The organism is Crenothrix polyspora (genome assembly GCF_900163755.1).
GTDB classification, from domain to species: domain Bacteria; phylum Pseudomonadota; class Gammaproteobacteria; order Methylococcales; family Methylomonadaceae; genus Crenothrix; species Crenothrix polyspora.
The window spans coordinates 1-47,375 of record NZ_FUKI01000046.1 but is presented as its reverse complement, the minus strand read 5'-3'; the positions used below and the strand labels follow the sequence as shown (position 1 = coordinate 47,375).

Here is a 47,375-nt window from a genome sequence, read left to right as displayed (position 1 = left end):
CTTTGGCCCCACGGTAGCAAATATATATCAACTTTCCTATGGGTGATAGCCGCTCAATGTGAGGATATAAGCATGAAGACCTTGTTTATAGGTGGCGTAAAAAGCGGTAAATCTCGATTGGCGGAGGCGTATATTTTAAAAGCACATATTCATAGGACAGCGCCGGATAAGCCTTATTATTTGGCGACGACTGAGTTTATTGATGAGGAAATGTCTGCGCGTATTGCTATTCATCAACAACGTCGGCAAGATCACTTTGTGACGCTTGAAGAACCAATGCAGTTGTTGGCGACGCTGGAGCTATGTAAAAGACCTGTGCTGGTTGAGTGTGTATCCATGTGGCTAAATAATATGCTTTATCATCAAGTACCAGAAACTGATATTTTGTTGGAGCTTGAGACAGTAATGAAGGTGTCGTGTGATTTGGTGTTGGTGCATAATGAGGTAGGTTTGGGGATTATTCCTGATAATGCGTTGGCACGCCAGTTTGTCGATGTGTCAGGTAAGGCGGCGCAAATGATGGCGCAGCACTGCGATGAAGTGTTTTTGTGCAGTGCAGGTCTAAAAATCGCTATGAAATAATTATTTTCACAATGAACTTTTAAGAAAAAATAGGCACTAACGGCAATTATTGCCAGTTTGTTTAAGAAAAATATGATCTTAAAAAAATTCAAGTTGTTGGTAATATTTAACTTTTTTTTTAAAATTATTTTTTTAGATGTAATTAATTATCATTTGATAGACACTTTGTTTTTTTAAGGTAAAATCACCCCAGCTTTTAGGAGCTAAACCAGTTGAGAAGCTGGTTTAAAGAGGGGGAGAAGATAGCTGAAAAGCTACTGATAATAATAATTAGATAAAAACTTTTTGAGTAGGCATTAATAATTTGATGTTAATAGCTAAATAATAAAAATAACAAAACTCAGAGTGCCCGCTTTATGCGGGCTTTTTATTGCCTGAAGGTTTTGTATTTGAGGTCGTTAAATCAGCCATACTTGAGGGGGGCAGCGAATGCCTCAATGACTTACACAATTTTTTGAGCAATCAATCGTGTTTACAAGGGGTAGGTGAGCGGTTACAAAAAATTAAAACAAGCCATATACCCAAATTGAGGTTTTATGGGGATAGAGCTACGCTAAAAAAGAAATGTTGCTGCCGATTGGCAAAACATCTATGCAAAATAGCCTCATGATGTTGATATGTACATGATCAAAATGAAAATTTCCTGGTGATTTTAGGAAAGCCGCCCAATGGTTTTAGGTCGGCTCCTGTAATAATTGCGTATTTATTATTACAGGGTTGAGTTATGCAGAAATTGTTTTCGGTACTTTTGGTTAGCATGGTATTGCTGCCATTAAGCGTATTCGCGCATGGCCCAACACCACAAAAAGCGAAAGAGAGTATCGTTATCAACGCATCGGTTGATAAGGTGTGGGATGTTGTTAAGGACTTTGGCGCTATCGTCAATTGGCATCCTGATGTCAAAAGCAGCCATGGCGACGGCAAGCACGAATCCGGTGGCATCCGCACCCTGGTGTTGCAAAATGGCGGTGAATTGCAGGATGAACTGGATTTTTATAGCGACAAAGACCATGAATACAGTTTTCGCCTGAAAAAAGAAAATCCCCAGGCGTTTCCGGTGAGTTCTTATACCGTCAGTTTACAGGTACTGCCTGCGGAAGCTGACATCAATAAAAGCGAAGTTACAATTAAAGGGCGTTTTTATCGTGGTGATACCAGCAATTCACCGCCAGAAAACCAAAATGACGCTGCTGCGGTGGAAGCGATGAATACATTTATTAAGCATGGGCTTACCGGTTTGCAACAAAAGCTGGAAAAATAACAGCCCATCCTCCTTCCTTATGCTATTGCTGCATATCAATAATGCCTTGGCGACTGGCAATCAACGTGAGTTCCGCCAAGGTTTCTACCCCCATTTTTTCTTTAATAGACGTGGTGTGATTGCACACGGTTTTATAGCTTAAGCACAGTTTTTCTGCGGCTTTTCGAGTGCTGTAGCCGTTGGCCAACAAACAGAACACGTCAAACTCCCGAGGCGACAATTGCTGCACCTTGTCAGACTCATCTTGTGAGTTGGTCAGGATTATAGCTAGCCCTTGAACCAGGTCAGGATCGACAAAAGTACCGCCCTGGGCAATGGTATAAACCGCATTGACCAAAATTTCCGGATTATTGTTTTTATTCACATAGCCTTTTGCACCCGCTTTAATGGCGCGTGTCACATAAGCCATCTCATTGTGGATGCTGAACACCAGTATTTTACATTTTGGATGTCGATGTATCAGTCGCCTGATGCTCTCAAAGCCACCAATGCCTGGCATGGATAAATCCATCACCACAATATCAGGATAATGTTCCTGATACAGTTGAATAGCCGTCTCACCGCGATCGGCTTCAAAAATTTGTCCAATTTTGTTCGATAAACCCAAGTAGGTTTTGTATCCCGCCCTAACGACAGCATGGTCATCGACTAATAACACGTTGATTTTGTCAGTCATGAAATGTCTTAAGCAAAAAAAATTACTTCAATGATGCCAAAGCAGATTCAATTTAGCTATAGGGGTTTTTCCTGAAATAAGGCTGGCAAATCTTGGGGAAAAATTCACTCGCCATTTTCTGTGTTTTTCCTGTCAAATTTGGCGTTTATTCCGTAACGGCTCTGTGTCTTGCTCGCGTAGCATGTGCCCTGCAAAACCCTTGTGCGTTGGTGTATGAGTTTCGATCAAGAAAGCCGCTTATCCGCAATTAACAGCATCAAGGCACTGGGGTTTTTGTTTATAACAAATAATACCAATAGGGAGTCATTATGAGGTTTTTTAGATTGTCCACGCTAACCCAAGTGGTTTGTGGCGTTGCGCTAATTGCAGTCACGGTGCCGACATTTGCTAATAAAGATTTGGCAAAATTGTCTGAAAACGATGAAAACTGGGCCATGCAAACCAAAGATTATGGCGCTACACACTACAGTAAATTAGATCAGATTAATAATCAGAACGTCCGCCATTTAAAACCGGCCTGGTCTTTTTCTACCGGTGTGTTGAATGGCCACGAAGGTGGGCCGCTAGTCATTGATGGCATCATGTATGTACACACGCCGTTCCCGAATAATATTTTTGCTATCAGCCTGGATGATACCGACAAAATATTGTGGGAATACAAACCCAAACAAAATCCAGCTGCGCGGGCGGTAGCATGTTGCGACGTAGTCAATCGTGGTTTAGCGTATGCACCAGCCGGTAAAGATTATCCGGCCACCATTTTCCAAAATCAGCTCGATGGTCATATTGTCGCCTTAAATGCCAAGACCGGTGAGCTGTTATGGAAAATGGAAAATTCCGATATAGCGATGGGTTCAACGTTGACTGTAGCGCCTTTTGTCGCCAAAGATTTGGTGATTGTTGGCAGTTCCGGCGCTGAGCTGGGGGTAAGAGGCTATGCGACCGCTTATAGCATTAAAGACGGCAAGCAGGTGTGGCGTGTTTATGCCACCGGCCCTGATGAAGACATCAAGCTGGCCAAGGATTTTAACAGCGCCAACCCTCATTATGGCCAGTTTGGGCTAGGTTTAAAAACCTGGGAAGGCGATGCCTGGAAAATAGGCGGCGGCACCAACTGGGGGTGGTACGCTTTCGACCCTGATTTGGACATGCTGTATTACGGCTCAGGTAATCCTGCACCTTGGAATGAAACCATGCGCCCTGGCGACAATAAATGGACGATGACCATTTGGGGACGCGACATCAATACCGGTGAAGCCAAATTCGGTTACCAGAAAACCCCGCATGATGAATGGGATTACGCCGGTGTTAATTACATGGGGCTGTCTGAGCAAATGGTTGACGGCAAAATGACCAAACTGTTGACTCATCCCGACCGTAACGGCTTGGTGTATACCTTGAACCGCGAAAACGGCACGCTGGTCAATGCCTTTAAAATTGACGATACCGTTAACTGGGTGAAAAAAGTTGATTTAAAAACCGGCTTGCCGATTCGTGACCCCGAGTTTTCAACACACATGGATCACGAAGCCAAAGGTATTTGCCCCTCCGCTATGGGTTATCACAACCAAGGGCTAGAGTCTTACGATCCAGAGAAAAAACTGTTCTTCATGGGCATTAACCACATCTGTATGGATTGGGAACCGTTTATGCTGCCCTATCGCGCTGGCCAGTTCTTCGTCGGTGCCACCTTAAACATGTATCCAGGCCCAAAAGGCACACTGGGACAGGTTAAGGCGATGGATTCTGTCACTGGTGAATTTAAATGGGAAGTGCAGGAAAAATTTGCGGTTTGGGGCGGAACCACGGCGACAGCAGGTAACCTGGTGTTCTACGGTACTTTAGATGGCCAAATTAAAGCCCGTGACAGCCGTAACGGTAAAGAATTGTGGAAGTTTAAACTGCCCTCCGGCGTTATTGGTCATCCCATTACTTACGAACATAATGGTCGCCAATACCTTGCGATTTATTATGGTGTGGGCGGCTGGCCGGGTGTCGGCTTAGTGTTCGATTTGCAAGATCCAACCGCCGGTTTGGGAGCGGTGGGTGCGTTTAAGGAATTGGCGCACTATACCCAGCAAGGCGGTGGTGTCATGGTGTTTTCATTGGGATATTAACGTTTAGGACGGGGGTAGTATTTGCTAATTCCTGTCACTTAGATCCCTTTAAACAATCGTCATGAGAGTAACTATGTACAAAACTAGGTTTTGGTTATTAACGCTGTCGCTATTGAGTTATGGGTATGCAGCTACTGTATCTGCCGAAGGTAAACCCCTTAAGGTGTGTTCCGCAGAAGACGAAATGCCTTATTCCAATAAAGCAGGGGAAGGTTTTGAAAATAAATTGGCTTTGTTATTAGGTAAAGCCTTGGAACGCAAAGTTGAATTTGTGAGCTGGACTGACCCGCGTTATTTTGTGCGTGATTCTTTGGACAAAGGGTTATGCGATGTTGTCTTAGGTACGGATACGGGCGATCCCAGATTACTCACTACCAAGCCGTATTACCGCTCCGGTTATGTGTTTATTTCCCGCGAGAGCGACGCGCTGGATTTGAAAAATTGGGACAGTGAAGCGTTACGCAAAAAAGTGCAACGCATCGCCTTTGTGCCAGGTACGCCTGCCGAAGTCATGATGCGAGCCATTGGCCGTTACAACGACATGTTCAATTATTCACAGGAGTTGGTGGGCTTTAAATCGCGCCGCAATCAGTACATAAAGTATGAGTCGTCCAAACTGGTGTCGGAGGTGTCCTCAGGACATGCCGAAGTCGCCGTACTGTGGGCACCGTCTGCTGCTCGTTACGTGAAGTCATCAACCACACCGCTGGTGATGACGATGATTCCTGATGATAACGTTCGTGCCGATGGCCAAAAAGTCGGTTTTCATTACAGCACGTCTATGGGGGTACGCAAAAACGACCAAGCGTTGTTGCAGTCGCTTAATAAAGTGATTGACGATCAACAAGATGAAATAACTGAGTTGCTAGAAGAAGAGGGAATTCCCTTACTTGACGAACCCGAAAAATAATCAACTGTAGGATGGCAATGAAAAAGAAACAATTAGGGCTAATAATCGCACTGACGCTTAGCTTGGCCAGTATGACAGCCACGGCTGAGCTGACGTTTCGTAACGTGATTACCGGGCAACCGCTGGATTTTAGTGTCGCTAAAAAAGGCGGCGACACCGAGGCGTTTAAGCAGTTTAAGGAGACCGGTAAAAACCCTTATAACGGTAATGCCGAAGTCGTGCAAAAAGGCCACGATCTTTATATGACCGCCTGTTCAGGCTGTCATGGCCATGAAGCCGAGGGGAAGCTTGGGCCTGGTTTAGCGGATGATTACTGGACTTATCCTGCTAATGCCACCGATCAAGGCTTGTTTGAGGTCTTGTTTGGCGGTGCAAATGGCATGATGGGGCCGCAGTATAACAATTTAACGACGGATGAAATGTTGCAGATTATGGCGCATCTTCGCGACATCTATAAAGGTAATCCGAAAAAAGCCAAATGGCTAAAATAATTAACGAGGAGATAAACGATGAAAAAAACCGTACTACTGGTAATTAGTGCCGCTTTGGCGTGGGTGTCACACTCTGCTATGGCCTACGATGGTACCAACTGTAAAGAGCCAGGCGTATGCTGGGAACCTAAGCCCGGTTATCCTGAGAAAGTGGAAGGCAGTAAATACGACCCTAAACATGACCCGAATGAATTGAACAAGCAATCACAATCGATAACGGAAATGGAAGCTCGTAACCAAAAGCGTCATGAAAACTTAGTTAAAACTGGCAAGTTTATCTACGATGTAGATGATATAAATTAAAGCCTCGCAGTCTGTAAGTTTAGCAGTACAGTTTTGCTGGTCGGGCATAAACACCATTCCCTATGCAGGTGTTTATGCCCATCCTGAAATCCAGTATTTCAGGTGTTGTAAAAAACTGAATTAAGACTAACCACTCAAACACTCCGGTACGGTTTCGCCGGAGTTTTTTTATAAAGCCCATGAGCTCAACGATGCAATTAACAGATTGGCTGCACAAAGCCTTGCAGTTTGAAAAGCATATTAATCAGGTGGTGATTGGCCAGCAAGATGTGGTGCGGCTGATGCTCATTACCGTGTTTGCCAGAGGTCATGTGTTGCTGGAAGGTAATGTCGGCGTAGGCAAAACAACGCTGTTGCGTGCGGTGGCTCATGGCTTAGGCGGTGGTTATCAACGCATAGAGGGCACGATAGATTTGATGCCCAGCGACCTGATTTACTATACCTATCTGGATAAAGACGGCAAACCGCGTGTCGACCCAGGCCCGTTGCTGCATCACGGTGAACACCTGGCGACGTTCTTTTTTAATGAGATTAACCGTGCCCGCCCACAAGTGCATTCCTTGTTGCTAAGGGCGATGGCCGAACGCAGCATTGCCGCCTTTAACCAGGATTACCTGTTTCCTCACCTGCAAGTGTTTGCTGACCGCAATCGTGTGGAAAAAGAAGAGACGTTTGAACTGCCCGCCGCTGCCAAAGACCGCTTTATGATGGAAATTAATATTGACGTACCCAGTAGTGATAGCGTGCTCGATGAGCTGATGTTTAACCCCCGCTTTCATGATACCGACCAACTCATTAGCCAACTGCCGGATTCTGGCATGGAGTACACGCAATTAAATGGCTTTGCCGAAAAGCTGCAACAAAACATACAGATCAGCGCAAAATTAAAGCAGTACGCCTTATCGTTATGGCGAGCCACGCAAAAACCGCAGGATTTTGGGGTGACGCTCAGCGATGTGGTGATGCCACAACTGATGCTGTCCGGCGCTAGCCCGCGTGGCATGAGTTACCTGATTCGGGCGGCGAAAGTGCGTGCCTGGCTGCATAGCCGCGATTATGTGCTGCCGGAAGATGTGCAGGCGGTGTTTGCCCCGTGTATGGGGCATCGTTTATTTTTAAGCCCGCTGTATGCCTATCGGCACGAGCAACTGCTGCCAGCATTGTTGACAGGTTTGTTGAGTGCCGTTGCCGCCCCTTAACCGCTGGTGGTACGTATGTCTGAAACTATTTTTTATCGGTTACTGTGGCAAACCCGTGCCGTGCATCCGGGCGCTCATGCCGGTAAATTGGCTGGTGCAGGCCAGTTATTCCAGCGCTATGATACCCTGCTGGCACGTCCCGATCCACGGCGTATTGACCTGCGTGTCAGTGTGCTTGACCCCTTGCAACAATTTCAAGTGCGCTCATACCAGCAACACAGCCATGTCAACGTGTATATGATGGCCGACATGTCTGCTTCCATGCGTTATGCGGGGAGAGCCAACAAGCAACAGGTGGTGTGCCAATTATTGTCAGGCTTGTCCCAATCGGTATTGGGTTATGGTGATAAGTTCGGCTTTATCGGTTGTAGCAACCAGGTGCAGCCCCATTGTTTATTGCCGTTAAGCCAGCAATGGCAAAGAATTGCGGCCTTTCTGACCGAGTTTAAAAATACACCTTTTATCGGGTCGGCACAAGGTTTGTTATCGGCTTGGCAGTACTTGTCCGCGAACCGCTCACTGGTGTTTTTGGTCTCCGATTTTAATTTTCCCATGCCACAAATCAATCAACTGATGGCCAATTTACACCCGCATCAGGTTATTCCTATTGTGTTATGGGATGACGACGAATACCAAAATTTACCATCTTGGGGATTAATGACCCTAAAGGACATGGAAAGCGGAGCGACACGCCTCGTGTGCTTGCGTCCTGCGTTACGCGAAAAAATTATTGCGGCTTACACGCAGCGGCAAATACAGTTAAAAAATTGTTTCCGGGGTCACGGTTGTGAACCTTTGTTTTTAACGGACGGCTATAACGCTGGCAGTATCAACCGTTATTTTCAGCAGAGAACCGTATGAAAATTTTGCTGCTATTTTTTTTAGTATTGGCGGGCTGTTCCAATACCGAACACGGTGCGGTTCGTGCTTTTACAGTACACACGCCGCGGCCTTTTGGCTATGTGCTAGGCGATGAAATCCCACAGCAGATTATTCTTGAGACCGCTTCAGATGTTGCGCTACAAACCGGTGCTTTGCCCATTAAAGGCACTATCAACCGTTGGTTGGAGTTAAAACAGGCCACTTGGGAAAAAACTGAAATCCCGGATGGTTGGCGCTATGTCATTGATCTGAATTACCAGGTTTTTTACGTACCACTGGAAGTCAAGATGCTGAAAATTCCAGGCTTTGCCTTGCAACTCTCCCAGCAGGGCAAAATCAGCAGCCAACCTGTGCCGGACTGGGCATTCACTGTTGCACCGCTAAGGGAGCTGGCTGTGCGTAAAGATGACAACGGTGAATACATGCGGCCCGATGCTGAGCCTCATCAGATTGCCAGCACAAACGCGCAGATAGCCTTCGGATTAAGTGCCAGTTTAGCGTTGGCTATTGCAGGGTATTTGGCTTATTTGTACGGTTATTTTCCGATATTGAACCGTAGTAACGTATTTAAACAGGCCTTGCGTAAAATTTCCCGTTTAAGTAAAGGCGATATAGGGCAAATTCTGGCCGCCGTGCATTACGCCTTCAATCAACTGAACGGCAAACCCTTATTTCAAGTGCAAGTAGCCGATTTTTTAAGCCGCCATCCTGAATATGCCGCCCTTAAAGTGCAGTTGGAATGGTTTTTTGCCTATTCCAACCGTTACCATTTTGGCCACAGTTTGGTGGTGATTGACGATGATGTTGTGCGGCTTAAAAACTTGTGTCAGCATTGCCGCGCTATAGAGCGGGGCAGTCGATGAATCTGGCCGTTGATAGCCCGTGGTTGTTGTGGGGCCTGTTGCTTAATGGCTTGCCTTTGCTTAACCAGGGCATGAGATTGCACGACCAGCCTTGGTTGACACTGTTGCCGGTGGATAGGCTATCACAGGCTTTATCTTTACTGCTCAAGCTTGTGGCGATGCTGGTAATTACTAGCTTGATATTGGGTTTGGCAGGCTTGCATCGCCGTGAACAAAGCCGTGAACGTATCGGCAAAGGCGCACACATTGTGTTGTTGCTGGATCGCAGTAACAGTATGGATGACAGCTTTGCCGGACGCACACCGGAAGGCCGTGAAGAATCCAAGTCATCGGCGGCGCGGCGCTTGTTGACCGAATTTATACAGCACCGCCAAACCGATAGGATTGGCGTGGCGGCTTACAGTACCGCGCCACTGTTTGTCATGCCATTGACTGAAAACAAAATCGCCGTAGAAGCCGCGATTGCTGCCACCGCCACACCGGCGTTGGCGTACACCCATGTCGCCAAAGGTTTGGGTATGGCGCTGTCGTTCTTTCAAGATCAGCCACTCACCGGATCGCGCAGTATTGTATTGGTCTCTGATGGCGCTGCCGCTATTGATAAAGATGATGAATTGAAACTGCGAGCTTGGTTTCAACAGCACCAGGTACGCTTGTACTGGCTGTTTTTACGCACTGCCAACAGCCCAGGTATTTATGATGTGGCGCAAGATAGCCGTGATGACAATGCCCAGGCCATGCCGGAACGCTACTTGCACCAGTTTTTTTCCAGCCTGAAAACCCCGTACCAAGCCTACGAAGCGGAAAGTCCCGATGCTTTAAAAAAGGCCATTGCCGATATTAACGAATTGGAAAACCAACCGTTGCATTATGTGGAACGCTTACCAAGACAAGACCTGTCAAATGCTTGTTATGTGCTGGCCACTGTTTGTTTAGGTCTTTTATTGGCGGCCAAATTTTTGGAGGTAAAAAAATGCTAAGGGCTATTCGTCACGGGTTAGTCTGGGCAAGCTTGTCCGTAGTCGGCGCAATCAGCCTGTACTGTTTGTACACATGGCATGGTTTAAATGTAGAAAACGCTACTATCCAGCAATTACTATCTGGCCAGGATGTGGCGGTGGAACAGGTGGTTGCCAAGCCCCAGATCAGATTGGCACGCGCTTGTTACTTGAAACAAAAAAAGCGTTACGATGAAGCACTGGCCACGCTCAGTGCCATTATGGCGGTAGGCGATAGCGCTTTACAGGCCAAAGTCCGTTATAACCTCGGTAATATCTACCTGGAGCAGGCGGTAGTGAGTGTTGAGAACAACGATACGTCCCGCGCTATGCCCTTGGTGATGCTGGCCAAACAAGCCTATCGGCAAGCTTTGGCATTGGATAGCCAATTTTGGGATGCTAAGTACAATCTGGAAGTGGCTATGCGCTTGTTGCCGGAAATGGAACGCTTGGATCTTGAAAATGAAGACCCTAAACAACAAAAAGCTGAGCTGTGGACAACCGTGCCGGGATTTCCGCGTGGGCTACCTTAACTGTCAGGTGTACTATGATTATTTATCCGGTATTACGTGATTATCGCAGCATTTTTTTGCTGGTCACCTTGCTGGCTATGCTTGGGTTGTTCATCAAACCGGTTAGCCAGCAATATGCGCCGCAGTATAATTTTACCTTTGTTGTTGATATTACCCGCAGTATGAATGCGGCGGATTATAAAATAGCCGACCAAGCGGTCAGTCGTCTGGAATTTGTCAAACACCAGTTACGCGCCTTATTGCACCACTTGCCGTGTTCCACCAAAATCGGCTTGGCCGTGTTTACCGAACGGCGCTCCAGTCTGTTGTTTGAACCGGTGGAAATTTGCACCAGCTATACGGAACTGGATACCGCCATCAGTAAACTGGATTGGCGTATGGCCTGGGCGGCGGACAGTAATATCGCCAAAGGCTTGTTCAATACCTTGGCCATGCTGCAAAAAAGCCATAGCACGGTTGTTTTTATCACCGATGGTCAGGAAGCGCCGCCGGTTAATCCCAGCTATTTGCCTGATTTTGCGGCAATGAAAGGTAAAGCCAAGGGCTTGATAGTCGGCACTGGCGGCTTGCAGGCTGTGCCTATCCCTAAATTTGATGCCCAAGGCAATGTCAGCGGTTTTTACCAACAAGATGATGTACCGCACCGCTCGTCTTTCGGGCAATCGAACTTAGACCCGTCGCAAATCGAAGGTTATGATGCGCGTAATGCACCGTTTGGCAGTAAAGCCGTTGTCGGCAACGAGCATTTAAGCGCCTTGCAGGAATCTTATCTGACCCAGCTCGCCCACCAAGCTGGTCTAAACTATACCCGCTTAACCGACCTTGAACCTTTGCAACAAGCCTTGCAGAGTCCTGAATTTTCCACCCAGCAATTAGCACCTGTCGATGTACGTGGTTACTTCGCGGCTGTGGCGTTGCTGATGTTTTGTTGTATTTATTTACCGCCGCTATCTTCTGTGTGGCACTGGTTTCGTCTGAAAAAAACCAAGGACAACGTTTATGTTGATTAATATTTTGTTATCCAAACACTACCATTTTACTTTGCAAATGCTCTTGAGCCTGTTGGGTGCTGTCGTATCCTACCGTTATGCCGGTATGAGCCACGATTATTGGCTGGCTATGCTGGTGGTTTTTGCATTGCTGGCGGTTGCACCGGATTATTTGCATCCCACTGCGAAAATACGACAGGCGTTAAGGGACGGCCTATTGCGCTGGATAGGCGGTTTGGCGTGCGCCCTGTTTGTATTTTCCTTGCATCAATCTGGCCGCCTGTTGCATGAAGAGGCGGGCATGGTGATTTTGTTCATATTGGTGTTAATGTTTTACCTGGAGACGCTACGCCAACCGACATGGCGAGGCTGTTTTGTCTGTGCGTATTTATTGTTGTTAGGGGTGTTGCTGGCTTATGGTGATGCGTATTTAGGTTTTTTTGTTGTGCTGGCAATGGTTGGGGTAGCGGCCAGTTATTTTGTTGATACTAGGGTTACAGAACTGGAAACTAATAATGCCTCGTAAGCAGTATGGGCTAGTGCGATTAGTTTTTCATAACCCCAGAAACCAAGGCGATATGCGCTAATTCCGCAACCGATGATACTTTTAATTTACTACGTATTTGCGTGCCATAATTGGCCACTGTTTTATAACTCAAACACAATTCATCGGAAATTTTATGGCTGGTAAAACCTCGGGCAAGAAGTAAAAAGATGTCAAATTCTCGGGTCGAAAACGCTTCGATGATAGTTTTGTAATGCGTTTCGTTGGATTGGCCACTGCTGTTTTCTAAAAATTCCGTCTCAATATAGATGCCGCCCATAGCGATTTTTTGTATTGCCTGTACCAAAATAGAGGGGGCACTTTTTTTGCAAATGTACCCTTTGGCACCGGCTGCTATGGCGCGATTCACGTATACTATTTCATCATGTACGCTAAATGCCAGAATTTTGGCGCTATTATCCTTGATACATATTCGCCGTATAGTTTCGATCCCTCCCATACCCGGCATAGATAAATCCATCACCACAACATCGGGATGATACTCTAAATATAGCTGCCAAACTTCCTCGCCACGTTCGGCTTCGGCTATCACTTCAATGCTGTCTTCAGTGGATAGCAACATACGAAACCCAGCCCGAACAATCGCATGGTCATCTACCAGGAGAATTTTGATGGGTGCTTTCATGACAGTGGAATACTCGCAATGATAGAAAGACCTTGTAGTGGTACAGAATGATAGGTTAATTGTCCCCCTAAACTTTTGATTCTCTCCTTCATGCTCAATAAACCAAAGCCGTGGTTTATTGACTCGCTATCGCAGCCTTGGCCATTATCACTGATTTTTAAATGCAGCAGGTTTGTTTCTGGATTAGTGGCCATAGTAATGTGAGCTTGTGTAGCTTGTGCATGCCGAATAATATTGGTCAGGCATTCTTGCACAACCCTAAACAACTGGATAGCAATGTTTTGCTCTAGCTCATCAACATCATTCGAGCAGTCCAAAACCACTTTTAACTCTGGGTTTCTTATCGACCAATGGTATACCAAATCTTCCATTGTGGCCTTTAAGCCTAGTTCCGTCAGTATCAATGGATGTAATTGGTGCATCATGGAGCGTACAATCGTGATCAAATGATCGCATACTTCGATAATGGTATGTGCCGTCTTTGTAATATCTGCTTTTGGCCGCGCACAGGTTGCAGCCATGACTTTAATAGCTGTCAACGACTGACTGAGTTCATCATGTAGTTCCTGTGAAAGTTTTTGCCGTTCGTCTTCCTGTATGGCCAGTGAATGTTGTGTTAAAGTTCTGTTTTCCTGCTGGCTGGCGCTGAGCTGGTCAGTCAAATGATTGATGGCCTTGGCAATGCGATCATATTCATGGATGGCAAAATCGGGGAGTTTGTGTTGATAATCCTCTGACTCAATGATTCTTAAAGCATTAACGATAGTGGCAATGGATTTTAATGCTTTATTAAAAACCAGATTGACCGCCAAAAAGGTAAACAGTGTCAGTAACAAAACAGAAGTGAAAAAGGCTTGGCTTTCTTGCCAGGCTTCGGTGATTTCATCCAGTGGGTTAGCCTGGATAATCAAAGTCAATTGTTGGCCATCAGCGGCAATAATGGGGCGTTCGGCTTTTGGATGTTCGCTTTCAACCAAGTGGATAAACCACTGTGGCGGCGCTTCATTGGCAGAGATAGACTGTTTTTTAGAGTTGAAATGGATAGTTTGCCCACTGGGGGCCTGGAGCTGAATATTCAAATGTCGTGTTTCTTTTAGAGCGTTCAGATGGGCTATCCAATCGATAGGCGTTTGAGGTGTCTGTGAGGTTTGCAGAAAAGTAAAGGAAATGAGTTGTGCCGCCAGGTTAATGGATGATTCGACTTCTTTATTGACCGAGTTACGTGCTTGCCATGCTGCGATTGAGCCACCCAACAACAATATGCACAAGGATGAAAGTAATATTCTGATGTTTATCTGGTAGCGTAAGCTCATGATTATGTTGTTTGAAGCATTGGGTTAGGGTAAGTAGCCGGTGCTAAACTAGAGATTCAGCCTTACCCCTATCCAACCGGCTCTAGGCGCACCAGGCGATACAAAGCGGCCATCATCAAATCCTGGCAATACTTCGTTCGCTTGGCCATAAACGCCAAAACTGTTGTAATGGGTATCAAATATATTATCCAGTTTGCCAAACAGGGTGAGATGTTTGTTGAACCTATATTCTGCTGTCGCATTAAATAACCAGTAACCGCCGAGTTTTGCAGTCAGGTTGGCTTCGTCACCCCGAAATGCACGATTGCCGCTGTAAGTACCATTAATGCCCAGCGAAAACTTTTGCCATAGGTCGACACCGATGGAAGCTTTAAAAATATGCTCGGGGATGCCAGGAATTCTGTCGCCCTTACTCACTGTGGCGCGAATGGGGTCGTCATTAGCATCCACCGCAGTAGGATGCTGTATATCGAAACTATCTTGAAATCGCGCATTAAGATAGGTGTAGTTGGTAGAAAAATGCCAGTCATCAATGGTGCTAAACAATTGCGGAAAATTGGCTGTTGCGCCCGATTCTATCCCGTAACGGCGTGTTTGGCCGACATTGCTAAAATAACCTTCGGAAACACTGTCACCACCGCGATTGAAAATGATGTCATCGTGGTTGATGGTATGAAAGAAGCCCAGATTCCATTTCAAATTACCTTGGTTGGGAATCAGGCGGTTTAAATCGCCCCTAACGCCGGCTTCCCAGGTTTTAGCGACTACTTGGTTTAAAGGCGGGTCAGCAACAAAAGAATTGGGCAGTTTGCACGGTGCTTCAGGATCGGCGCAGCTGAGTTCCATGGGGGTCGGGGCGCGGGCAGATTCGCTGTAACTGCCGTATACGCCTAGATTTTTGAAAACTTGGTAGGTTAATCCTGCTGAAGGATTAAGCCTTTCAAAGGTGTGCGAGCCGTTGAGGGTGTTTTCAGGGTCGTTAATGTATTTATCAGTCATGTTGATATGACTGTAATTATAACGGCCTCCGATGGTAGCCGTAAGCTTATCGGTGATTGAAAAGCTGTCTGTCAGATAGACACCGACGGTTGACGTGTCGGTGTGTAGACGCACTTTGGATTCATCCACAAACACATTGCCACCGATTGTGCCCCTGTCAGCAGTTAATTTGGCCAATTCTGTATCCGAGGCAAAATGGACTTTGGCGTAGTCATAACTGCTGCCAACGGTCAGGTTGTTTTGATGGCCGAATAAGTCTTGGTCGAATACGGCTTGCAGTGTACCGCCTTGGCTACGCATTTGGGTAGCACTGGTATTGTTGGTTGCACCAATCAGATCATCACTGGCGGCGATTTGTTTACCGTTGATATCTTCAACAATCTCCCCGTCTTCATCGCAGAGGAAAGCAGCGTTTGATTCACATTCGTCATAATCACTGTCATCACCGTTAAAGGTTCTGATACGGTTTTGCCGGAAATAGGCGTTACCACTCAATTGAATGGCATCAGTCAGGCTGTAACTGCCGCTTAACTGCGAAAAGAACATGCGGGTGACGGTTTGGTCGGGATGGGTAAATACGGCTTTTCGGTTTTGCTCCAATAGTTGTATCGGTACTGCACCATTACCGCGTAAATCGTTATCATTGGCGGCGAGGGTTAGATCTAGATTTCCTCGGTCATTTTGCCAGCTTAATGTGCCTAACACTTGTTTGGCTTTAGTAGGTGAAAAGTTACGCCAGCCATTTTCGGCAAAATTATGCACATCTAAAAAATAACCCCAAGTGCCGTTATTCCAGCCACTGGTTAATTCTTCCGAATGCCTGTCCCAAGAGCCGCCATAAACTTCCAGTTGATGGCCAGGTGCTGAAAAACCGGTTTTGGTTTTAATAGAAATTGAGCCACCCAAACTGTTCAGGCCATAAACAGGGTTGGAGCCTGGAAATAGCGCCATAGTGTCAATAGCACCTTGTGGGATTAAATCCCAATTAACGGTATCACCAAAGGGTTCGTTAAATCTAACGCCGTTTACGTAAGTGGATAGGCCTTGCGGCAATCCCAAAAGCGGCGATGCCACAAAGCCCCGATAAGAAATATCAGGTTGCAGGGGATTATTTTGGGCTTCGTTAACATGCACACTGCCCAGGTTGCGATTCATATAATCGGCCAGGGAGATGGTTTGCGCTTTTTTTAATTGTTCAGAAGAAATCGTTTGAATATTGGCGGGGATTTTTTCGGCGGAAATAAAGCTACCGGGTATGGGCGTTACGCCCACTACCTCAACTTCGCCCAGGTCAACAGGTATTTGCTCTTCTGCAAACAGTGTTTGAGATACCACGCCAAGTAGCCCAAGTGTTGCAAGTGCTAGTTTCTTCATGACTCACTCTGAAAAATTAAAATGAGGCATTATAGCGAATGGGGTCTTTAATAAACGCGTGCGCGAGCTAAAAAGGAAATATTCCCAACTAGACATCACGCAAACGTGGGTTATTTATGCCGATATTTTACAGCGCTAACAAGTGGGAGTTTTTAATTAAACTGTATATTACGCAGGCTGAAAAGGCTTGAAGGCGTCATTGTTGTGCTGGTTACAGGCAGCAAATAAATAGGTTTTGCCGTTAACAACAAGCTGTAGTTGATTAAGGCGTAAGGTATTACGGCATTGCGTGCCTTTGGTCGTGCCCGCTTGGCATTGGGTTGCGCCTGCTGATAAATCAGTCATATCAGCAGGTTTGTTTTCAGCAACGATGGGTGTTGTTTGGGGGGCTTTGGCAGGAGCCGATTTTTTTTCAGCCACTGCTTTAGGGCTTACAGCCGTGGCCTTGGTGGCTACTTCATTTTTTTTTTTTGCCACTGGAGCGCTTTTTTCTGTCGCTTCAGCTTTTTTTGCCGGTGTTGGTGTCGCTTCGGTTTTGGTTTTTGCTGGCGCAGAAGATTGTCCTGCCAAATATTTATCAACCTTGCTTAACGGGGCTGCGGGAGCGGCAGGTTTGGCAGCCTCGATTTTGGTGCCGCCTGCTTGTTTGGCCAGATATTTTTCAACGCTGGTCAGCGGTGTCGTAGAGGCAGTCGCTGCTGATGTTTCTGGGGCATGTTTTGCTAAATATTTTGCGACACCGGTTAAGGCTTTTTCTTCCGTACCACCTTGTGCTGTCGCTTGCTTGGCTAAGTATTTTGCTACGCCAGACAAGCTGCCGCTTGCAGATGCTGGGGGTGTTGGGGTTTCTTGTGTGTTATGCGTTGGCTGCACATCTGCTTCAGCCCAAGCTGAGCTAACTAAGCCACGAATTTTTCCGAAAAAATTATTTGCCATGTTCAAGTACCTTAAAGTTCATTAAAAAGATTCAACTCCGTTAATAATAATCTAAACCCTAGCTTGGGTAAAGTGCGGTATGTTATAGCGAGGTTAACGGTGTGTCGTGGGGTTATTTACTGTGTTGTAAATAACGGATATTGTCTTGCTAAATAAGCGACTGCGAGCGCCGGTGCGCAATCAGCGGCATTGCGTTGCGTTTGGTTTGCTGTATTGGGTAATAAGCTGGCGAAATCCACGTAGGGATGGCCTAAATTCAGGGCAATAGTCTGCACTAAAAAGCGCCCTACACCTGCACCGATGAGGGGAACTCTAGTACTGCTTAGGCTGCGCTGTAGCTGTATTTGACAGCCGGTTTGTAGAAATTGCAGTTGTTGATGGCGAATATTTTCGGCAAAGCGTTGCCAGCGCGGTAGGGCGGCGGGATGAAAATCGCAACCTATCATGCGGGCTAATCGTCTGGCACTGGCGGTAATGGTTTTTTCAGCACCGTCAGCGGTATCGGTCTGATCGTCATTTTCGTTCAGCTCATAGGTCAGACGATACACATCGGCCATCGTCGCAAAGTATTCTGCCATTAAACCTACGGTCTGGCCTTCATCTTGGGCGTGGCGGGTGACAGCCATGACGGCGGTTCTGATAATGCCAGTGTAGATGAGTTCTTGTGAGCATAAGCGTTGGTAATCGGTAGAGCCTTGTGTTAGAACCTGTTGGTCTTGTAGCAGCAAAATGTCCGTGGTAGTGCTGCCTATATCGACAAATAAGCCATTATCAATACACTGTGCGGCAAAGGTGGCACTGGCTAGCCAGTTGCTGGAAGCAATGTCTTGATAATGTTGTGCGGTGCAATGTTGTGCGGGTATAAAACCGGCTGAGCCTGCAAATACTAGCAACTCGGTATTGGATATCAAGGCGTTAAAGGTGTTAATAATGTGCTTAACGCCGTCATCACGGTTGGTGAATAAATCCACCAGTTCGCCGGTCATGGTGATGGCATGTTGGGTTGGTGTTGTCGCATCCAACTGCTGCATAATAGTGCTGGCGGCGTTTCGTAATTGATCCAGCCCTTTCCATAATGGGCAGGGCTGTTGGAAAACACCGCTGACTTCCCCCGCAGTGTTGATAGTGACGGCTTTTAGGTGCGCGCCACCAATGTCCCAACCAACGCTGTTATGCGTGCGTGTGATCATCAAGAATAAGGCTGATAGCTTTGTTATGTTGGGGTTTTAAGGTGGGTGGCCCTGCCAAAAGTTGCAGTACGGCATCGGCAATATTAATGCCTAAGGCGGCTTCTATACCTACGAAAGCAGTGGTCAAGCGGGGGTTAATTTCCAATACCCAGGTTTGTAATGGCGTTTCAATTAAATCGATACCCACGTAACCCCATAGCTCAGGAAAAGCATAAGCAATGTCATCGGCTAAATCTTGATAACGGTCGATGTCAGGATTGTGATTAACCATGAGAGCGGTTAGGTGATAACGCTTATCTATCACGCTGAATTGTTGGGCATTGATGCTGATAATCCAGGCCATGCCATTTTTAAATAAACACGACAGGCTGGATTTTTGCCCGTGCATATGCGGCTGGATAATGTAATTTTCTTTTGCGTTAATGGCGTTAATGTCGAGTAAGTCGGTAATGATCCAACTGTCACTACAACCGACACCATCAATGGATTTGATGATCCATTCGTTGCTGTCAGTGGGGTAATGGCTGGCGATGATAGCAGGAATTTCATCGGACAGGGTTTTGTCATCCGCCAATAAGCAGGTGGGTACAGTAGCTATTGCGTATTTTTGTAAATGTAGATAGGTTTGGTATTTATTGCCAGTGGCTTTTACCACGTTGCTGGGGGACGTGAGCAACAGCTTTCCTGATTGCTCAACGGTTTGGCACAGGCTTTGTAAAATGCCATCGAATTCAGGGGCTATCGGCCAGACGGCATCACACCCTGTAATCAGTTGTGCAAATTCGCTATGGCTATGGTGTTCTGCATTGATAACAGCGGTTGCATAATGCAGTGTATTTACCGTGTCGACCAGGCGTTGATCTAGCATGATCAATAAATCGATGTCAGTGAGTAAGGTGAAATTATCAAGCAAAGCCTCTAGCATCAGTTTGCCTTCGCGCTTTAATGTTTCAGGTAATGCTTGCTTATTAAAGCCGCCACCGGTGATATACTCAAAGATTAGAATTTTCATGCGTGTCTCTACAAAATTATTTATTATTGTGAAAATAATTCCCGTTATCGATTTAAAAAACGGCGTGGTGGTGCATGCGCGGCAAGGCCAACGTACGCATTATCAGCCGATTCAGTCGGCACTGTGTTCATCTGCCAATATCGATCAGGTTATTCAGGCGTTTTTATCGTTATACGCCTTTGATAGCTTTTATATTGCTGACCTGGATGCACTTACCGGCCAGGGTGAACATGATAATATCATTAATGCGTTGTTGTGTTGCTATCCACAGATTGAATTTTGGGTAGATCAAGGTTATCGACCCCAGGCCAAGCCGATAAGTCCGTTAAAAAATCACATGCCGGTATTGGGGAGTGAGTCTTATTGTGACGACACGGTGGCTGAACTTAAGGCATTTAAGCGTCGATTTGTGTTGTCGCTGGATTATAAAAACGATGCTATTTTGGGCGCAAAAAGTTTATTAGATAACACTAATCTATGGCCCATGGATATTATTATTATGACCTTGGATCAGGTGGGTAGTGCAAAAGGCCCTGATTTTGATAAGTTAAGTCGATTTTGCCAGCAATATCCTGAAAAAAACTTTATTGCGGCCGGTGGGGTAAGAAACAGCGAAGATTTACGGGCGCTGCAAGCTATGGGTATAAAGCGGGTTTTATTAGCCAGTGCCTTGCATTCAGGTGCTGTAGCGGCAACTGATATTGCGTATTTTTCAGGCAAAAAAATACCCCGCAAGCGAGGTATTTTTTAACATCTTTTTAACTAACTAAAACTCAGTTAGGTGCGAACGGATGTTTTGCAGTAGATTTTTGTGCGACAACTTCAGCAGCAGTTGGTGAACCGGCTACAGCGCGTTCCAAAGCTTCTTTAGTGGCTTGGTAGTTATACAATTGAATCTTGGCATCGTCTTCAGCAGCCCAGTGTATGAATACACCGACTGAGATGAACAAATCATCTGCTTCATCAGCTGGGATAGTGCCGTTTTCTACGCAATCAGCAACAGCCATAGCAACGCCACGTTGTGCAGGGCCAAACATTTGAACAGCTTGTTTTGCGCCTTTGATGGTTACTTTGTTGAACATAACAGTTGCAGGTTTAACCATCAGGTTAGGTGCAACAACAGCCAACAGGCTAGAAAAACCGTCTTTGTTGTTTGTTAAGCAATTTGCAAATGCAGTTTCAGCTGCTGAACCTCTAGGTCCAATCAAAAGGTCGATATGAGCAACTTCATTGCCGTCGCCAACTAAAGATTCGCCGACGCTTAATTTATTGATTTTAGCCACGCTTGTTTTCCCCTATGCAGAAAATAAAAAATTGAATTACGTTTTAAGCTTAACTATTTCAATAAACGCTGTTAATACAGCAGCGACTGTTAAGTCGGCTGTAGTACCAGGGTTTATTTTTTTTGACTTAAACTGTTGATCTATGTTGCGAAGTAAAGGCTCTGTATATTCAGGATGTGTGGCCTGCTCTAACTCTGTTTTAAGGAGAGTCATCTGTTCGGCTACCATCCCAGAATAGCGGTCACCGTACTTTCTTTCGATGTGGCTATCGGCATATTGATTCAGCAAATTGGCATATAATGCAACCACCGCCCAATTATTTCGATCCTCCCACCTATCTAAATAATTGTAATAGATTGGAAGTGAAAAATCAAAGATAATTTTATAATCGTTGCTATATTGCTGCGCAATACGGTCTTTGTCACTGGCCAGGCGCATGGCTTCGGTGAGCGTTACCGAAGCGTGCTGATTGACATCTTGCTCATTGGAACTACCCAATCCACCAGGCGCTGCCAGTGCTATGGCTTTAAATACCCAGTCGGCATCGCTGAGGGTGGTGGTTGCCAATACCCGACTTAAACTTTGTCTTAATGTTTCGGTGTGACGTAGTTGGCTTGCAGCCGTTATTAAGGGCGCGCACAGCAGCAATATACCCAGATTGGTATTGCAATGTACGGCCTCGCGTGTAGCCTTGACGGCGTAGTATATTTTTTCGCCCAGCGTATAAGCAGGATTACACAACGGTTCTGCACTGACTTTAGCGCTGATGCGAAAATCCGCTACCGTCATGTCATGGCCTTCTGAGTATACGCTGACATTGCCGGGCTTAAAGGCTTGCAGTTCCAGTTCGCAGGCTTGTTGGTAAAGCTCACGCAGTTGTTGAGCAGATAGCATCAGGCGGCAACACCGGTATTTATTGCGATATCATTGAGGTAACGACTGAGCATATCATCCACCAGCAACTTCGCAACATTGATGTCACACACGCTTTGCAAGCCTTTCCAGGCCGGAATGCTGTTGACTTCAATCACTAGGTACTGGCCATTTTTATCTTGGATAATATCGACACCGGCATAATCCATCTTCAGTGCCACGGTCGCCTTAATGGCCAAACTGGCCATTTCCGGTGTCATGTCAATGGCTTCACAACGTGCGCCACGCGCGACATTATTCAGCCAGGATTTACCGCGTCGCTGCATGGCGGCAACGGCGCGGCCATTGATGACAAACACGCGGCTGTCGGAAAAGCCACTACCGGCACAATGGATAAAACGCTGTAGATAATACACGCCGTGGCTGCTGGTTAACCAAAACAAATCGGTCATTTTTTCAATGCGGCGGATGCCTTCGCCTTGCGAGCCAAATAACGGCTTGCTGATTAATAGTTGGCCATTTTTTAATTCGGTTTCGGCAATCGCTAAGGCTTCTGAGCGCTGCCGCAAGACCCAGGTTAACGGGGTCGGGATACCAGCGTGGTGTAGCAGAAAACTGGTCATGCCCTTATCAACGCTGCGCTCTACAGCGTGGCCATCGTTATAAACCGGTACGCCCATGATTTTTAACGCATGCAGAATATCCAGATATAACACCACTTCTTCCAGTGAGCCGCCCGGTACGCCACGGACAAACACGGCATCGGGCAGTTGTTGTTCAAACCCTGGTATGACGATCGGGTTGTGTCCAGGTTCAATGGAGAAATGGCAATCGGTTAACGAGATATACTCACTGTCGTAGCCTCTATCGGCAAAAGCAAGACGCAACTGACGACCATGCCAGCCAGGGTCGTCAGTAAAAATAACGATACGCGGCACGGAGATTCTAGGCTCCGAAAGACAGGTCTAATAAGGTATTGTCCAGTTTGCCGGCACGGAAACTTTTGCCCGATTCCACCGCTGTCACAATCACGCTGGCAGGGCTGAACAACATGGCATCGATTTTGAAAAAGTCGTATTCGTATTGTTTGAAAATCTCGGCAAACGGTTTGCCGTAATCTTTGGAGGTGGAACTGGGTAACGCGTTAGCCAGTTTTTCGGCGGCTTCGTCGCTGCCTTTAACGAATAAATGCACCTGGCCTGCGAATAATATCGCATCGTTGGTGCGTCCCATGGCTTTAACAAATTTAGGATGCGGTGGACAAATTGGCGCACTGCCACTGCCGTCGATAATATTTTCCAGCGGAAAATGCAAGGCATGGGCTTTGTGCATGGACACTTCCAGCACACGCGATACCACTTGCACGCCACCCGCCAAACTGCTGGTGGGCGTGACGATAATAGTTAGCTTGGCAGCATCCAGCTGACAGGCGGCAGCGATTTTATCCACGATTTCAACCGGCGGCAGGGCATCATTTTCTATGATTAACACGGTGGCATCATGGCTGTCGCGGTAAGCCAGTTCTTTATACAGTTCTTCAACCGGCTCTTGTTTGTCGTCTTTTATTTTTGTAGCCATAGCCCTGGCAGGACCTGAGCCGAGTGCGTAATATTTGTCATGCGACAGGCTCCAGCCGGCATATTGGCTGCCCAAACAGGCTAATACCGGATTGCTGCTATAGACATTAACCGACAGCGGCCAGTGGGTGGTGTAAGAGCTGTGGTTAATACTGACTGTGCCCATGCCGCCCATGCAAATTTCGGCAATAATCCGGCCGGCTTCAAGACCACCGGGTACGCTGATGCCAGCATCAATCATGGTGCAACCATTGGCCAGTTTTTCTACGCCGACCCGTAATTTGTCAGCATTATTAATTAATTCTTGTACCAACGGCTGAGCCAATTTATTAACGCTTGCTTTAAATTCCATGCCTAATACCCTTTATCAAGTTGACTAATAATTATCTGTTGCTTAATCACCAGCTGCTGCATAATTTGCTGTGATTGCTTGTGGCTGGCAATAATACTGCAAACCGGCTGTCCTGTGTGAATTAATGCCCCATCGTCCGGTAAATCCATACACCACGACGGCCATGCAAAATCCATTGGAATCTGCGTGTCATGCTTGGCATAAATGATTTGATAGGCCTTGTGGTCATCAGATGGGATGGCTGGAGACTCATGCAATTGTTCTTGACAGGCTTCGATATGCCGTACAAATAAAGCATCATCGTAGAGTTGCATACTGGCTGGTGGTCTCGCATTAATTTCCAACACATAACAGCCCTGCGCTGCACAGATAAAATCCAGTGAATTTAAGCCTTTTAGGGCAAAGATAGGAATGATTGCTGTTAGCCATTGCATTACGCTGGCTTTGTGTTGATTTGGGATGCTCTCAGCATTGCTAATCCCTGAAAATAGGAAGTGATCTTGGTTAGATTGCACAGACCATTGGTTGTTGAAGCCAATGATTTGTGCGTTGTTACCGTCGGCTAAAAACAGCACCGAATGTGCTGTGCCTTGTATATAGCGCTGCCAATATACTAAGGTAGATTGTTTGTCATCTGGGTGAAAATGTTGGATGCCTATGCCGCCGTGGCCTTGCAGTGGCTTAGTGAGCCATGCGTCGCTAGCGTTTTTCGGTTTGGTAAAGGCTACGTGAGGGTAGGGGATAGACAGCTGATCCAACACTGAAAAAAAATATTTTTTATTGAGTATATTAGCGAATACATCGGGTGGATTACCCAATATTGTCAGACGGTTGGCGAGATAGATCAGGCTTTCGGGGTGGTTTTCAAAGCCGCTGCCATAAATAATGTGCGTGAGTGGAATGTGAGTAAAAAAAGCCTCTAAGGCAGGAGCAATATGATGCAAAGCCAAAGAGGTAACGAGGAGAGTTTCTTGCGCATACAAGCAGGTGTCGCGATCTGCATACAGATCAATAACAAAAGGTTTGTAACCAGCACGGTAAGCCGCTTGAGCAAGCATGCGTCCAGAACTGGCTACAATAAGCACGTATTCAGGAATGTGCATCGTTGCGATGTTATCCCGAAGCCGCCAAAAGCACGTCTGATAGAAATGGAGTGAGTTTCAGGCGTGAGAGGAGATTGTTGTGTATAACTGTTTAACGTGCCATACCATTGCCGAGGAAGGCACCGGCGGCGGCACCCAAACCTGCGCCGAGTGGATGGCCATTGCCCATTTCATAACCCAATACACTGCCGACTACGCTACCTGCTAAACCTTGGTGTGAGCGTGGATCAGGCTGATATTGCGGCTGTTGATAATAGGCTTGTTGTGGGTAACGATTGCCGTTATCGAAGTTTTGTCCGCCACCACCATAACCACCGTGATGTCCGTGATGGCCATGATGTCTGCGATGGTGACCGTGGTCAGCAAAAGACAAATCGGAGTACAGTGCAATAGCTAATGTCAATTGAATCAAAAAAAGTAGCTTTTTCATAATTGTTCCTAAACAACACAGTGTGTTAAAAATAATGTTTTTCTTCACTTGCTGCACACTATACAGTTTGAAAATGAATCCAAGCTTAATGAAATTAATTTTTTGAAAATTTATTGAACACATGAGCATTTTTTAAATTTTGGATTTACACACGCTGCGCTGCCGTTAATGTAAGGCATTGTTCTATACTAAAGGCAATCTCTAAGTTATCTCATTCACTATGCAAAACGACATTCAGCGCCTGCTAACGGTAGCCAATAAAGTTATTTTGGGCAAAGACCGGCAAATCCGTTTAGCCGTTTGTTGTCTGTTGGCGCGCGGGCATTTATTAATAGAAGACATTCCCGGCGTAGGCAAAACTACCTTGGCATATACGCTGGCCAAGTTGCTGGGTATGAATTACCAGCGCATTCAATTTACCAGTGATATTTTACCGGCGGATATTATTGGTGCCTCGGTGTTTGATGCTAAAAACCATGAATTTAAATTTCATCCAGGGCCAATATTTAACCAAATGATACTGGCTGATGAAATTAACCGTTCCACACCGAAAGCTCAAAGTGCCTTACTGGAAGCGATGGAAGAGCGCCAAGTGACGGTTGAAGGCGTGACGTATCCTTTACCCGAACCGTTTTTTGTTATTGCCACGCAAAATCCGTCGCACCAGATTGGCACGTTTCCACTGCCGGAATCACAACTCGACCGCTTTCTCATGCGACTTGAACTGGGTTATCCTGATCCTAACTCGGAACGGCAATTGTTGATGGGGCAAAATCGCCATCAGATTATTCAAACTTTGCCCGCGCAGATCACTCCGTTGCAATTGCAAGCGCTGCAACAAGCTATTGGTAAAGTGCATGTATCCAGTGCCTTGCTGGATTATTGTCAGGCGATTATTTACTTTACCCGTCACTCATCAGATTATGTCTGTGGCTTATCGCCCAGAGCCGGATTAGCCTTATTGACTGCCGCCAAATCCTGGGCGTTTATGGATCAACGCAATGCGGTTATCCCCGAAGACCTACAGGCGGTGTTGGCCGCAGTTGCAGGGCACCGCTTAAAGGCCGGTGCGGTTGATTCGGCGGCCATAGTTGCCCCCATATTGGCCAAAGTAGCCGTCAATTAGTCTGTGACCTTAAAAGAACGCTTCGGCTTAGACCGATTTTTATTGGGGGAACGTACGGTGGATGGCCAGCCGTTAGTGTTAAATCAGCGCCGGATTTTTATTTTACCCACGCAACGCGGCTTAGGCTTTGTCTTTTTAATTGTCATATTGATGCTGATTGCCTTTGTTTATAATAACAATCTGGCCTATATGTTAGCGTTTTTGCTGGGCAGCGTATTTTTTATTACCATCTTGCATACCTATAAATCATTGGCTGGATTGACCGTGCAACCAGGCCAGTCCACGGCGGTTTTTGCCGGTGACAGCGCCGCTTTTAAACTGATTATTGCTAACCCCACCGCAGTAGAGCGCCAGCACTTGCAACTGAGCCTGAAGACAACCAGTAGTTTTCATCTTAACGCACACAACAAAGCCCACATCAGTTTACCGGAGCACACGCACACAAGAGGCTGGCATACTATTGGCACAGTCACTCTGTCTAGTCGCTATCCCTTAGGCTTGTTTCGCGCCTGGTCACCGATACGTTTTAATACCAAAGTGTTGGTCTACCCAAAACCTGTCAGCCAACACATTCCGTTTCCAGAAACCGGTGTCAGCCAAGGCCTGCAAGGCTCGTTTAAAAAAGGCGGTGATGAATTCTACGGTTTACAGGACTATCAGGCCGGTGATCCTATCAGACAGGTGTACTGGAAAGCCTATGCCAAAGGCTTGGGGCTGTTCAGCAAACAATACGGCAACGAAAACACAGCAGAAATTTGGCTGGATTTTAACCATGCCCCAGGGCACTCGTTAGAAGAGCGCTTGAGTTATGTATGCCGCTGGGTGATTGATGCTGAACAAGCCGGATTACGTTACGGCTTTATTTTGCCTGGTCTGCGGCTAGAGCCTAGCAATGGCCAAGCACACTACCGGCAATGCCTAGAAGCGCTAGCGGTATTTTAAGGTTATGATAAATCCCGCATACAATAAAAATATCCTGATTTTTTTGCTGTCCTCCATTGGTTTGATAGCACTGCCGCATGCGTATCATTTACCGTTGCCGGTGTTTGGCTTTTTTGCTGTGCTGCTGGTGTGGCGTTTTCTGGGTGTTTGGCAACCACAACGTTTACCTAAAGGTTTACTGTTGCTACTGGTCAGTGTCGGTGGATTAGCCCTGTTGTACTCGCAACACAGCGGCATTTTAGGGCGAGATGCCGGTACCAGTTTATTTTTGATTGCGCTGGGCTTAAAGCTCATGGAGATAAAATCTGAACGCGATTTGTATCTGGTGAATTATCTGGCCTTTATTGTGGCCGCCTCGCAGTTTTTGTACGAACAAAGCATTTTGATGGCCGCCTATATTTTATTTGTATGCTGTGTGTTATTCGCCACGCTGGTGTTTATTAATAGTTATGTTGCCAATACCCGTGTGGCACTCAAAAAAGCCAGTGTCATTATCGCACAGGCGATACCGATGGCCATCGCGATTTTTATCCTGTTTCCACGGGTAGAAGCACCACGCTGGTTGTTATTTAACCAGCAACAGCAAGCCAAAACCGGCTTAAGTGATTCGATGGAGCCAGGTTCTATCAGCGATCTTGGCTTGTCCGATGAGCTGGTGTTCAGGGTGAAATTTACCGGCGCTATTCCGCCGCCACAGTTACGCTATTGGCGTGGCCCAGTACTTAGCCAAACTGATGGCAAACGTTGGACACAAGCAAAAGACTTATCCTATCAACAACGCGCTAAAGCAACATTTTCAGGTACAGTCTATCAGTACACATTGTTAATGGAACCGCAAGATAAAAACTGGGTGTTTGCATTAGAGTTACCCGCAGCGCTCCCAAAAACGCTGCGCCAAAATGCCGTGCTGCAATTATTAAGTGTTGACGCACTTAACCAACGCACAGAATACTCGCTGAGCTCTTATGCACAGTACAATACTGGCGCGAGTACGCCGCAAGAAATTCAGCAAGCTAAACAATTACCCGCTACGCCAAGTTATAAAATGAAACAATTAGTACGGCAGTTAGGCGGCTTTGACAGCACGCCAGAGGTGTTTATTGGCCAGTTGCTGACACACTTTCGGCAACAGGATTTCCATTACACGCTCACCCCGCCGTTAATGGAAAACAATCCGGTTGAAACGTTTCTGTTTGAGACCCGCTATGGATTTTGCAGCCATTATGCCTCTGCATTCGTAACTTTAATGCGGGTGGCCAATATTCCGGCGCGGGTGGTTACCGGTTATCAGGGCGGCGAACTTAATGCAGTGGGCGATTTTCTAGAGATTAAACAAGCGCAAGCGCATGCTTGGGCAGAGGTTTGGCTGGATAAGCAAGGCTGGATTAGAGTTGACCCTACCGCTGCGATTGCACCGGAAAGAATTGAGAAAAACATCGACATCAATCAGCTCTTGCCAGGCGGTGCTATCCATTATGTCGCGCCAAGTAGTGAGGCGCAGGCAGCGTTTAATTGGTTACAGAAAACGCGGCAGTTGTGGGGTAATGTCGATTACAGCTGGCAGCGTTGGGTGATTAACTACAATAACGCCAATCAATCTCATTTCTTGTCATCGTTTGGTATTGAAGACTTTAAAGACATGGTGTATTGGATGGGAGCAATTATTGCTGTTATCGTGGCTACACTCAGTGGGTTTTTGCTTTATCAAAAGCCGACAACAGTAGATCACACGCTGATTGTGTATAAGCGATTTTTAAAGAAACTGGCTAAAGCGGGCTTTAATCAAGGTGTCGGTGAAGGCGCGAGAGATTTTGCTGAGCGTATTAAGCCTAAATTACCCACGCATGCGCCCAGTATTGAAGAGATTACCGAAGCTTATTTGCAGCAGCGTTATGGCGTTAAAGCCTCTGCTGTGGGTTTACAGCACTTGAAGACATTGGTTAATCATTTTAAGATTTAGCGCTGTGATCGTGTCTAGGCTTTGTATGATTTAATCAACATCTGCTGCATTGGTTTTCAATAGCGGCGTTAGCAGTAAAAGCCAGTCTAATTTCCTATTTCCAGTAGGTATATGTACCTATTTGCTAGGTTTGTAAGTTCAAGTAGACTCTAACTACTTGAAAGATTTTGGTTTCGGTATGGAAATTAATCTTTCAAGGCCATCCCTGTGCTGTGCTCGATATTATGCTGTAAATGATAATAAAATTGATGATTGTATAAAACTTGCTATAAAGATAGCTCAGTATATTGGAATATTGCTTATCTTTTTCATGGTTTTTATTTGCAGAATAATATCGATTGGCATTTATTTAAGTTAGAAACTAGGAGTTATTCTAATGACGCTGTTAAAACAAATTTTACGTTTTACTAACCGCCACAAAAAATTAACGACGCTTGTCAGTTCCGGTGATGTTATTACTGCAATTCCAACTCACCGTGCTATTTTAATAACTAAGTTTAGTTTACTTGGGTTATTTAGTTTACTTGGGTTGAGTAGCCAAGCATTGGCACTTAATAAAATTCAAACCGAAAATCTCCTTCCTGGTAGCGCGGCTTGGTACAATTTTAATGTACTTGGCTGGGATGCGGCAGACAATGTGCATGACATGGAAGGTTTTGCCAGTAAAGATTCAGTTAACATAGGTCAGCAGATAAAACTATATGTTAATGCTAACAAAACTAAAGATCCTCAATACAGTATAAATATTTACCGTTTGGGATGGTATCAAGGATACGGGGCAAGGCTGATGACAACTACCCCAATAGTGCGAAGCAGTACGACACAAACAATACCTGCTCCCGATTCACTGGGTACGGTGAAAGCAACAAACTGGGTTAATCCATACACACTTACTATTCCTACTAGCTGGACTGCTGGCATTTATGTTGCCACCATTATTGGTAATACAACAGGGAAAGGACGATACATTCCATTTGTGGTTACTGATACCGCGCGATCTTCAGATTATTTGTTTCAAGTCAGCACCACTACTTGGCAAGCTTATAACCCTTGGGGAGGTAAGTCGCTTTATGGTTTTAATTCTATCGGCGGCGCGGCACGTAAAGTTTCCTTTGATCGACCGTATGAATACGATGGTGGCCTTGGAGGATTAAGGACTGGAGATTTAAATTTACTTAATTTTCTGGAGCGTGAAGGTTTTGATGTCACTTACCAAAGCGATATTGATACGCATGTAAAAGCAAATGGTAATCTTTTAAAGTATAAATCTGTCTTGTCTGTTGGGCATGATGAATATTGGACTAAAGCCATGCGTGATAATTTCGAAAATGCCAGAGATCACGGTGTTAGCTTGGGTTTCTTTGGTGCCAATATTGCTTATTGGCAAATTAGAATGGAAAATGCTAATCGCACTATCGTCAGTTATAAAGATTTTTCAGCGACAGAAGATCCTTTGAGAATGACTAATCCAGCATTGGTCACTTCGCGCTGGAGAAATCCTAGCTATGCCAATCGGCCGGAAAATGCGCTCATCGGTGTTATGTACGCATTCGGCCCCTTAGGAACAAGCGTACTTGATACGGATCTTAAAGCCTCAAAAAATGATCCCTGGCAAACAGACATCAATTCACATTGGATGTATACCGCCACAGGTATCTTAGAAAACGATTTGGTTACCGGCGTTTTTAAAGGTTTATTAGGTTATGAGGCGGACAGAATATTTGACAATGGTTATACGCCGATTGGTTTGGAGGCTATAACGGCATCGCCTGTGCCAATGGGTGTGGTTGATCATGATAGTCCTTTATCTGTCAATTATGACCCTTTAATGCCAAAATCACATGCGACGGTTTATACCAAACCTTGTACATTATTACCTTGTAATAATGCAGTTTCAACGGTTTTTGCCGCAGGTAGTTTGCAATGGAATTGGGGGTTAGATACCGCCTTTTTGCCTTCAGATAGAAAAGAAAACTGGTATATTATCCCTACGACATGCAACGTGCTTTCTAGAATGATAAGTGTCGAATTACCGCCTTATGCACCCGTGGGCGTAGACGGAAAATTCAAATGTGCATCAACATCTCCCGTGATATCTGGAATTCAAGCTGTAGCAGCTAGAATTAATCTTCCTAATAGTTTGAAAAACGATAACCCGTCCTTACGATTGCTTACTGCCGAACGTGAGCGAGAAAATCAAAAAGGCGGTCGTGACAGGGAAGCTAAAATGCAAGATAAGGAAGAAGCCAAAAGAGAGCGCGAAGTGAAAGGCGATGGTGAAATTATTCAGATTAAGGGAGCAAAAAAAAAGGGAGATTAAAAATAACGGGCTGATGATGGGCTTTTGAGCCAGTTTTAAAACGCATTAAATTGTTTAACGTTGTATGGTGTCAAAAACCATACAGCGTTTTAAAATTTGCAACGCGATAAGGCGCATTAAATACGTATGCCTCCTTATGTTGGCAGTATTTTATGGACAGCGCAATTGTCGTGTTGACAGACAGTTGATACAAGACAATGTGGGCTATTTGCCAAGAGTGCCATACGTCGATTTGGGTTGGGTTTGAATATGTTCAGCACGGAAACCAATACCGATAATATGCGATAAAATTCTGCGCAAAATAGGTGTACATGTTTTAATTAACAGACGAATAGATCAAGATACCGCCAAAGGTTGATTATTTTCAGTGTCGCTGAAAAAACGTTTATGTGCCATCACTTGCAGTCTTTGTGTCATTTTAGCAGGCCATTCGCGTCGTGCTTGCACCTTGGCTAGATCGTCGCTGTGGCAGTGTCCGCCTCGCAACTTTTCCGTAAGTATATTGGCAGCGGCGACAGCATCTTGTATGGCTAAATTAATGCCCACACCACCGATAGGCGACATGGCGTGAGCCGCATCGCCAATGCACAACAAGCCATCCCGATACCATCGTTGTAAACGGTTGATCTGTACACTGAGTAGTTTGACTTGTTCCCATGAATCAATAGCCTGAATTACATCGGTAAATGTGGGTTCAATATGACAGAGAGTGTCTTTAAATGCTGTTAGCCCTTTGGTTTTAATGGCATCGAACTGGCCTTTGCTAATTAACAGTGCCGTTTGGTAATAAGCCCCGCGATTAATCGTCACCATAAAGTGGCCATTGCGGATACGTGCCAAGGTTTCCGGTAGCTCAGTGTTGGGTTTGTTTAAACGAAACCACAATACATCAATCGGTGATTGGTAATCAAGAATCGCCATCTTTGAAAGGCTTCGAACGATAGAACTACGTCCATCCGCCCCCACCACCAAATCTGCAAAAATACGTACTTTGCCTTGCTGGGTTTGTACGATAACGCCTTTAACAGTATTGTTCTCTTCAATGAGTTCGGTGGCTTCTGCTCCCATATGCAAATAAAATTCAGGGTATTGTTGCGCTTGTTGTGCAATAAAATTTAAAAAATCCCATTGCGGGATCATGGCAATAAATTTAGCATGAGTAGCCAGTTTGGAAAAATCCGGCCCTTGAAACAGTTGGCCATTAATCAGCACGTACGCTTTAGCAATGCGCTGGTGCGGCTGTTGCAAAAATGCCTTGAGTATGCCCAATTCGTGCATGAGTTCCAGTGTTGACGGATGAATGGTGTCACCTCGAAAATCACGCAGGAAGTCATTATGTTTTTCTACAACAATGGTTTTAACACCGCTACGGGCTAACAGGAAACCGAGCATCATGCCAGCAGGGCCACCGCCTACTATGCAACATTGGGTTGTTAAAGATTTAGCGCTGGATGACATGGTAACTTTTCCATTTAATCAAAAGATCAAAGTGTAAGTGTTGGCAATGGATGTTTAATCAGCCCCATTAAGCTAACGCGATAAGGTGTGTTAAGCATAGGATGCTGCCGCATCAGGAGGCGCACTTATGCCTCTTTCGGATACCGTTTCGAGTGATTACTCAGTGGTGCGACTGTTAAATTCTCTTAAATATCCCCCATTAGCAAAATAAATACCTTGCGCCCCAAACTGATGAAAGCTAGGCCAGTCTATAACTTACTCAACTCTGTATTAACGGGATTCCAATGGATATAAAGCTTTTTCAACTTAGGACAGTTACAGCCACCGTTCGCACTGAGCTTGTCGAAGCATGAGCGGTACACTTCGACAAGTTCAGTGCGAACGGTTACGTTGTAATTTACAGGTTGGTTAAAATCATGCCGGTCATTAATCAAATGCGTTTTTTATATTGGCAATATCTTATATTTAAGCATCTTATCGAGTTGTTTAGATAGGCACGCGTTTTGCTCATTAATGTTTGAAAAAATTAAGTAGCTTGCTGATCTGGCTAGTACACCAAATTGTAAATCAACAGGATTTAAATATTAACTTGATGTAGTACACAACAGCGTTTTATTCATGATTTGAAGATTTTTATTATCCTGTTTTTATATGATTTGATGTACTAGGCTGTATCACTGCAATGACGCATCTGTGTTTAATCGGCCTTGATTTAATGGTGCTTGCTCGTTATAATTCACAAGTTATTGGGTTTGGAGTAGTGTGTGACAGATAGGAAATTCTCTACTGTCGTTAAAATCTTAAGCTATCAAGTTCTGATAACGATAATCATCACTCTTGGGTTTGCCGTGGCTGAAGGCTGGCAAAAGGCGTTATCTCCCTTATGTGGAGGCCTTGCAGCAATAATCCCAAACTTATATTTTGCGCTGCGTATTTACAAATCGGCAGGGCAAGAGGCAAGAAAGATCGTCCGGTCTTTTTATGCGGGAGAGTCAGGTAAGTTATTACTGACCGGCGCACTCTTTGCAATGATTTTTCAGATTCCAAACTTACAACTTTTACCGCTGTTTGTAGCATACGCAGCAGCTTTGTCGGTTTTTTGGTTTGCGCTGTTAATGCGCTAACACAGTAATTATTTTTTTGAGAGGAACGATGGCTACCGAAGCTCATGCCGCAGAAGGGGCAACCGGTTATATAATTCACCATTTAACGCCGCTCAGCGTAGGTAGTGGTTTTTGGACCTTGCATCTGGATACCCTGTTTTTTTCAGCGTTATTAGGTGGATTGTTCATCTGGTTTTTTAAGTCAGCCGCTGATAAGGCCACCGCTGGCGTACCAGGCTTGGTACAAAACTTTGTCGAAATGATGATTGAATTCGTCGACACCCAAGTGAAAGACAGCTTTCATGGCACCAGCAAGCTGATTGCGCCGCTGGCCTTGACCATATTTTGCTGGGTATTCCTGTGGAATTTTATGGATTTATTCCCTGTCGATATTCTGCCGAGCATTGGTTCAATGATGGGTTTGCCGTATTTACGCTCTGTGCCCAGTACCGATTTGAACGCCACGTTTGCGATGTCTATCTCGGTATTTGCGTTAATTATTTTCTACAGTATCAAAATAAAAGGTCCTATCGGCTTTGCTAAAGAGTTGTTGTTTCAACCTTTTGGCCCGTGGTTAATGCCTTTCAACTTATTGCTAAAGCTGGTTGAAGAAATTGCCAAGCCCATTTCACTGGCATTACGGTTATTTGGTAACCTGTATGCGGGCGAATTGATTTTTATTTTGATCGCGTTATTGCCAAGTTATCTTCAGCCGTTGCTGAGTTTCCCTTGGGCAATTTTTCATATTTTAATTATTACACTGCAAGCGTTCATCTTTATGGTATTGACAGTTGTTTACTTGAGCATGGCGCACGAACATCATTAACAAAACCCTTTTTTTAATTTAGAGTACCTTTGGAGGTATCATGGAAATTGCAGCTTTAATCGCTGATGTGCAAGGTATGACCGCTATCGCAGTCGGTTTGGTGTTGGGTATGGGCGCTTTAGGAACCGCTATTGGTTTCGGCTTGTTGGGTGGCAAATTTTTGGAAGGTGCGGCGCGTCAACCTGAAATGGTACCGATGTTGCAAGTAAAAATGTTCGTTGTTGCAGGTTTGTTAGACGCGGTCACCATGATCGGTGTGGGTTTGGCGTTGTTCTTCACCTTTGCAAACCCGTTCCTGTCAGCTGTCACCGCTGCGGCAGCAGGCTAAGAGCTGTTCATCTTTAATAGCAACAAAAGGAACGCGTCGTGAGTATCAATGCTACCCTGATTGGGCAAATGATTACCTTTGCACTTCTGGTATGGTTTACCATGAAGTACATTTGGCCGCCTTTATTCGACTCTCTTGAAGAGCGGAAAAAGAAAATTGCTGATGGATTGGCTGCTGCTGAAAGAGGTCAGGAAGACATACTTGCCGCTGAAGAAAGAGCTAAAATCGTTTTGAAAGAAGCCAAAGAACATTCTTCTGAGCTATTGAGTTTGGCGCAAAAACGTGCCAATGAAATTGTTGAAGAATCGAAAGACACGGCCAAAAAAGACGGTGAGCGTCTGATTATTGCGGCGAGAGCTCAGATTGATCAAGAAATACAGCAAGTGAAAGATAATTTGCGTGCGGAAGTGGCGACACTGGCTCTGGATGCCGCCGAACAGATTCTGGGTGCAGAAATTGATAAAGCCAAGCATCAAGACATCATTAATAAAGTTTCCAGCAAGTTATAAGGTCTAGCAGATGAGCGAATTGGCAACAATGGCGAGACCTTACGCGGCTGCGGCGTTTAAACGCGCCAAGGAAACCCAGTCTACCGATAAATGGTCGCAGGGTTTGGCATTTATGTCCGCATTGCTCAGCGATAAGAACATGCTGACACTGGTGGGTAACCCTAAAATTAGTAAAGACAAAGTCTGTGGCTTTTTGCTTGAGTTGTGCGAAGGTAAGCTTGATGCCGAAAGCATAAATTTTTTGAAGCTATTGGTGCAAAACAATCGTTTAATCTTGCTGCCGTCTATTGCTAATCTCTTCGAGGCGTATAAGTCCGAAGATGAGGGCAGTGTTAACGTAGAAGTGTTTACTGCGTTTGCGTTTACCAAAGAAGCCGAGAAGACCTTTGCGACCCAGCTTGAAAAAACCCTCAGCAAGAAAGTTCGAATGAATGTCACGGTCGACAAATCATTAATTGGTGGCGTTCTGGTCAGAGCCGGTGACAGAGTCATCGATCAATCGGTCAGAGGCCAGCTACAACACATGCAAAAAGCGCTACACTGAAACTGAGAAACAGCACATGCAATTAAACCCATCTGAAATAAGCGATCTGATTAAAAAGAAGATCGAAAACTTCGACCTGAGCGAAACGTCTCACACAGAAGGTACCGTGGTCAGTGTGACTGACGGTATTGTACGAGTCCACGGACTGTCTGAAGCGATGCAAGGTGAAATGCTGGAATTTCCTGGCAATACCTTTGGCATGGCGCTTAACTTGGAACGTGATTCAGTCGGCGCGGTAATATTAGGTGCTTACCAGCACATTTCCGAAGGCGATACCGTTAAATGTACCGGCAAGATTTTGGAAGTGCCGGTTGGTGAAGCCCTTTTAGGCCGTGTCGTTGATGCGCTGGGCAACCCTATTGATGGCAAAGGTGCCATTGAAACTACTGAAACCTCGCCGATTGAAAAAATCGCGCCGGGCGTTATTGCCCGTCAATCGGTAGACCAGCCCGTACAATTGGGTTTAAAGTCGATTGATGCGATGATTCCGGTTGGCCGTGGCCAGCGTGAATTAATTATTGGCGACCGTCAAACCGGCAAAACTGCGATTGCGATTGATGCCATCATCAATCAAAAAGGCACCGGTATTAAGTGTATTTATGTCGCTATCGGCCAAAAACGTTCGTCAGTGGCCAACGTTGTCCGTAAGCTTGAAGAACACGATGCTTTAGCGCACACGATTATCGTGGTGGCTTCTGCGTCTGAATCGGCGGCGCTGCAATTTATTGCCCCGTACACCGGTTGTTCGATGGGCGAATTTTTCCGCGATCGCGGTGAAGATGCGCTGATTATTTATGACGATTTGACCAAACAAGCCTGGGCGTATCGCCAAGTGTCGTTGTTGTTGCGTCGTCCGCCTGGCCGTGAAGCCTATCCTGGTGACGTGTTTTATTTGCATTCGCGTTTGCTGGAACGTGCCGCGCGTATCAATGCTGACGAAGTTGAAAGACTGACTAACGGCAGAGTGAAAGGTAAAACCGGTTCGTTGACGGCGCTGCCAATCATCGAAACCCAAGGCGGTGACGTATCCGCTTTCGTACCGACCAACGTAATTTCGATCACTGACGGCCAGATATTTTTGGAAAGCAGCTTGTTCAACTCAGGCATCCGTCCTGCGGTTAACGCGGGGCTTTCGGTATCGCGGGTCGGCGGTGCGGCGCAAACCAAGATCATTAAAAAGTTGGGTGGCGGCACACGTTTGGATTTGGCGCAATACCGTGAATTGGCTGCTTTTGCACAGTTTGCCTCTGATTTGGATGAAGCGACCCGTAAACAGATTGAACGTGGTCAACGGGTTACCGAGTTGATGAAGCAAAACCAATACTCGCCGATGTCGGTTGCACAAATGGCGGTGTCGTTGTTTGCTGCCAATGAAGGCTTTCTGGATAAGCTGGAAGTTAACAAAGTTTTGGCTTTCGAAGCCGATTTATTGTCGTACATGAAATCGCAGCATGGCGCGTTGATGGACACCATCAACAGCACCGGTGATTTTTCCGATGACATTAAAAATGGCATGAAAGCGGCAATTGAATCTTTTGTTAAAACGTATAGCTAATAAAAAGGTCTTCTGATGGCTGTTGGTAAAGAAATACGCACTAAGATCGCCAGTATTAAAAATACGCAAAAAATTACCCGCGCGATGGAAATGGTCGCTGCGAGTAAAATGCGTAAAACCAAAGACAGAATGCTGGCAACACGGCCTTATTCTAAAAAAATGGGTCGGATTATCAAACATCTTGCCCATGCCAATCCGGAATATAAGCACACTTTCCTCGTTAAACGCGAGGTTAAGCGTATTGGCTTGATTGTGATCAGTTCTGATCGAGGTTTGTGCGGCGGTTTGAATTCGAACCTGTTTAGAAAAACCCTGACCAGCCTGACTCAATGGGACAACGCCAACATTGAAGTTGATGTGTGTACGGTCGGTAATAAGGCAGCGGGATTTTTTGGCTCGCTGAAAACCAATCTGGTCGGTCAAGTGGGCAAACTCGGCGATGCGCCGCATTTGCAGGATATTATCGGTGTGATTAAAATCATGCTTGATGCCTATCAGCAGGGCACTATTGACGAGTTGTACATTGCCAGTAACGAATTCGTTAACACGATGACACAACAGCCAACCGTTGAAAGATTGTTGCCTGTAGTGGCCGATGAAATCGACGCAAGCTTGAGTGGTTATTGGGATTATATTTATGAACCCGATGCCAAAGACGTGCTGGATCATTTACTGGGGCGTTATATCGAATCGATTGTTTATCAGGGTTTGGTAGAAAATAATGCCTGCGAACAGGCGGCTAGAATGATCGCCATGAAAAGTGCGTCGGATAATGCCGGTAATCTTATCAAAGAGTTACAGCTGATCTATAACAAAGCCCGACAAGCTGCTATTACACAAGAAATTTCAGAAATTGTTGCCGGTGCCGCAGCTGTTTAAGTTCAAACAAACAATACAATACAAGAGGACACTCAATGAGTTCGGGTAAAATCGTTCAGATTATTGGCGCGGTCGTCGACGTGGAGTTTTCCCGCGAAGACCTACCAAAAGTATATGATGCCTTGGTCGTAGAAGGCAAAGACTTAATATTGGAAGTGCAACAACAATTAGGCGACGGTGTCGCTAGAACGATTGCGATGGGTAGCACCGATGGTTTAAGCCGTGGCTTAACCGTCACTAACACGCTAGCGCCGATTTCAGTGCCGGTGGGTCAAGCGACCTTGGGTCGTATCATGAACGTGTTGGGTCATCCCATTGACGAACGTGGTCCTATCGGTGAACAAGAGCAATGGGCTATCCACCGTGAAGCGCCCAGCTACGCTGAACAAGCATCGGCCACTGAATTGCTGGAAACTGGCATCAAGGTTATTGACTTGGTGTGTCCGTTTACCAAAGGCGGTAAAGTGGGTCTGTTTGGCGGTGCCGGTGTCGGCAAGACCGTTAACATGATGGAATTGATCAATAATATTGCGACCCAGCATTCTGGTTTGTCGGTATTTGCAGGGGTTGGTGAACGTACCCGTGAAGGTAACGATTTCTATCACGAAATGCAGGAAGCTGGCGTTATCGACGGCGAAAATCTGGGCAATTCCAAAGTAGCGATGGTATACGGCCAAATGAACGAGCCACCTGGAAACAGACTGCGTGTGGCGTTAACGGGTTTGACCATGGCGGAATATTTTCGTGACGAAGGCCGTGACGTATTGTTCTTTGTGGACAATATTTACCGTTACACCTTGGCTGGAACAGAAGTGTCGGCGCTATTAGGCCGTATGCCGTCTGCGGTAGGTTATCAGCCTACACTGGCTGAAGAAATGGGCGTGTTGCAAGAGCGTATTACGTCCACCAAAAAAGGTTCTATCACGTCGATCCAAGCGGTATACGTACCAGCGGATGATTTGACCGATCCATCGCCTGCGACAACCTTCGCGCATTTGGATGCGACCGTGGTATTGTCCCGCCAGATTGCAGAACTGGGTATTTACCCTGCGGTTGATCCTTTGGATTCTACCAGCCGTCAGCTTGACCCGTTGGTTATTGGCCAAGAGCATTATGACGTGGCGCGTAGTGTGCAAGGTATCTTGCAACGTTATAAAGAATTGCGTGATATTATCGCCATTTTGGGTATGGACGAGTTGTCGGAAGCCGATAAATTGGTGGTGACCAGAGCGCGTAAAATTCAGCGTTTCTTGTCGCAGCCGTTTACCGTTGCTGAAGTGTTTACTGGTGCCAAAGGTAAATACGTATCATTGAAAGATACCATTGCCGGCTTTAAAAGCATACTCAGCGGCGAACACGATGCCATTCCAGAACAGGCTTTTTATATGGTGGGTACCATAGAAGAAGCATTGGAAAAAGCCGCCAAGATGAAAGGCTAACTTTCGGGACATGTTATGACCACGACTGTACACGTAGACATCGTCAGCGCCGAGAAAGAAATTTTTTCTGGCACAGCTGAAATGGTATTTGCCCCCGCTGAAATGGGCGAGGTGGGTATTTCGCCGCGTCATGCGCCGTTTATTACCCGCCTTAAACCAGGTGAAGTAAGGGTTAAAACCGGTGAGAAAGAAAACTATCCGTTTTATATCTCCGGTGGAATTTTGGAAGTGCAGCCGCATTTAGTGACTATTCTTGCTGATACCGCTATCAGAGCGAAAGACATTGACGAAGCGGCTGCTATAGAAGCCAAAGCCAAAGCGGAAGAAGCGCTGGCTGATAAAACAGGCAAGATAGATTACGCTACCGCACAAGCGCAATTGCTTGAGGCGATGATGCAGTTGCAAACCTTGGACAGGCTGAGAAAGCGTGGCGGGTAAGTAGACCACTGATTTTCTGGATACCATAGAGAACCCGATAGCGTTTGTTATCGGGTTTTTTGTTTTAAACTGAGATATAAATTTTCATATGTAAATTAACGCTCTGGCTTGGGTAATGCCTTTTTTTGGTAGCTGACCTGCTTACCCACTAAACTGGATACAAATACACTGGCCTCCAAAATGGTTTGCTCCATAGCCTGTATTAATTGTGAAATATCGATACTGATGGTGGTGAATTCATGATGCAGTGCGCTAATAGCATGCGCATTGAGATTGTGTTTAAGGTATAGCACTTGGTCTTTAAAAGCGGTTAATACCGGCTGAATTTTGTTTTCTGCTTGGCGCATGGCCTTCATCAGGCGTGCGTAGTTTTGTCGCGCAGATTTTAAATGTTGCTTGCTACTAAAACGCAGACTACGACTGCTGTATTGGTTTAATTCATTTTCCCATTCTAAAAATAAAGCTTCGCTTACCGCTTCAATAGCTTTAATGCGCTGACTGACGTGTTCTGATTTAGATCGGCAAAACTGGTATTGTCGATTCAGTAAATTGTAACGTTGCTCTAAGGGTGTTTCATCAACAATAACTACGTTTTTAAAGCGTGCTAAAGCAGCTTCAAATTCATCGCGCGTGTGTTGTAAATCAACACACACTTGCTCTACTTCATGCACCATAATATCGCGTTTATGTTCCCCGATTGATTCTTTGGCAGAGTAATAAAAATGTTTAAATTTGCTGGAAAAAAATTGGCTAAATAAGTTGATCAATTGTTCGAGTGAATCGGTTGGAGATTTATTGTCAGCCATCAGAATTGGTGTGCATGAATTAGGGTTATTTTAAACGCCGCATTTTCGGTAAACAGGCCAAATGCTTTATCGACAATATGACTGCTTGCAAGTTCAGACAGGCTGAGAGCGGGGTCAATGTCTGCTGATTTTATCAGGATTAATTCGCTGGCGGAAAGTTGTTGTGCTAACCAGGCAGACAAGCTATCTGAGGTAATATCCCAGCTGGCAAAGATGCTTGCATGATTGAGCTCAACTATATCTGGCGACCAAATCATAATATTTTGGCCATGTTTTTGAATATCTATCAGTGATGAAACAATGCTAAATTCGTTTTTAAGGCCTTTAAATAATAAAGCCATTTGCTGCATAGCTAAAATAGCCATGTGATGCGCGATTTTGTCGCTAAACTGCCAGCGTTGTTGTGCTAATCTTACTTGATCTGCAAAGCTACCGCCACCTGGTACAATAACCGTGGACGTATTGCGATAGCGCTGTTCAATGTTGTCCAGACATTGTAACAAAGTGCCCGCTTGCGCTAGGCTTCCGCCTAATTTGATCACAACCATGATGGTGTTGCACGCTTATGCTTAGCGTAGTGTGTACAGTAATAGAATTTGTGTCGCATGCGTTGGGCGGGTATATAAATGTGTAGCGGCAATTTTAATTTACCACCTTATAGCGTTTATCATGCCATTATTTATTGTATTGTGTCTTGCACTTAGTTTTATTGTTCAAACCGAACAGCCTGTTCAAGTGTTATTGATAGCGCCTTGGCTCACCTACACGGGGGTAGGTTTGGCTGGGCTGATTATGCTGGGGGTATTGTGTAAGAAGCTTACAGATTTAATGTGGTTTGATTTTTTTGCCAGTTGTGTATTGATAGCATGGTTTTCTTACTGGAAACCGTTGTACGTTGCCGAGTCGCCGATGTTCTTTTTTTTTCCAGTGTATTTTGTCGTGATAACCGCTTTTGTTTGGGTATTTTTTGTAGGACAGCGTAACAATATCGACGATGAGACTTTTGGTTATGTGCAAAAATTTGCCGAACATAGCATGACACAACCGTGGTTAATCATGCTGTATGCATTAGGCAGCCTTAAATTACTGGAACATTTTTTACAGTACCCAGTCGCCATGACCTTATTGATACTCAGATTCGCGTTATCTGGGTGTTTGCAACGCGAATCCAAGTTAAAATGATAAAGCTTAGCGTAAAGCGGTACGTGACGCGCTCAGCCCTTCTGGTCGACTAACAGTACATTGCACATTTTTTTGCCACAATACTTTACACACATCGCCCGCAGTATAAATGGAATTATAGCCAGACCACAATGCATGCCAGCGCGATTGGTTATTAAGTAATTGGCGTTTAATCACCATAGGGCGGGCAGGGCTTAGCGTTTGTGCTAGACTTAATCCTGCTTGTTTATTAAAGTTTTCTGCCGCGTATTGCGTAGGGTATTCGCCTAAATCAACAGACCATTGTTGATCGGTGTGGCTGACTGTTGGCTTATACGTAACAGGCGTATACAAGGTATGGCTTTTCCTAATTGATTTGGGTTCATCGGAAGCGTTGTTTTCATCCGTCCAGTTCTTTGACGATTCGCCATTGTACACGTAACTGGATTCTGGCTTATTACCACAGCTGAGTTGGTAGGGTGGCGCACCGGCTGATCCTGACGGCACATCGTTGATATGTGTTTGTCGACCATAAGCACGCCCATCACCAGAATCATTAGAAAAGCCCGCATCCATGAAATCATACATTAAGTCGTAACGTTCGCTGCTGGTCATGCCGCCCAATACCACGCCAATTAAACGTTGACCATCTTGCTGCGCTGTGGCAATCAGGTTATGGCCAGAGCCACAAGTGTAGCCAGTTTTCATACCTTCTGCACCTGGATAGGAGGCAACAAATTTATTGGTACTGGTATATTCTTTGCCGTTGTAATAAAAGCTGTGTGTGGAAAATAATCGGTAATATTCAGGGAAATCACGTTGTACACGCCAGGCAATAACAGCCATGTCATGTGCTGTGGTTACTTGTCTATCATGCGGTAAGCCTGTTGCGTTCATAAAGTTAGAGTTACTCATGTTCAGCTCATGTGCTTGGCGGGTCATTTGGGTGGCAAAATTGTATTCGGTTCCACCTATTTCTTCGGCAAGTACCACTGCCGCATCGTTCGCCGAGCGCGTAATGACTGCAAGAACAGCATCTTCTACACTCAGCCGCTCACCTGCTCTTAAGCCTAATTTACTGGGTTTTTGTTGCGCGGCATGGCTAGACACTGTCATCATGTCATCTAAATGTAAGCGTCTATCTCTGAGTGCATCAAATACCATATAAAGCGTCATTACTTTGGTTAATGAGGCGGGATACCATGCTTTATGTGCATCTACTTGTTCTATAACGTTACCGGTGTTCGCATTAACGACGATAGCGGCGTAACGGGCATGGCTTAATCCTGAGGTTATTATCAAGCAGAAGGGAACAATAAGGCGTGGTAGGTATTTTACGTTAGTCATTTTAAGTATGGGTCTCAAAAAGCAGTTGTTACAAAGGAATTAGGTTTACGGTCTATCTGTTATGCATATTTTTGCAAATACGCTGAATATTTTTATTTAAATCGGGTTTATGATTACGTGCATTGATAAGTCATTGCTTTTGAAAGCTTACCTTTAATACTTAAGCAAATTAAATGCCAAGTTAAAAAATAACGTCAAAGCAATGAATGCAGATTATTTTTTTTATTAACCAGCTAATAAATATAGTAAAAAAATAGAGATGGATTTATTTATTTTTTGATCGATAAAAAAACGACGGCGGCTCTTATTAAGATGTAATCAAATCTGACAAAATTCCTGTAAATATTTTTCTTAACCCAAAATAATCAGGCTATTTTAAAAAAAACTTAGCTGTGCATTAAGTGCCATTGACAGCGCAGTAATGAAAAAAAATTCTAAGTCATTAAATTATTTGCAATATAATAGGCGATTTATGTGAAGGCCGCGATAGTTAAAAGTCTATAAAAATCGACACCACTGGTCAGTAGTTGTATTTTATTTTGACGGGTGTATGAGAATAGGAGACATTAACCTGAAAATAGTTTGTTTTGGTATTACAGCTTTGCGTAAAAACCGAATACCAATGCAATTATCATGATTAAATATAGTCAATATTTTGCGTAACGTGGTGGTATTTGTAGTGATTATTTGATTTTTTTGTCATTTTTTGGCGATTTTTGTGAACCAAGTTCCAATAAATCATCCATACAGCCGTAAGGCCACGCACCTCGGCAAATTCCCCATGATCCACCCACGTTGCCTTCACTGCCCGGTTTCCAATTTTCTGAAAACGCTTCAAAGACCACGCCGGACCAATTTCGTTCCGCCAGTTTTTTAAAGGTGTTTTGCACGACTGTTTTTTGATTATCACTGCTGGAAACACCACAATGTTGGCCGGTATGGATATTGGTTGCTGTTTCACCTTCAGGCGCATTTGGCCAGCCAAATTCAGTGACTATGACTTCTTTTTTAGGGTAGGTTTTACGCAGTTCTTCCAGTCGAGCGATACTAAAATCAGCGGCTTTTTCGGCGGGTATGCACGGGTAAAGTCCAGAAAATATACTTTCCCACCACGGGTGAATATTCGCACCTATCCAATCGACGGACTCAGTAAAGCTGTTTTGTTCACACGGTGTTGCGTGATTACACCATTCCCACCAAACATCAATGGTAGTGACAGGTTGTTTAACGCCCGCTTTGTGTAAGCTGTCAATACAACGGGTAATTTCGCCGTCAAATTTATTACCGTGACGGGTACGTACTTCCGAGCCGCAGCTGAGCTTTATAATGGTATCGGGATAGGCCTTGGCAACTTCAATGCCTTTAGTGATAGATTGCGAGTTAATCTCAATTTCTTTATCAATCCACAAAATAGCAATCACTTTAAAATTTCTTTCTTTCGCACTGGCAAAAATAGTATCCAAGCCATTGAGAACACCATAGGTCATAATGCAACGAAATGGCGTTTTTTCGATGAGCTTATCCAGTAACTCATCGATTAATTCTTTACTGGGTGGCGGGCCGTAATCGGGGCTGAGCTTGCCAACATAAGGACTAAACGCGGCACACTGCAAGGCTTTGTTATTTTTAGCGTGTGAGATTGTTTGTGGATGCCCGTGCCCGTGCTTGCGAGCTAATGCCGCACGGCAATCAATTAACGCCATAATAACGATAATAATTAAAAAAAAATTCTTCACGCAGACCTCTTAAGAATCTATGGAGAGATGCTTATGATAGGCGATTTTTTAATTTGAAGTGCCAAATTTTACATGACGCGCTCAAATGCCTACATCAGAACGCATTACTGGATACAACATTGACTGTAGGCAGGTTGACATGAAAAGCATCAGTATAAATATCACTCAGCGAAGCACCTTTAAGATAAGCCTTTTTTTGGGTTTGCTGAACCATTTCAGGATGGCCACACAAATACACGCGCCAACCTTTTAAGGTTGGTGTTGCCGCAAAAGCAACATCATGCGCTCTACCAGTGATTAAATCAGTAGCTGTGTTTTCGCCTGAAAGGCACGGGGTATAGTAAAAATTGTCCACAGTTACCGCCAGTTCGCGCATTTCATTCATCAGGTACAAGCCATCAATATCACGGCTACCGTGGAACAAATGAATGGGTCCGGTATGATTTTGCTGTAATGCATCGTAAATAATACCAACCAGTGGCGCTAATCCGGTGCCGGTACCAACTAACAGCAAAGGTTGTTCTGCCCGTCCAGGCGGGTGTGATTAAAAGTGCGGGGAATCTCATGCAGCTGCTGCGATTGGCAAATTACGCCAATAGTCTTCCCAATCACCATTAGCTCTTACAACACGTAGTGCTAACATTGGCTCAATATTGGCCGCTTTCCACCAAGCCCCCGGTAATTTTAACCGTTGCTGAATGACATAACGGTGCGCACTTTCGATCTCGCCTGAACCAATGGGCAGGCCTTTTTCTATCGCGCCTTTGTAATCCAGTTGACCTGTACGATTACTTAAGTAACGATGGCAAGCACGCACAGGAGCTTTATCATTTTCAATATCTTCGGCTTCCAGATGAACAATCAAATTCTCAATGACAACCGCATACTCATTGTTTTTTAAAAGCTTCTTCTGGGTTTCCATCCAGATTTGAGGGGCTACCAGCGCACACGTTTTTGAGGCGGCAGCCAAGTAGTCGCAGGCATGGAAAAAATCCACAAGATAGCTCGCCTGACTGCCAAACTTGGCGTGAGTTTGATCCGCTATCCAAAACGCACCGTCACCGACACCATGCACACGGGTTTGTGTCCCAAAACCTGCGGCTACCGCACAGTTCAGCAACGATTGGCCGGCATCATTCACACTGCCACCAAAGGTGGCATCGAACTTGGGTGTTACGCTGCCTTCCTCGTGAACTAAGGCTAATCGCGCCTCTTGCCAATGCAGCTTTTTCCCTTTCCGCTTGTCGTCTCCATCAAGACTGATCGTGACAATGGGTAACATACAGCCGTCTATCTCAGCAATCTGTTGTAGGCAACCAAGCGTTGTTGATGGCAATGTCGCTATTTCCCGTTGCTGCTGCATTTGTTGGCCATGATATTCAGTAATCTTACGGATGGTACTGACTGGCATTTCTATTCCATAATGCTCAAGTAATTTTTTATCAACTTGGCCAAACGCATG

48 protein-coding genes are annotated in these 47,375 nt (G+C 45.3%); 28 read left to right on the top strand and 20 right to left on the bottom strand.

Annotation, left to right across the window (positions count from 1 at the left end; translation table 11 throughout):
* Positions 1 to 72 precede the first annotated feature (72 nt).
* Entirely contained in the window at positions 73 to 582 is a 510-nt protein-coding gene (locus CRENPOLYSF2_RS03040) for a bifunctional adenosylcobinamide kinase/adenosylcobinamide-phosphate guanylyltransferase (RefSeq protein ID WP_087142489.1), read from the top strand.
* Between the two features lie 724 nt (positions 583 to 1,306).
* A complete protein-coding gene (locus tag CRENPOLYSF2_RS03035) occupies positions 1,307 to 1,843 on the top strand; it encodes an SRPBCC family protein (RefSeq protein WP_087142488.1) in 537 nt (178 codons plus the stop codon).
* A 22-nt stretch (positions 1,844 to 1,865) separates the two neighbouring features.
* Here CRENPOLYSF2_RS03035 and CRENPOLYSF2_RS03030 read toward each other — a convergent pair whose 3' ends face one another.
* A complete protein-coding gene (locus tag CRENPOLYSF2_RS03030) occupies positions 1,866 to 2,519 on the bottom strand; it encodes a response regulator (RefSeq protein ID WP_087142487.1) in 654 nt (217 codons plus the stop codon).
* Between the two features lie 308 nt (positions 2,520 to 2,827).
* Between CRENPOLYSF2_RS03030 and CRENPOLYSF2_RS03025 the strand changes: the two genes are divergently transcribed.
* The 11 genes from CRENPOLYSF2_RS03025 to CRENPOLYSF2_RS02975 all read left to right on the top strand — a co-directional run bounded on the left by CRENPOLYSF2_RS03025 (position 2,828) and on the right by CRENPOLYSF2_RS02975 (position 12,330).
* On the top strand, positions 2,828 to 4,636 hold the full coding sequence (locus CRENPOLYSF2_RS03025) for a methanol/ethanol family PQQ-dependent dehydrogenase (RefSeq protein ID WP_087142486.1): 1,809 nt from the start codon (positions 2,828 to 2,830) through the stop codon (positions 4,634 to 4,636).
* A 73-nt stretch (positions 4,637 to 4,709) separates the two neighbouring features.
* Positions 4,710 to 5,546, top strand: a complete 837-nt coding sequence (moxJ, locus tag CRENPOLYSF2_RS03020) for a methanol oxidation system protein MoxJ (protein ID WP_087142485.1) — start codon at positions 4,710 to 4,712, stop codon at positions 5,544 to 5,546.
* Positions 5,547 to 5,617: 71 nt separating this feature from the next.
* Positions 5,618 to 6,037, top strand: coding sequence for a cytochrome c(L), periplasmic (moxG, locus tag CRENPOLYSF2_RS03015; RefSeq protein ID WP_419185538.1), 420 nt, complete (start codon positions 5,618 to 5,620; stop codon positions 6,035 to 6,037).
* Positions 6,038 to 6,055: 18 nt separating this feature from the next.
* A complete protein-coding gene (locus tag CRENPOLYSF2_RS03010) occupies positions 6,056 to 6,340 on the top strand; it encodes a methanol dehydrogenase [cytochrome c] subunit (RefSeq protein WP_087142483.1) in 285 nt (94 codons plus the stop codon).
* A 179-nt stretch (positions 6,341 to 6,519) separates the two neighbouring features.
* Complete coding sequence (locus CRENPOLYSF2_RS03005) at positions 6,520 to 7,539, top strand: AAA family ATPase (RefSeq protein ID WP_087142482.1); 1,020 nt, start codon at positions 6,520 to 6,522, stop codon at positions 7,537 to 7,539.
* A gap of 15 nt (positions 7,540 to 7,554) precedes the next feature.
* On the top strand, positions 7,555 to 8,400 hold the full coding sequence (locus tag CRENPOLYSF2_RS03000; protein WP_087142481.1) for a DUF58 domain-containing protein: 846 nt from the start codon (positions 7,555 to 7,557) through the stop codon (positions 8,398 to 8,400).
* Positions 8,397 to 9,284 carry a nonribosomal peptide synthetase MxaA gene (locus CRENPOLYSF2_RS02995; RefSeq protein WP_087142480.1) on the top strand — a complete coding sequence of 296 codons (888 nt, stop codon included), beginning with the start codon at positions 8,397 to 8,399 and terminating at the stop codon, positions 9,282 to 9,284. Before CRENPOLYSF2_RS03000 ends, CRENPOLYSF2_RS02995 begins: the two co-directional genes overlap by 4 nt.
* Positions 9,281 to 10,264 (top strand): vWA domain-containing protein, encoded by a 984-nt coding sequence (locus CRENPOLYSF2_RS02990; RefSeq protein WP_087142479.1) that lies wholly within the window; start codon positions 9,281 to 9,283, stop codon positions 10,262 to 10,264. The genes CRENPOLYSF2_RS02995 and CRENPOLYSF2_RS02990 overlap by 4 nt, the downstream gene beginning before the upstream one ends.
* Positions 10,258 to 10,815 carry an MxaK protein gene (locus CRENPOLYSF2_RS02985; RefSeq protein ID WP_087142478.1) on the top strand — a complete coding sequence of 186 codons (558 nt, stop codon included), beginning with the start codon at positions 10,258 to 10,260 and terminating at the stop codon, positions 10,813 to 10,815. Before CRENPOLYSF2_RS02990 ends, CRENPOLYSF2_RS02985 begins: the two co-directional genes overlap by 7 nt.
* Positions 10,816 to 10,829: 14 nt before the next feature.
* A complete protein-coding gene (locus tag CRENPOLYSF2_RS02980) occupies positions 10,830 to 11,825 on the top strand; it encodes a vWA domain-containing protein (protein ID WP_087142477.1) in 996 nt (331 codons plus the stop codon).
* Complete coding sequence (locus tag CRENPOLYSF2_RS02975; RefSeq protein WP_087142476.1) at positions 11,815 to 12,330, top strand: hypothetical protein; 516 nt, start codon at positions 11,815 to 11,817, stop codon at positions 12,328 to 12,330. The genes CRENPOLYSF2_RS02980 and CRENPOLYSF2_RS02975 overlap by 11 nt, the downstream gene beginning before the upstream one ends.
* A 19-nt stretch (positions 12,331 to 12,349) precedes the next feature.
* Here CRENPOLYSF2_RS02975 and CRENPOLYSF2_RS02970 read toward each other — a convergent pair whose 3' ends face one another.
* The 6 genes from CRENPOLYSF2_RS02970 to CRENPOLYSF2_RS02945 all read right to left on the bottom strand — a co-directional run bounded on the left by CRENPOLYSF2_RS02970 (position 12,350) and on the right by CRENPOLYSF2_RS02945 (position 19,818).
* Positions 12,350 to 12,994 carry a response regulator transcription factor gene (locus CRENPOLYSF2_RS02970; RefSeq protein WP_087142475.1) on the bottom strand — a complete coding sequence of 215 codons (645 nt, stop codon included), beginning with the start codon at positions 12,992 to 12,994 and terminating at the stop codon, positions 12,350 to 12,352.
* Positions 12,991 to 14,307, bottom strand: a complete 1,317-nt coding sequence (locus CRENPOLYSF2_RS02965) for a LapD/MoxY N-terminal periplasmic domain-containing protein (protein WP_087142474.1) — start codon at positions 14,305 to 14,307, stop codon at positions 12,991 to 12,993. Before CRENPOLYSF2_RS02965 ends, CRENPOLYSF2_RS02970 begins: the two co-directional genes overlap by 4 nt.
* A gap of 48 nt (positions 14,308 to 14,355) precedes the next feature.
* Positions 14,356 to 16,680, bottom strand: a complete 2,325-nt coding sequence (locus CRENPOLYSF2_RS02960) for a TonB-dependent receptor (protein ID WP_087142473.1) — start codon at positions 16,678 to 16,680, stop codon at positions 14,356 to 14,358.
* 168 nt (positions 16,681 to 16,848) lie between these two features.
* Entirely contained in the window at positions 16,849 to 17,616 is a 768-nt protein-coding gene (locus CRENPOLYSF2_RS02955) for a hypothetical protein (RefSeq protein WP_087142472.1), read from the bottom strand.
* Positions 17,617 to 17,732: 116 nt separating this feature from the next.
* The gene (locus CRENPOLYSF2_RS02950; RefSeq protein WP_087142471.1) at positions 17,733 to 18,806 is read right to left on the bottom strand and encodes a hydantoinase/oxoprolinase family protein; all 1,074 of its coding nucleotides are present in this window, start codon (positions 18,804 to 18,806) and stop codon (positions 17,733 to 17,735) included.
* Entirely contained in the window at positions 18,787 to 19,818 is a 1,032-nt protein-coding gene (locus tag CRENPOLYSF2_RS02945) for an ATP-grasp domain-containing protein (RefSeq protein WP_087142470.1), read from the bottom strand. The genes CRENPOLYSF2_RS02950 and CRENPOLYSF2_RS02945 overlap by 20 nt, the downstream gene beginning before the upstream one ends.
* Here CRENPOLYSF2_RS02945 and CRENPOLYSF2_RS02940 point away from each other — a divergent pair.
* Positions 19,817 to 20,569: a HisA/HisF-related TIM barrel protein gene (locus CRENPOLYSF2_RS02940; protein ID WP_245807867.1), complete on the top strand. Its 753-nt coding sequence runs from the start codon at positions 19,817 to 19,819 to the stop codon at positions 20,567 to 20,569. The genes CRENPOLYSF2_RS02945 and CRENPOLYSF2_RS02940 overlap by 2 nt on opposite strands.
* A 22-nt stretch (positions 20,570 to 20,591) precedes the next feature.
* Here CRENPOLYSF2_RS02940 and fae read toward each other — a convergent pair whose 3' ends face one another.
* The 6 genes from fae to CRENPOLYSF2_RS02910 form a co-directional block, all read right to left on the bottom strand.
* Positions 20,592 to 21,101, bottom strand: a complete 510-nt coding sequence (fae, locus tag CRENPOLYSF2_RS02935) for a formaldehyde-activating enzyme (protein WP_087142469.1) — start codon at positions 21,099 to 21,101, stop codon at positions 20,592 to 20,594.
* A gap of 36 nt (positions 21,102 to 21,137) precedes the next feature.
* A complete protein-coding gene (locus CRENPOLYSF2_RS02930; protein ID WP_176371012.1) occupies positions 21,138 to 21,995 on the bottom strand; it encodes a triphosphoribosyl-dephospho-CoA synthase in 858 nt (285 codons plus the stop codon).
* Positions 21,995 to 22,912: an ATP-grasp domain-containing protein gene (locus tag CRENPOLYSF2_RS02925; RefSeq protein WP_087142467.1), complete on the bottom strand. Its 918-nt coding sequence runs from the start codon at positions 22,910 to 22,912 to the stop codon at positions 21,995 to 21,997. The genes CRENPOLYSF2_RS02930 and CRENPOLYSF2_RS02925 overlap by 1 nt, the downstream gene beginning before the upstream one ends.
* Before the next feature lie 7 nt (positions 22,913 to 22,919).
* Positions 22,920 to 23,903: a methenyltetrahydromethanopterin cyclohydrolase gene (gene mch / locus CRENPOLYSF2_RS02920; protein WP_087142466.1), complete on the bottom strand. Its 984-nt coding sequence runs from the start codon at positions 23,901 to 23,903 to the stop codon at positions 22,920 to 22,922.
* A 2-nt stretch (positions 23,904 to 23,905) separates the two neighbouring features.
* Complete coding sequence (locus CRENPOLYSF2_RS02915) at positions 23,906 to 25,006, bottom strand: ATP-grasp domain-containing protein (RefSeq protein WP_245807866.1); 1,101 nt, start codon at positions 25,004 to 25,006, stop codon at positions 23,906 to 23,908.
* A gap of 91 nt (positions 25,007 to 25,097) precedes the next feature.
* Entirely contained in the window at positions 25,098 to 25,436 is a 339-nt protein-coding gene (locus tag CRENPOLYSF2_RS02910) for a hypothetical protein (protein WP_087142490.1), read from the bottom strand.
* A gap of 220 nt (positions 25,437 to 25,656) precedes the next feature.
* Here CRENPOLYSF2_RS02910 and CRENPOLYSF2_RS02905 point away from each other — a divergent pair, with 220 nt between their 5' ends.
* The 4 genes from CRENPOLYSF2_RS02905 to CRENPOLYSF2_RS02890 all read left to right on the top strand — a co-directional run bounded on the left by CRENPOLYSF2_RS02905 (position 25,657) and on the right by CRENPOLYSF2_RS02890 (position 31,784).
* Complete coding sequence (locus CRENPOLYSF2_RS02905; protein ID WP_087142465.1) at positions 25,657 to 26,562, top strand: AAA family ATPase; 906 nt, start codon at positions 25,657 to 25,659, stop codon at positions 26,560 to 26,562.
* A 3-nt stretch (positions 26,563 to 26,565) separates the two neighbouring features.
* On the top strand, positions 26,566 to 27,504 hold the full coding sequence (locus CRENPOLYSF2_RS02900) for a DUF58 domain-containing protein (RefSeq protein WP_087142464.1): 939 nt from the start codon (positions 26,566 to 26,568) through the stop codon (positions 27,502 to 27,504).
* Positions 27,505 to 27,508: 4 nt separating this feature from the next.
* On the top strand, positions 27,509 to 29,464 hold the full coding sequence (locus CRENPOLYSF2_RS02895) for a transglutaminase TgpA family protein (RefSeq protein WP_087142463.1): 1,956 nt from the start codon (positions 27,509 to 27,511) through the stop codon (positions 29,462 to 29,464).
* A gap of 376 nt (positions 29,465 to 29,840) precedes the next feature.
* Positions 29,841 to 31,784: a N,N-dimethylformamidase beta subunit family domain-containing protein gene (locus tag CRENPOLYSF2_RS02890; protein WP_087142462.1), complete on the top strand. Its 1,944-nt coding sequence runs from the start codon at positions 29,841 to 29,843 to the stop codon at positions 31,782 to 31,784.
* A gap of 336 nt (positions 31,785 to 32,120) precedes the next feature.
* On the opposite strand, the gene CRENPOLYSF2_RS02885 is transcribed toward CRENPOLYSF2_RS02890, so the two are convergent.
* Positions 32,121 to 33,242 carry an FAD-dependent oxidoreductase gene (locus tag CRENPOLYSF2_RS02885; protein WP_217884054.1) on the bottom strand — a complete coding sequence of 374 codons (1,122 nt, stop codon included), beginning with the start codon at positions 33,240 to 33,242 and terminating at the stop codon, positions 32,121 to 32,123.
* A 764-nt stretch (positions 33,243 to 34,006) separates the two neighbouring features.
* Here CRENPOLYSF2_RS02885 and CRENPOLYSF2_RS02880 point away from each other — a divergent pair.
* Genes CRENPOLYSF2_RS02880 through CRENPOLYSF2_RS02840 form a run of 9 tightly spaced genes read left to right on the top strand, consistent with a single transcriptional unit; the run spans position 34,007 to position 40,863 of the window.
* Positions 34,007 to 34,366, top strand: coding sequence for an ATP synthase subunit I (locus CRENPOLYSF2_RS02880; RefSeq protein WP_087142461.1), 360 nt, complete (start codon positions 34,007 to 34,009; stop codon positions 34,364 to 34,366).
* A gap of 28 nt (positions 34,367 to 34,394) precedes the next feature.
* Entirely contained in the window at positions 34,395 to 35,171 is a 777-nt protein-coding gene (atpB, locus tag CRENPOLYSF2_RS02875) for a F0F1 ATP synthase subunit A (RefSeq protein ID WP_087142460.1), read from the top strand.
* 40 nt (positions 35,172 to 35,211) lie between these two features.
* The gene (gene atpE, locus CRENPOLYSF2_RS02870) at positions 35,212 to 35,499 is read left to right on the top strand and encodes a F0F1 ATP synthase subunit C (protein ID WP_087142459.1); all 288 of its coding nucleotides are present in this window, start codon (positions 35,212 to 35,214) and stop codon (positions 35,497 to 35,499) included.
* Positions 35,500 to 35,537: 38 nt separating this feature from the next.
* The gene (locus CRENPOLYSF2_RS02865) at positions 35,538 to 36,008 is read left to right on the top strand and encodes a F0F1 ATP synthase subunit B (RefSeq protein ID WP_087142458.1); all 471 of its coding nucleotides are present in this window, start codon (positions 35,538 to 35,540) and stop codon (positions 36,006 to 36,008) included.
* A gap of 10 nt (positions 36,009 to 36,018) precedes the next feature.
* Positions 36,019 to 36,552, top strand: coding sequence for a F0F1 ATP synthase subunit delta (locus tag CRENPOLYSF2_RS02860; RefSeq protein ID WP_087142457.1), 534 nt, complete (start codon positions 36,019 to 36,021; stop codon positions 36,550 to 36,552).
* A gap of 16 nt (positions 36,553 to 36,568) precedes the next feature.
* Complete coding sequence (atpA, locus tag CRENPOLYSF2_RS02855; protein WP_087142456.1) at positions 36,569 to 38,107, top strand: F0F1 ATP synthase subunit alpha; 1,539 nt, start codon at positions 36,569 to 36,571, stop codon at positions 38,105 to 38,107.
* Between the two features lie 15 nt (positions 38,108 to 38,122).
* A complete protein-coding gene (gene atpG / locus CRENPOLYSF2_RS02850) occupies positions 38,123 to 38,986 on the top strand; it encodes a F0F1 ATP synthase subunit gamma (RefSeq protein WP_087142455.1) in 864 nt (287 codons plus the stop codon).
* Between the two features lie 35 nt (positions 38,987 to 39,021).
* Positions 39,022 to 40,425: a F0F1 ATP synthase subunit beta gene (gene atpD / locus CRENPOLYSF2_RS02845; RefSeq protein ID WP_087142454.1), complete on the top strand. Its 1,404-nt coding sequence runs from the start codon at positions 39,022 to 39,024 to the stop codon at positions 40,423 to 40,425.
* A gap of 15 nt (positions 40,426 to 40,440) precedes the next feature.
* Positions 40,441 to 40,863 carry a F0F1 ATP synthase subunit epsilon gene (locus CRENPOLYSF2_RS02840; protein WP_087142453.1) on the top strand — a complete coding sequence of 141 codons (423 nt, stop codon included), beginning with the start codon at positions 40,441 to 40,443 and terminating at the stop codon, positions 40,861 to 40,863.
* Between the two features lie 95 nt (positions 40,864 to 40,958).
* Here the strand turns inward: CRENPOLYSF2_RS02840 and CRENPOLYSF2_RS02835 are convergent, their stop codons facing one another.
* The gene (locus tag CRENPOLYSF2_RS02835) at positions 40,959 to 41,669 is read right to left on the bottom strand and encodes a DUF2959 domain-containing protein (RefSeq protein WP_087142452.1); all 711 of its coding nucleotides are present in this window, start codon (positions 41,667 to 41,669) and stop codon (positions 40,959 to 40,961) included.
* Positions 41,669 to 42,217, bottom strand: coding sequence for an amino acid kinase family protein (locus CRENPOLYSF2_RS02830; RefSeq protein ID WP_087142451.1), 549 nt, complete (start codon positions 42,215 to 42,217; stop codon positions 41,669 to 41,671). The genes CRENPOLYSF2_RS02835 and CRENPOLYSF2_RS02830 overlap by 1 nt, the downstream gene beginning before the upstream one ends.
* Before the next feature lie 121 nt (positions 42,218 to 42,338).
* Between CRENPOLYSF2_RS02830 and CRENPOLYSF2_RS02825 the strand changes: the two genes are divergently transcribed.
* A complete protein-coding gene (locus tag CRENPOLYSF2_RS02825) occupies positions 42,339 to 42,851 on the top strand; it encodes a hypothetical protein (RefSeq protein WP_087142450.1) in 513 nt (170 codons plus the stop codon).
* 6 nt (positions 42,852 to 42,857) lie between these two features.
* On the opposite strand, the gene CRENPOLYSF2_RS02820 is transcribed toward CRENPOLYSF2_RS02825, so the two are convergent.
* The 4 genes from CRENPOLYSF2_RS02820 to CRENPOLYSF2_RS02805 form a co-directional block, all read right to left on the bottom strand.
* On the bottom strand, positions 42,858 to 44,177 hold the full coding sequence (locus tag CRENPOLYSF2_RS02820; protein WP_087142449.1) for a D-alanyl-D-alanine carboxypeptidase family protein: 1,320 nt from the start codon (positions 44,175 to 44,177) through the stop codon (positions 42,858 to 42,860).
* Positions 44,178 to 44,860: 683 nt separating this feature from the next.
* Positions 44,861 to 45,913 (bottom strand): glycoside hydrolase family 17 protein, encoded by a 1,053-nt coding sequence (locus CRENPOLYSF2_RS02815; protein ID WP_087142448.1) that lies wholly within the window; start codon positions 45,911 to 45,913, stop codon positions 44,861 to 44,863.
* Between the two features lie 94 nt (positions 45,914 to 46,007).
* The gene (locus CRENPOLYSF2_RS02810; RefSeq protein WP_087142447.1) at positions 46,008 to 46,427 is read right to left on the bottom strand and encodes a ferredoxin reductase domain-containing protein; all 420 of its coding nucleotides are present in this window, start codon (positions 46,425 to 46,427) and stop codon (positions 46,008 to 46,010) included.
* Between the two features lie 48 nt (positions 46,428 to 46,475).
* On the bottom strand, positions 46,476 to 47,375 hold a 900-nt coding region (locus tag CRENPOLYSF2_RS02805), incomplete at its 5' end, for a UPF0236 family protein (protein WP_087142446.1).

Excerpts from the sequence above, each read along its gene's own strand:
- CRENPOLYSF2_RS03040 (WP_087142489.1), top strand. The coding sequence starts at position 73 with ATGAAGACCTTGTTTATAGGTGGCGTAAAAAGCGGTAAATCTCGATTG.
- CRENPOLYSF2_RS03035 (WP_087142488.1), top strand. The coding sequence starts at position 1,307 with ATGCAGAAATTGTTTTCGGTACTTTTGGTTAGCATGGTATTGCTGCCA.
- CRENPOLYSF2_RS03030 (WP_087142487.1), bottom strand. The coding sequence starts at position 2,519 with ATGACTGACAAAATCAACGTGTTATTAGTCGATGACCATGCTGTCGTT.
- CRENPOLYSF2_RS03025 (WP_087142486.1), top strand. The coding sequence starts at position 2,828 with ATGAGGTTTTTTAGATTGTCCACGCTAACCCAAGTGGTTTGTGGCGTT.
- moxJ (WP_087142485.1), top strand. The coding sequence starts at position 4,710 with ATGTACAAAACTAGGTTTTGGTTATTAACGCTGTCGCTATTGAGTTAT.
- moxG (WP_419185538.1), top strand. The coding sequence starts at position 5,618 with ATGACAGCCACGGCTGAGCTGACGTTTCGTAACGTGATTACCGGGCAA.
- CRENPOLYSF2_RS03010 (WP_087142483.1), top strand. The coding sequence starts at position 6,056 with ATGAAAAAAACCGTACTACTGGTAATTAGTGCCGCTTTGGCGTGGGTG.
- CRENPOLYSF2_RS03005 (WP_087142482.1), top strand. The coding sequence starts at position 6,520 with ATGAGCTCAACGATGCAATTAACAGATTGGCTGCACAAAGCCTTGCAG.
- CRENPOLYSF2_RS03000 (WP_087142481.1), top strand. The coding sequence starts at position 7,555 with ATGTCTGAAACTATTTTTTATCGGTTACTGTGGCAAACCCGTGCCGTG.
- CRENPOLYSF2_RS02995 (WP_087142480.1), top strand. The coding sequence starts at position 8,397 with ATGAAAATTTTGCTGCTATTTTTTTTAGTATTGGCGGGCTGTTCCAAT.
- CRENPOLYSF2_RS02990 (WP_087142479.1), top strand. The coding sequence starts at position 9,281 with ATGAATCTGGCCGTTGATAGCCCGTGGTTGTTGTGGGGCCTGTTGCTT.
- CRENPOLYSF2_RS02985 (WP_087142478.1), top strand. The coding sequence starts at position 10,258 with ATGCTAAGGGCTATTCGTCACGGGTTAGTCTGGGCAAGCTTGTCCGTA.
- CRENPOLYSF2_RS02980 (WP_087142477.1), top strand. The coding sequence starts at position 10,830 with ATGATTATTTATCCGGTATTACGTGATTATCGCAGCATTTTTTTGCTG.
- CRENPOLYSF2_RS02975 (WP_087142476.1), top strand. The coding sequence starts at position 11,815 with ATGTTGATTAATATTTTGTTATCCAAACACTACCATTTTACTTTGCAA.
- CRENPOLYSF2_RS02970 (WP_087142475.1), bottom strand. The coding sequence starts at position 12,994 with ATGAAAGCACCCATCAAAATTCTCCTGGTAGATGACCATGCGATTGTT.
- CRENPOLYSF2_RS02965 (WP_087142474.1), bottom strand. The coding sequence starts at position 14,307 with ATGAGCTTACGCTACCAGATAAACATCAGAATATTACTTTCATCCTTG.
- CRENPOLYSF2_RS02960 (WP_087142473.1), bottom strand. The coding sequence starts at position 16,680 with ATGAAGAAACTAGCACTTGCAACACTTGGGCTACTTGGCGTGGTATCT.
- CRENPOLYSF2_RS02955 (WP_087142472.1), bottom strand. The coding sequence starts at position 17,616 with ATGGCAAATAATTTTTTCGGAAAAATTCGTGGCTTAGTTAGCTCAGCT.
- CRENPOLYSF2_RS02950 (WP_087142471.1), bottom strand. The coding sequence starts at position 18,806 with ATGATCACACGCACGCATAACAGCGTTGGTTGGGACATTGGTGGCGCG.
- CRENPOLYSF2_RS02940 (WP_245807867.1), top strand. The coding sequence starts at position 19,817 with ATGCGTGTCTCTACAAAATTATTTATTATTGTGAAAATAATTCCCGTT.
- CRENPOLYSF2_RS02945 (WP_087142470.1), bottom strand. The coding sequence starts at position 19,818 with ATGAAAATTCTAATCTTTGAGTATATCACCGGTGGCGGCTTTAATAAG.
- CRENPOLYSF2_RS02930 (WP_176371012.1), bottom strand. The coding sequence starts at position 21,995 with ATGCTATCTGCTCAACAACTGCGTGAGCTTTACCAACAAGCCTGCGAA.
- mch (WP_087142466.1), bottom strand. The coding sequence starts at position 23,903 with ATGGAATTTAAAGCAAGCGTTAATAAATTGGCTCAGCCGTTGGTACAA.
- CRENPOLYSF2_RS02915 (WP_245807866.1), bottom strand. The coding sequence starts at position 25,006 with ATGCACATTCCTGAATACGTGCTTATTGTAGCCAGTTCTGGACGCATG.
- CRENPOLYSF2_RS02910 (WP_087142490.1), bottom strand. The coding sequence starts at position 25,436 with ATGAAAAAGCTACTTTTTTTGATTCAATTGACATTAGCTATTGCACTG.
- CRENPOLYSF2_RS02905 (WP_087142465.1), top strand. The coding sequence starts at position 25,657 with ATGCAAAACGACATTCAGCGCCTGCTAACGGTAGCCAATAAAGTTATT.
- CRENPOLYSF2_RS02895 (WP_087142463.1), top strand. The coding sequence starts at position 27,509 with ATGATAAATCCCGCATACAATAAAAATATCCTGATTTTTTTGCTGTCC.
- CRENPOLYSF2_RS02890 (WP_087142462.1), top strand. The coding sequence starts at position 29,841 with ATGACGCTGTTAAAACAAATTTTACGTTTTACTAACCGCCACAAAAAA.
- CRENPOLYSF2_RS02885 (WP_217884054.1), bottom strand. The coding sequence starts at position 33,242 with ATGTCATCCAGCGCTAAATCTTTAACAACCCAATGTTGCATAGTAGGC.
- atpB (WP_087142460.1), top strand. The coding sequence starts at position 34,395 with ATGGCTACCGAAGCTCATGCCGCAGAAGGGGCAACCGGTTATATAATT.
- atpE (WP_087142459.1), top strand. The coding sequence starts at position 35,212 with ATGGAAATTGCAGCTTTAATCGCTGATGTGCAAGGTATGACCGCTATC.
- CRENPOLYSF2_RS02860 (WP_087142457.1), top strand. The coding sequence starts at position 36,019 with ATGAGCGAATTGGCAACAATGGCGAGACCTTACGCGGCTGCGGCGTTT.
- atpA (WP_087142456.1), top strand. The coding sequence starts at position 36,569 with ATGCAATTAAACCCATCTGAAATAAGCGATCTGATTAAAAAGAAGATC.
- atpG (WP_087142455.1), top strand. The coding sequence starts at position 38,123 with ATGGCTGTTGGTAAAGAAATACGCACTAAGATCGCCAGTATTAAAAAT.
- atpD (WP_087142454.1), top strand. The coding sequence starts at position 39,022 with ATGAGTTCGGGTAAAATCGTTCAGATTATTGGCGCGGTCGTCGACGTG.
- CRENPOLYSF2_RS02840 (WP_087142453.1), top strand. The coding sequence starts at position 40,441 with ATGACCACGACTGTACACGTAGACATCGTCAGCGCCGAGAAAGAAATT.
- CRENPOLYSF2_RS02835 (WP_087142452.1), bottom strand. The coding sequence starts at position 41,669 with ATGGCTGACAATAAATCTCCAACCGATTCACTCGAACAATTGATCAAC.
- CRENPOLYSF2_RS02830 (WP_087142451.1), bottom strand. The coding sequence starts at position 42,217 with ATGGTTGTGATCAAATTAGGCGGAAGCCTAGCGCAAGCGGGCACTTTG.
- CRENPOLYSF2_RS02825 (WP_087142450.1), top strand. The coding sequence starts at position 42,339 with ATGCCATTATTTATTGTATTGTGTCTTGCACTTAGTTTTATTGTTCAA.
- CRENPOLYSF2_RS02820 (WP_087142449.1), bottom strand. The coding sequence starts at position 44,177 with ATGACTAACGTAAAATACCTACCACGCCTTATTGTTCCCTTCTGCTTG.